This window comes from Flavobacterium sp. LC2016-12, from assembly GCF_015351595.1.
Taxonomy (GTDB): Bacteria; Bacteroidota; Bacteroidia; order Flavobacteriales; family Flavobacteriaceae; genus Flavobacterium.
Genome location: NZ_JADKPT010000004.1, coordinates 1 through 57671, shown reverse-complemented (window position 1 = coordinate 57671; position 57671 = coordinate 1). Strand labels below are relative to the sequence as shown.

At 35.0% G+C, this 57671-nt stretch carries 47 protein-coding genes and 3 tRNA genes (1 of these 50 running past the window's edge); 21 read left to right on the top strand and 29 right to left on the bottom strand.

Going from position 1 to position 57671, the window contains the following annotated elements:
* From IRZ99_RS08355 to IRZ99_RS08330, 6 genes are all read right to left on the bottom strand, one after another.
* Positions 1–21, bottom strand: partial view of a sterol desaturase family protein gene (locus IRZ99_RS08355; protein ID WP_194656847.1) — the start only. 1038 nt of this gene lie to the left of the window's left edge; the window shows 21 of its 1059 coding nt (coding positions 1–21); its start codon is at positions 19–21; its stop codon lies beyond the left edge, outside the window.
* 69 nt (positions 22–90) lie between these two features.
* Complete coding sequence (locus IRZ99_RS08350; RefSeq protein WP_194656846.1) at positions 91–1149, bottom strand: sterol desaturase family protein; 1059 nt, start codon at positions 1147–1149, stop codon at positions 91–93.
* Between the two features lie 373 nt (positions 1150–1522).
* Positions 1523–3445 carry an arylsulfatase gene (locus IRZ99_RS08345; RefSeq protein WP_194656845.1) on the bottom strand — a complete coding sequence of 641 codons (1923 nt, stop codon included), beginning with the start codon at positions 3443–3445 and terminating at the stop codon, positions 1523–1525.
* A 60-nt stretch (positions 3446–3505) separates the two neighbouring features.
* The gene (locus IRZ99_RS08340; RefSeq protein ID WP_194656844.1) at positions 3506–5410 is read right to left on the bottom strand and encodes an arylsulfatase; all 1905 of its coding nucleotides are present in this window, start codon (positions 5408–5410) and stop codon (positions 3506–3508) included.
* Positions 5411–5436: 26 nt separating this feature from the next.
* Positions 5437–6909 carry a RagB/SusD family nutrient uptake outer membrane protein gene (locus IRZ99_RS08335; protein WP_194656843.1) on the bottom strand — a complete coding sequence of 491 codons (1473 nt, stop codon included), beginning with the start codon at positions 6907–6909 and terminating at the stop codon, positions 5437–5439.
* Between the two features lie 15 nt (positions 6910–6924).
* A complete protein-coding gene (locus tag IRZ99_RS08330; protein ID WP_194656842.1) occupies positions 6925–10056 on the bottom strand; it encodes a TonB-dependent receptor in 3132 nt (1043 codons plus the stop codon).
* 935 nt (positions 10057–10991) lie between these two features.
* Between IRZ99_RS08330 and glp the strand changes: the two genes are divergently transcribed.
* The 9 genes from glp to moaA all read left to right on the top strand — a co-directional run bounded on the left by glp (position 10992) and on the right by moaA (position 18400).
* Complete coding sequence (gene glp, locus IRZ99_RS08325) at positions 10992–12164, top strand: gephyrin-like molybdotransferase Glp (RefSeq protein ID WP_194656841.1); 1173 nt, start codon at positions 10992–10994, stop codon at positions 12162–12164.
* 176 nt (positions 12165–12340) lie between these two features.
* Entirely contained in the window at positions 12341–13087 is a 747-nt protein-coding gene (locus IRZ99_RS08320; RefSeq protein WP_194656840.1) for a sulfite exporter TauE/SafE family protein, read from the top strand.
* A 191-nt stretch (positions 13088–13278) separates the two neighbouring features.
* On the top strand, positions 13279–13851 hold the full coding sequence (locus IRZ99_RS08315) for a molybdenum cofactor guanylyltransferase (RefSeq protein ID WP_194656839.1): 573 nt from the start codon (positions 13279–13281) through the stop codon (positions 13849–13851).
* A gap of 5 nt (positions 13852–13856) precedes the next feature.
* Positions 13857–14648 carry a uroporphyrinogen-III C-methyltransferase gene (cobA, locus tag IRZ99_RS08310; protein ID WP_194656838.1) on the top strand — a complete coding sequence of 264 codons (792 nt, stop codon included), beginning with the start codon at positions 13857–13859 and terminating at the stop codon, positions 14646–14648.
* Positions 14648–14884, top strand: coding sequence for a MoaD/ThiS family protein (locus IRZ99_RS08305; protein ID WP_194656837.1), 237 nt, complete (start codon positions 14648–14650; stop codon positions 14882–14884). The genes cobA and IRZ99_RS08305 overlap by 1 nt, the downstream gene beginning before the upstream one ends.
* Positions 14885–14896: 12 nt before the next feature.
* Positions 14897–15973 (top strand): HesA/MoeB/ThiF family protein, encoded by a 1077-nt coding sequence (gene moeB, locus IRZ99_RS08300; RefSeq protein WP_194656836.1) that lies wholly within the window; start codon positions 14897–14899, stop codon positions 15971–15973.
* Between the two features lie 88 nt (positions 15974–16061).
* Positions 16062–16499, top strand: coding sequence for a molybdenum cofactor biosynthesis protein MoaE (locus IRZ99_RS08295; protein ID WP_194656835.1), 438 nt, complete (start codon positions 16062–16064; stop codon positions 16497–16499).
* Entirely contained in the window at positions 16492–17406 is a 915-nt protein-coding gene (moaCB, locus tag IRZ99_RS08290; protein WP_194656834.1) for a bifunctional molybdenum cofactor biosynthesis protein MoaC/MoaB, read from the top strand. Before IRZ99_RS08295 ends, moaCB begins: the two co-directional genes overlap by 8 nt.
* On the top strand, positions 17393–18400 hold the full coding sequence (gene moaA / locus IRZ99_RS08285; protein ID WP_194656833.1) for a GTP 3',8-cyclase MoaA: 1008 nt from the start codon (positions 17393–17395) through the stop codon (positions 18398–18400). Before moaCB ends, moaA begins: the two co-directional genes overlap by 14 nt.
* Positions 18401–18578: 178 nt before the next feature.
* On the opposite strand, the gene IRZ99_RS08280 is transcribed toward moaA, so the two are convergent.
* The 4 genes from IRZ99_RS08280 to IRZ99_RS08265 form a co-directional block, all read right to left on the bottom strand.
* Positions 18579–19217 (bottom strand): hypothetical protein, encoded by a 639-nt coding sequence (locus IRZ99_RS08280; RefSeq protein WP_194656832.1) that lies wholly within the window; start codon positions 19215–19217, stop codon positions 18579–18581.
* Between the two features lie 205 nt (positions 19218–19422).
* Positions 19423–20538, bottom strand: coding sequence for a nuclease-related domain-containing protein (locus IRZ99_RS08275; RefSeq protein ID WP_194656831.1), 1116 nt, complete (start codon positions 20536–20538; stop codon positions 19423–19425).
* A 141-nt stretch (positions 20539–20679) separates the two neighbouring features.
* Positions 20680–22113 carry a rubredoxin gene (locus IRZ99_RS08270; RefSeq protein ID WP_194656830.1) on the bottom strand — a complete coding sequence of 478 codons (1434 nt, stop codon included), beginning with the start codon at positions 22111–22113 and terminating at the stop codon, positions 20680–20682.
* A gap of 89 nt (positions 22114–22202) precedes the next feature.
* Entirely contained in the window at positions 22203–25721 is a 3519-nt protein-coding gene (locus IRZ99_RS08265) for a nitrate reductase (RefSeq protein WP_194656829.1), read from the bottom strand.
* Positions 25722–25908: 187 nt separating this feature from the next.
* On the opposite strand from IRZ99_RS08265, the gene IRZ99_RS08260 reads away from it, so the two are divergent.
* From IRZ99_RS08260 to IRZ99_RS08240, 5 genes are all read left to right on the top strand, one after another.
* On the top strand, positions 25909–26613 hold the full coding sequence (locus IRZ99_RS08260) for a Crp/Fnr family transcriptional regulator (protein ID WP_194656828.1): 705 nt from the start codon (positions 25909–25911) through the stop codon (positions 26611–26613).
* A 426-nt stretch (positions 26614–27039) separates the two neighbouring features.
* Complete coding sequence (locus IRZ99_RS08255) at positions 27040–28479, top strand: alginate export family protein (protein ID WP_194656827.1); 1440 nt, start codon at positions 27040–27042, stop codon at positions 28477–28479.
* Between the two features lie 28 nt (positions 28480–28507).
* Complete coding sequence (locus IRZ99_RS08250; RefSeq protein WP_194656826.1) at positions 28508–29737, top strand: CmpA/NrtA family ABC transporter substrate-binding protein; 1230 nt, start codon at positions 28508–28510, stop codon at positions 29735–29737.
* Positions 29738–29874: 137 nt separating this feature from the next.
* Positions 29875–30762, top strand: a complete 888-nt coding sequence (ntrB, locus tag IRZ99_RS08245; protein WP_194656825.1) for a nitrate ABC transporter permease — start codon at positions 29875–29877, stop codon at positions 30760–30762.
* 114 nt (positions 30763–30876) lie between these two features.
* A complete protein-coding gene (locus tag IRZ99_RS08240; RefSeq protein ID WP_072972502.1) occupies positions 30877–31683 on the top strand; it encodes an ABC transporter ATP-binding protein in 807 nt (268 codons plus the stop codon).
* Between the two features lie 59 nt (positions 31684–31742).
* Here the strand turns inward: IRZ99_RS08240 and IRZ99_RS08235 are convergent, their stop codons facing one another.
* From IRZ99_RS08235 to nirB, 11 genes are all read right to left on the bottom strand, one after another.
* Complete coding sequence (locus tag IRZ99_RS08235; RefSeq protein WP_194656824.1) at positions 31743–32366, bottom strand: bifunctional 2-polyprenyl-6-hydroxyphenol methylase/3-demethylubiquinol 3-O-methyltransferase UbiG; 624 nt, start codon at positions 32364–32366, stop codon at positions 31743–31745.
* A gap of 3 nt (positions 32367–32369) precedes the next feature.
* Entirely contained in the window at positions 32370–33083 is a 714-nt protein-coding gene (locus IRZ99_RS08230) for an endonuclease/exonuclease/phosphatase family protein (RefSeq protein ID WP_194656823.1), read from the bottom strand.
* A gap of 20 nt (positions 33084–33103) precedes the next feature.
* Positions 33104–34432 carry a M48 family metallopeptidase gene (locus IRZ99_RS08225; protein ID WP_194656822.1) on the bottom strand — a complete coding sequence of 443 codons (1329 nt, stop codon included), beginning with the start codon at positions 34430–34432 and terminating at the stop codon, positions 33104–33106.
* A 210-nt stretch (positions 34433–34642) separates the two neighbouring features.
* Positions 34643–35008 carry a hypothetical protein gene (locus IRZ99_RS08220; protein ID WP_194656821.1) on the bottom strand — a complete coding sequence of 122 codons (366 nt, stop codon included), beginning with the start codon at positions 35006–35008 and terminating at the stop codon, positions 34643–34645.
* 138 nt (positions 35009–35146) lie between these two features.
* On the bottom strand, positions 35147–36406 hold the full coding sequence (locus IRZ99_RS08215; RefSeq protein ID WP_194656820.1) for an alginate export family protein: 1260 nt from the start codon (positions 36404–36406) through the stop codon (positions 35147–35149).
* A gap of 223 nt (positions 36407–36629) precedes the next feature.
* Positions 36630–38108, bottom strand: coding sequence for a nitrate/nitrite transporter (locus tag IRZ99_RS08210; RefSeq protein ID WP_194656819.1), 1479 nt, complete (start codon positions 38106–38108; stop codon positions 36630–36632).
* 98 nt (positions 38109–38206) lie between these two features.
* Positions 38207–38866 (bottom strand): response regulator transcription factor, encoded by a 660-nt coding sequence (locus tag IRZ99_RS08205; RefSeq protein ID WP_072972480.1) that lies wholly within the window; start codon positions 38864–38866, stop codon positions 38207–38209.
* Between the two features lie 506 nt (positions 38867–39372).
* The gene (locus IRZ99_RS08200; RefSeq protein ID WP_194656818.1) at positions 39373–41178 is read right to left on the bottom strand and encodes a type IV pili methyl-accepting chemotaxis transducer N-terminal domain-containing protein; all 1806 of its coding nucleotides are present in this window, start codon (positions 41176–41178) and stop codon (positions 39373–39375) included.
* A 62-nt stretch (positions 41179–41240) separates the two neighbouring features.
* The gene (locus IRZ99_RS08195) at positions 41241–41825 is read right to left on the bottom strand and encodes a DUF4202 domain-containing protein (protein ID WP_194656817.1); all 585 of its coding nucleotides are present in this window, start codon (positions 41823–41825) and stop codon (positions 41241–41243) included.
* Positions 41826–41987: 162 nt separating this feature from the next.
* Complete coding sequence (nirD, locus tag IRZ99_RS08190) at positions 41988–42368, bottom strand: nitrite reductase small subunit NirD (protein ID WP_194656816.1); 381 nt, start codon at positions 42366–42368, stop codon at positions 41988–41990.
* Positions 42369–42644: 276 nt separating this feature from the next.
* Positions 42645–45158 carry a nitrite reductase large subunit NirB gene (nirB, locus tag IRZ99_RS08185; RefSeq protein ID WP_194656815.1) on the bottom strand — a complete coding sequence of 838 codons (2514 nt, stop codon included), beginning with the start codon at positions 45156–45158 and terminating at the stop codon, positions 42645–42647.
* A 292-nt stretch (positions 45159–45450) separates the two neighbouring features.
* Between nirB and IRZ99_RS08180 the strand changes: the two genes are divergently transcribed.
* Positions 45451–46224: an META domain-containing protein gene (locus IRZ99_RS08180; protein WP_194656814.1), complete on the top strand. Its 774-nt coding sequence runs from the start codon at positions 45451–45453 to the stop codon at positions 46222–46224.
* Positions 46225–46456: 232 nt separating this feature from the next.
* Here IRZ99_RS08180 and IRZ99_RS08175 read toward each other — a convergent pair whose 3' ends face one another.
* Positions 46457–47737, bottom strand: coding sequence for a DUF2130 domain-containing protein (locus IRZ99_RS08175; protein WP_133527031.1), 1281 nt, complete (start codon positions 47735–47737; stop codon positions 46457–46459).
* A 354-nt stretch (positions 47738–48091) separates the two neighbouring features.
* On the bottom strand, positions 48092–48886 hold the full coding sequence (locus tag IRZ99_RS08170) for a LysR family transcriptional regulator (RefSeq protein WP_228519053.1): 795 nt from the start codon (positions 48884–48886) through the stop codon (positions 48092–48094).
* Positions 48887–49118: 232 nt separating this feature from the next.
* Here IRZ99_RS08170 and IRZ99_RS08165 point away from each other — a divergent pair, with 232 nt between their 5' ends.
* Both IRZ99_RS08165 and IRZ99_RS08160 read left to right on the top strand, forming a co-directional pair.
* Positions 49119–49826, top strand: a complete 708-nt coding sequence (locus IRZ99_RS08165) for a class I SAM-dependent methyltransferase (protein WP_194656813.1) — start codon at positions 49119–49121, stop codon at positions 49824–49826.
* Between the two features lie 132 nt (positions 49827–49958).
* Positions 49959–51194, top strand: coding sequence for a dipeptidase (locus tag IRZ99_RS08160; protein ID WP_194656812.1), 1236 nt, complete (start codon positions 49959–49961; stop codon positions 51192–51194).
* 39 nt (positions 51195–51233) lie between these two features.
* On the opposite strand, the gene IRZ99_RS08155 is transcribed toward IRZ99_RS08160, so the two are convergent.
* The 4 genes from IRZ99_RS08155 to IRZ99_RS08140 all read right to left on the bottom strand — a co-directional run bounded on the left by IRZ99_RS08155 (position 51234) and on the right by IRZ99_RS08140 (position 53962).
* Positions 51234–51707: a DUF3291 domain-containing protein gene (locus IRZ99_RS08155; protein WP_194656811.1), complete on the bottom strand. Its 474-nt coding sequence runs from the start codon at positions 51705–51707 to the stop codon at positions 51234–51236.
* A 58-nt stretch (positions 51708–51765) separates the two neighbouring features.
* Positions 51766–52044: a putative quinol monooxygenase gene (locus IRZ99_RS08150; RefSeq protein WP_194656810.1), complete on the bottom strand. Its 279-nt coding sequence runs from the start codon at positions 52042–52044 to the stop codon at positions 51766–51768.
* A 19-nt stretch (positions 52045–52063) separates the two neighbouring features.
* Positions 52064–52666 carry an NAD(P)H-dependent oxidoreductase gene (locus IRZ99_RS08145; protein WP_194656809.1) on the bottom strand — a complete coding sequence of 201 codons (603 nt, stop codon included), beginning with the start codon at positions 52664–52666 and terminating at the stop codon, positions 52064–52066.
* Positions 52667–52975: 309 nt separating this feature from the next.
* Complete coding sequence (locus IRZ99_RS08140) at positions 52976–53962, bottom strand: aldo/keto reductase (protein ID WP_194656808.1); 987 nt, start codon at positions 53960–53962, stop codon at positions 52976–52978.
* Between the two features lie 119 nt (positions 53963–54081).
* Between IRZ99_RS08140 and IRZ99_RS08135 the strand changes: the two genes are divergently transcribed.
* Complete coding sequence (locus tag IRZ99_RS08135) at positions 54082–54927, top strand: AraC family transcriptional regulator (RefSeq protein WP_194656807.1); 846 nt, start codon at positions 54082–54084, stop codon at positions 54925–54927.
* Positions 54928–55060: 133 nt separating this feature from the next.
* Here IRZ99_RS08135 and IRZ99_RS08130 read toward each other — a convergent pair whose 3' ends face one another.
* On the bottom strand, positions 55061–55822 hold the full coding sequence (locus IRZ99_RS08130) for a C40 family peptidase (RefSeq protein ID WP_194656806.1): 762 nt from the start codon (positions 55820–55822) through the stop codon (positions 55061–55063).
* Positions 55823–55892: 70 nt separating this feature from the next.
* Positions 55893–57071: an acetyl-CoA C-acyltransferase gene (locus IRZ99_RS08125; RefSeq protein ID WP_194656805.1), complete on the bottom strand. Its 1179-nt coding sequence runs from the start codon at positions 57069–57071 to the stop codon at positions 55893–55895.
* Between the two features lie 250 nt (positions 57072–57321).
* Here IRZ99_RS08125 and IRZ99_RS08120 point away from each other — a divergent pair.
* The 3 genes from IRZ99_RS08120 (at position 57322) to IRZ99_RS08110 (ending at position 57601) form a co-directional block, all read left to right on the top strand.
* Positions 57322–57405, top strand: a tRNA-Ser gene (locus IRZ99_RS08120).
* A gap of 15 nt (positions 57406–57420) precedes the next feature.
* Positions 57421–57495: transfer RNA gene (locus tag IRZ99_RS08115), tRNA-Pro, on the top strand.
* Between the two features lie 32 nt (positions 57496–57527).
* Positions 57528–57601, top strand: a tRNA-Arg gene (locus IRZ99_RS08110).
* Positions 57602–57671: the final 70 nt, after the last annotated feature.

The window sequence follows — 57671 nt, the reverse complement described above, 5'->3', positions numbered from 1 at the left end:
TTCTTTTTGAACTATCGCCATGATTTTTAATTTTAAGAACAGAGCTATCAAATGGAACATTTAATAGCTCTGCATAGATTTTATTTTTTTTTACGACTGAACGGGCTCGTAAACATTTTGATTTGTTGGTACGGCATTCTCTTTTTGAGAAGTCGGAAGAGAAAGAACTCCATCTGCTAATGGGCTTCCTTCAATTTTAGATTTGAATATTGGCCACAAAAATTGTGCATACCATTCTTCACTTTTGTAGGTTTTGGTTCCATATGATTGAGGGAATTTACGAGTGATTAAACCCGTTCCGAAAATGACATCCCAAATGAAAAACATGTTTCCGAAATTACCTTTAAAGTGGCCAACGCCGTCTCCGCTTGTATCTGCATGATGCGCATGATGCGTTGCAGGAGTCGAAATCAAACGCTCTAAAACCCACGCGATTGGATGCAGCACTCTGTATTTGTAAAATGGTTTGTCCCAGGCAAGACTTGAGTGCGCTCCCAAAGTAATGATACTTTTGATAACCAAAACAAATAAAGCTGGTAATCCCAATCCTAAGTAAGTTAAGGTCGCAGTCAAATATATTTGAGAGAAGAATACCGTATAAAGGAAGTTTTGTCTCGAAGCCATCGCCATTCCCATATATGGAGCTGAATGGTGTGTTCTGTGAAAACGCCATAAAAACGGAACCTGGTGATGCAATCTGTGATACCAGTATTGTGTTAAATCATCAGCAATTGCAATTAAGAAAAAACCACCCCAAAAAGGAACCCATGATAATGTATTAGCCAAATTTGGTAATAAATAAGGTAAAGCAGTTAAACTGAAAAATGTAATTACAGGTGGTAAAAGTAATTTTGGAGCTAAAAAACAGATGATATCAACTTTACGTTCACGTCCTGTCCAATGATCATCATACAATCCTGCCGCGAATTCAACAATTCCTAAAACAATTGAAAATGCAATTAATCCCCAACTTCTGATATTTTTAAATGCAGGTTGCAAAAATTCTAAATAGGTTGGTAGCGTTAGATGTGATTCTGACACATGACCATTATTTAGTTTAAAATATAAGAAAATTGCCAATACCGGCAAACTGTAAATAAAAAGACTAATCCCTAAGTCTCTTTTCAATTTTGTTTGATCTAACGCCATGATTCTTATTTTAAAAATTGATTAATTAATGCTAAACCTCCCGCCAATATGACAAGCGGAACTAAAAAAACAATCGCTCCCACGATGATTTTTTTTCCTATAATTTCATAGTCTACTCGTTTCATTGCTTCTTTTTTTTATTGCTTAAATACTTTATAAAATCTTTTTAAACCTGTTTTAAAATCCACCACTAGATTATTGATGTAAAAATAGAAAATAAAACTATTAATTCTATCTAATTAGTAGAGTTAAATTTAATTATTTTGTAAGATTTTGTTATATAAGTTGTTTCAATTCTATTTTTGCTTTCTCTTATTATTTGCAAATTGAATTTTATCCTGCAAGTTTCTAAAACTTGCAGGATAAAATTTTACTAATTTGAACTTCCGGTGCTTCCCGACTTAGTTACTTGTTTAATCAGATCCTGAACTGTTTTACCTTTATCAGTACCCGTATTGTGTATTTTTCTGGTTATTACATCGTTCCAGTCAATTAGCGGATAAACATTGTTTTCTTTTGCCTGCTCATCAAACAGCTTTTTAAGTTCTGCTAATTTTTCAGGATACTTCGCTGCTAAATTATTACGTTCATTAAAGTCTTCATTTAAGTTGTATAATTCCCAAACATCAGTATCGAAATTGCTTTCAGCAGGTGCTTGATTTTTACCGGTAGTTTTTGATGAGGTAAATGGATTCGCATGCGCTGCTCCAGCTTTCCAACCGTCTTTGTAAATGGCTCTGTTTCCAAAAATATAGTAGTACTGAACTTTGTGTAATGATTCTGCTTTAGCATTATCCAAAGAAGCATAGAACGAAGACCCCTGAATAATATCCTGTTTCACATTTTTGATATATTCCGGCGCTTTTATTCCCGTAATATCAAGAGTTGTAGGAAGCAAATCGGTTACATGGCTGTACTGATTTCTGATACCGCCTTTGTCTTTAATTCCGTTTGGATAATAAACAATCAGTGGATTATGAGTTCCTCCTTCAGATTGTGCATCTTGTTTCCAGTTTTTGAAAGGTACATTTGTTGCTTGTGCCCATCCTAAAGGATAATTGGTATTAAGACCTTTTGCTGTTCCGATTTCGTCGATATTAGCTAAGTTTTTCTTCAGATTTTCATCTTCAGATACTCCCTGAGAAAACAAACTTTGGTTGATTGTTCCTTCTGTAGTGCCTTCTTTACTGGCTCCATTATCTCCAATCGCAACAAAAATTACGGTGTTGTCTAACTGATTTGTTTCTTTTAGATAATTAACCACTCTTCCAACTTCATAATCAGTATAAGTCAAAAATCCTGCATAGACTTCCATGAAACGAGCATATACTTTCTTTTGATCCGGAGTTAGTTTTTTCCAATCTGTAATCAACGGATTACGTTCTGGTAAAACAGCATTCGCCGGAATTACACCCAGTTTCTTTTGGTTTGCAATAACTTCTTCGCGGTAAGCATCCCAGCCTTTATCAAATTTACCTTTGTACGGATCGCTCCATTTTGTAGCAACCTGATGCGGTGCGTGAGCTGCTCCCGGTGCATAGTATAAAAAGAATGGTTTTCCAGGTGCTGCTTTTTGCTGCGTTTTAATATAGCTAATTGCTTTGTCTGTGATCAATTCGCTTAAATGGCGTCCGTCAGGCGTAACGTGAACCTGATCTTCAACTAAATCTGGGTTGTATTGATCCGTTTGAGACCCTAAGAATCCGTAGAAATGATCAAAACCTTTTCCGGTTGGCCATCTGTCAAACGGACCAGCATCTGTGGCTTCTTCATCTGGAGTAACTCCATATTTACCAACGGCAAAAGTGTTGTAGCCATTCGCACGTAAAATCTCTGCAATAGTTCCTTTATCAGAAGGAATTCTTCCGTCCCAACCTGGGAAACCGGCTGATAAAATAGTATGTGAAAATCCGCTTACGTGAACTCTTCCAGAATTTCTACCAGTCAAAAGTGCCGCACGGGTAGGGGCGCAAATTGCAGTAGTATGGAAATTAGTATAACGTAAACCATTGTTGGCTAACTGATCAAAAGTTGGGGTTTGAATTAAACCTCCAAAAGCACTTGAAGCTCCAAATCCAACATCATCTAATAAAATCCAGATCACATTTGGAGCACCTTTTGGTGCTTTTGCAGGTTCTGGCCAGTATTCTTTCGAATCGGCTAAAGTTTTTCCGATTACACCTTTAAATTCTTCCGGTTTTTCTTGTGCAAAACCCAATTGCGCAAGAAGTATTGCAGTAATCAAAAGTCCTTTCTTTGGACTTTTGATTTTTGAGTTAATTTTATTTTTTATCATTATTTCTTTTTTTAAATATTTGTTTATTCTATGGATTTAGTATGATTTTAAGCTAAAATTTTACTTGTTTGCTTTGGTCAATAATTCCTGAGCAGACTTCCCTTCCGTAGCAGGTGTTTTGTGAATTTTTCTTAAGTAAACATCCTGCCAGTCGATTAACGGATAGAGGTTGTTTTTCTTAGCTTGCTCATCAAATAATTTTTTTAATTCGGCTAATTTCTCAGGATATTTTTTAGCTAAATCTTTTTGTTCATTAAAATCTTCATTGACGTTGTACAATTCCCAAACATCTTTGTCAAAATCGGCATTTAAAAGCCCTGCTTTTTTTGGATCACTCAATGCTTCTTTAGCTTCAATTGAATTTGGGTGATGTGCTGCTGCGGCTTTCCAGCCATCATTATAAATAGCTCTTGCCCCAAAAATGTAATAATGTTGAATTTTATGATTCGAAACTGCTTTTGCATCATTCAAAGAATTGAAAAATGAATATCCCTGAATAGTATCTTGCTTAATTTCTCGGATAGTTTCAGGCGCTTTCACTCCTAAAATATCAAGTGTTGTTGGCAAAATATCAATTACGTGACTGTATTGCGTTCTGATTCCGCCTTTCTCTTTAATTCCTTTTGGATAATAAACAATCAATGGGTTGTGCGTTCCACCTTCAGAATTGGCATCTTGTTTCCAGTCTTTAAAAGGAACATTTGTTGCTTGTGCCCAGCCTAAAGGATAATTAGTATAGGTTTCAGGTGTTCCAATTTCACCAATTCGGTTTAAATTATTTTGGAATACTTTATCATCTGTTTCTCCAACTACATAAGTTTGTCTATTGACAGCACCTTGTAATGTTCCTTCTTTACTTGCTCCGTTATCACCAATTAAAACAAAAACTAACGTATTATCCAATTGATTGATTTCTTTTAAATATTTAACCAATCTTCCAATTTCATAATCTGTATACGTCAGATATCCGGCATAAACTTCCATGAATTTTGCATACACTTTTTTCTGATCAGGAGTCAATTTTTTCCAGTCTGCAATAAGCGGATTGCGTTCTGGCAATACAGCATTGGCAGGAATAACTCCTAATTTCTTTTGATTGGCTATTGTTTTTTCACGGTAAGCATCCCAACCATCATCAAACTTTCCTTTGTACGGATCGCTCCATTTTGCAGCGACCTGATGAGGTGCATGAACGGCTGCCGGAGAATAATATAAAAAGAATGGTTTTCCCGGAGCAGCTTTTTGTTGTCTACCAATATAACTGATCGCTTTGTCTGTAATTTGTTCGCTCAAATGTCTTCCATCAGGAGTAATGTGCGCCTGATCTTCAATTAAATCAGGTTTATACTGATCGGTTGCTGAACCTAAAAAGCCGAAGAAATGCTCAAATCCTTTTCCGGTTGGCCAGTGATCAAAAGGTCCGGCATCAGTAGCTTCTTCATCAGGAGTTACACCGTATTTACCCACGCCAAAAGTATTATATCCTTTATCACGCAAAATTTCAGCAACAGTTCCGTTTTTAGAAGGCAATCTTCCGTCCCAACCCGGAAATCCTGCAGACATAATCGTGTGTGAGAATCCTCCAACATGAACTTTATGAGAATTACTTCCTGTCAATAATGCAGAACGGGTAGGAGCACAAATCGCAGTAGTATGAAAATTGGTATATCGCAGTCCGTTGTTGGCTAAACTTTCTAAAACCGGAGTTTCAATTAAACCTCCAAAAGCGCTTGAAGCTCCATAACCAACATCATCTAAAATAATCCAGACCACATTTGGAGCACCTTTTGGAGCTGTCACAGGTTCTGGCCAATATTCTTTTGATTCGGCCAGGGTTTTTCCAATTACACCTTTAAATTCTTCTGGTTTTGTTTGTGCAAAACCAAATTGTGCAACTAGAAGTGCAGTAATCAAAAGTCCGTTTTGTGGACTTTTGATTGAAATGCTATTTTTAAACTTTTTCATAACGTAGTATTTTTTGTGGTTAGTTGTTAATAGCCAGGGTTTTGTGGTAAACCGTCTGGATTAATGCTTCTTTCGCTTTGCGGAATCGGATACAGATTATTTCTTTCAGAAACCGAGTTTTTAGCGGTTACCTTTTTTACTTCAGTAACTAAAGTTCCCCAACGCACTAAGTCGAACCATCTTTGTCCTTCCTGAACAAATTCTTTTTTGCGTTCTTCCTGAATGGCAGCTCTAAAAGTGATTTGTGTTAATCCAGCTAAATCTACCGTTGGATCTGGCGTATTGATATCTTTTCCGTAAGCTCTTCTTCTCACTTGATTAATCAACTCATAAGCTTCAGGTGTTGGCGCTCCCTGCTCGTTTATCGCTTCAGCTAAAGACAATAAAATGTCGGCATAACGAATAAGAGGAAAATTGATTGCTACGTTCCCCGGAGTTGCCAAATTGGTCAAATCCAAATATTTCTTAAAAATCGGTTTTGGAAAAGTGTACAGCGTTCCTGTTGCCGGATTTAGTAATTGTTTGGCATAACTTACATCTCTTCTGGTATCTTCAGGAGCATAGATATCATAAAACAAGGCTACATCCGATATAATATCAGCCGGTTCTGTTGCTGTAAATCCCGTAAATGAAGTAGATTGAAAAGTGCTCCCACTGGAACCGTTTCCAGCTTGGTTTTTTTCAAATTGAACAGAAAAAATATGTTCTTTACCATTCTTTTTTGCTTTATTAAAAATGTCTCCAAAACTTTCAAAAAGCGCATAGCCATATCCGCCATTAATTACTTCTCTTGATTTTGCAATTGCATTTGGCCAGTCTTTTCTAGTCAGGTATACTTTAGCTAAAATCGCTTTTGCAGCTCCCGAAGTTGCTCGTCCGGCATCCGTTGCAGGATAAGTAGATGGCAGACTTTCAGCATCTTTTAAGTCTGAAATAATTTGAGTATAAACTTCTTCAACAGAAGCTCTCTTGGTTTTTAAGTTTTCCAATTCAATAGAAGTTGGCTCGTGTAAAACAATTGGAACACCTCCCCAAATACGAACCGCCTGAAAGTATAGTAAACCTCTAATGAATTTTGCTTCCAGAATCAATCTGTTTTTAACAGCTTCCGTACCAGCAACTTTAGGAATATTATCAATAGAAACGTTAGCTCTGTTGATTCCCGCGTAAATCTGGCGCCATGCTACCTGAACACGATCATTAGTGGCATCGTGCGTTAAACTGCTCATTGCTCTTACCTGAGGGTTCGTTGCAGAAACTCCGGCAGCAGCATAATCAGATCCCATATCGGTTAAGAAATAAAGGTTTCTTCCGAATAAACTTTGCTCTCCCGGATCAAGGCTTAAGGAAGCATAAACCGCTGTTACGCTCGCAATCGCATCATCCTGTGTTTTAAAGTAATTATCTTCGGTTACGAAAGAGGTAGGTGTTACCTCTAAATCTGCGCACGATACAAATAGACCGGCACTAAGTATGAATGTTATAAATATCTTTTTCATCGTTTATTTTTTTACTTAGAAAGTTATGTTCAGGCCAGAAATGAATGTTTTAGAGTTTGGATAAGAACCAAAGTCAATTCCCGGGTATAAGTTGTTTTGTTCGTATGAACTTACCTCTGGATCATAGCCAGTGTATTTTGTCCATGTAATTAAGTTTTCTGCAGAAACGTAGAATTTAATACTCTTTGCTTTTAATCTAGTTGAAATGCTCTTAGGTAATGTATAGCCTAAAGTGATTAGTTTTAGCCTTAAGAATGAAGCATCTTCTACATAACGTTCTGAAACAATTCCAAGAGGAGAACTTGTTGCTCTCGGAATTTCATTGCTTGGATTCGTTGGTGTCCAGCGATCTTCAAGCGTCACATTGGCATTTGTTCCAAGTGTTGAAATTTCTAATTGCTGATTTAATGCATTGAATATTTTTCCGCCATAAGCACCCTGGAAAGAGAAATTCAAATCAAAATCGTGGTACGAAATCGTGTTGCTAAAACTTCCAACAAATTTTGGCTGCGAGGTTCCAAGATTACCTTTATCAAGTGCGGTAATTACACCATCTCCGTTAGCATCCACGTATTTTCTGTCCCCAACTTTTGTATTGGCTAAACTGTTGATTTTTGGTTGTGTGTTCACTTCTTCCTGAGTCTGGAAAATTCCATTTGTTCTGTATCCCCAGAAAGTTCCTAAAGGCAAACCAACTTTTACGGTTACAGGCTGTTGTTGCAATAACGAACCATTTGGGACAACCGGGAAAAACTGATCAACTCCATTTCCAATAGAAACGACTTTGTTTTTGTTGGTAGAGAAAACGAAATTAGAGTTCCATGAGAAATTATCTGTTTTAATATTTTCTGTAATCAAACCAATCTCAAGACCTTTATTTTCAACTCCACCAATATTTTGTAGCACAGTTGCATAACCTGAAGTCAACGGAATTGGTACATTGATCAATAAATCATTTGTTTTTTTGTAATAAACATCAAAAACAAAATTGATTTTTCTATCCAATAAGGATAAGTCTAAACCAATATTATATTGATTTGTTTTTTCCCATTTCAAATCCGGATTTGCCAATCGGGTAGGAGCCAAACCTGTTTGTAAAGTTCCTCCAAAAGCATAATTTACAGAACCCATTTGAGCTAAAGAAAGATAGTTTCCAATTTCCTGATTTCCGGTTGTTCCTGCTGTTATTCTCAGTTTGGCTTCGGTTACACCTTTGATATTGTTGGCAAACTCTTCATCGGTAATGTTCCATGAAAATCCTGCTGATGGAAAATAACCCCAAAGTGATTCTGATCCAAATCTTGAAGAACCATCTGCACGTCCTGAAAGAGTGAAGTTGTATTTTCCTTTATAAGAGTAGTTTACTCTGGCTAACCATGATTTTAAAACACTTTCAAAAGCATCACTATAAGGTTTTACAGGAACACCGTCTTGTAAAGCGTTGTAGGTATTGGCATCATTTACAAAAGTATTGGCACCCGCATTTACAACTTCGCCTTTTGTGTATTGAAGTGTGTATCCTCCTAAAGCAGAAAACTTATGATTTTCACCAAAATTAGTGTTGTAGTTTAAGGTGTTTTCATTCAAAACAGAACTTACTAATCTATTTCCAACAGAAGCTAAACCTTTAGTTCCTGCTCCGGAAGTAGTAGTTGATGGTGCGTAATAGTTTTGTTTGGTATCAATAACGTCTCCACTCACAGCAACTTTTGCAGTAAGCTTTTTAGTTATTTTGTATTCACCAAATAAGCTCGTTAAAATTCTGTTGATTTTAGTTTCGTTGATTGTATTTTCCAAATCATTAATTGGATTAGGAATGATACCGTTAACTGCTGTTGCATACGGATTATTGGTTAAGTTGTAACTTCCATCGGGATTTCTGATTGGAACTACCGGAGGCTGATACAACGCTACAACTAGCGGGTTAGGCTGTCTTCCTGCAGCAGCTCCACCATTTGTACCAATGCCATTTGATATTGAGTTACTATAGTTAGCATTTACACCAAATTTAAAATTCTGTGAATAGTTTCTTTCGTAGTTAACACGAAGTGAAATTCGTTTAAAATCTGAAGCGATTACAATTCCATCTTGTTGAAAATAACCTGCTGAAATAGCATATCTTGACTTCTCGTCTCCACCTGAAAAAGACAATTGATGATTTTGTATTGGTGCAGCAGTTCTAAAAACTGCATCTTGCCAATCATAACTCCCCGAAGTTTTAAATGCCTCTATTTGATCTGCCGTAAAAGAAGGTGCCTGACCAATACTTGCCTGAACATCATTACGTAAGCTTGCCCATTGGCTTGCATTCATTAAATCTAGTTTTTTAGATACATTTTGAAATCCAAAATAACCTTGGTACGAAATAATATCCTGACCTTTTGTTCCTTTTTTCGTTGTAATAATTACAACGCCATTGGCTCCACGCGATCCGTAGATAGCTGTCGCAGAAGCATCTTTTAATACTTCAATTGACTCGATATCGCCTGGATTAATAGTTGATAACACATTGACAGTCGCACCAGCATTCGTTACTCCGGCGGTACTATTATTGTTGTCATTGTAAATTAAAATTCCGTCAACAACATAAAGAGGCTCATTACCAGCGGTAATTGAGTTTCCTCCTCTAATACGTACGCTTGAAGAAGCGCCGGGACGACCGGAACTTTGTGTAACTACCACTCCGGGAATTGCACCACGCAATAAATTATCTGCTGATGAGGTAACCTGTGAAAGATTTGCTTTTGGAACCGAAGCTACAGAACCCGTAATGTCTTTTCGTTTTTGAGAACCGTAACCAACAACCACTAATTCATCTAGTTCCTGACGTTCTTCTTTTATGCCGATAGTTACAGGGTTTTTATCAACGATAACCTCAGTTTTTTTGTACCCAATATAACTTATGATTAAAGTATAAGGTAATTTCTGACCGGTTTGAAAATAAAATTTTCCTTCTGCATCTGTTTGAACACCGTGAGTTGTTCCTTTAATAACAACTGAAGCCCCAATAATAGGTTGATTTGTAACATCATCAACAATAGTTCCATCCAATTTCGACTGTATTAATGGTGTCGTATTTTGAGCATTAACCCCTGCCGTCAGAAGCAGGAGAAATAGTATTGAGTATATTTTTAATTTTTTTTTCATTTCTTTGTACTGGTTTAAGTAATTAACAAGGCACCCTGGGCACTGATTTTTCAGCACTCTAAATGTGTTCTTGATTTAGCGATAAATATTCTTTAAGCCTCGCCATTTCTGTTGCCGCAGAAATGGCTTTTTTTATTTATATACAGCAGCGGTGCATCTTTTTCATTTTTAGTTTGTTTAGTTATTAATTATTTTTTGATTTATAGGTATAGTTTCAAGAATCAGATTAATACAAAATGTATCAAATAGATTATTGTAATTTTCAATAAGAATTCTTTTGGTGAATTTTAAAAAGATTCGTTTTTGGTTCCGATTTAGTATGAATAAGAAAATCATCGGTTAACGAAAAAAATTGCTGAGATTTAGCAACAGAAGCACATATAACAAAAAGTGTTATAAGTATATTTTTTTTGAAGATTTAAATACGATATGCTTGCGGTTGTTTTCAAAATATAGTTTTTTTGGTTTTAAATATGATTTTAAACTCTACTAATCCTATAGACAAAGTTAATTTTAATCTAATAAAAACCAAAAATTTCTGAAGTTTTTTTTAAAATTAGTTTAAAAGGCTAATTTTTATTATTTACATTTTGAGTTTAACTTGTTGATTTTGAATTATTTAACATACTATTTATGAATTTGTGAAATGTTAAAAAACGATCTTTTGTTAATCTAAAAAAGTAAGTATTTTATCTCTTTTTTTTAGTTTTAAAGTGATTGAAAGTATAAAGAATAAATAGCAAAACGTCTGGGAAAGACTATTTTGGATTTCCTATTATGTTTTTTAGATAAAAACTACCTTCATTTTTGAAGTTGATTTTGAATAAATTAGACTAATTTTATAGATATTAAAATAAATTAAAATTTTTAACTCATCCTATGGAAAAATACTTATATTTGTAATAAGTATTTATACGTAGTTTTATATTTTTAAAATGATAAAAGTAAGTGAAGCTTTAGCGATAGTGGCTGAAAACAGTTCGAATATGCCGGTTCAAAGAATTCCGGTTCGTAAAGCATTGGGTTATATCCTAGCAGAAACATTGTATTCTCCAATTGATATGCCGCCTTTTCGCCAATCGGCTATGGATGGTTATGCCTTCATTCACAGCGAAAAACATCAATATGATGTAATAAGTACTTCGCAGGCTGGAGATCATTCGAATATAAAACTGAATGAAAATGAAGCTGTGCGTATTTTTACCGGAGCTTTTGTTCCAAAAAACGCAGATACAGTGGTAATGCAGGAGCATGTTTTAGCAAATAAGGATTCGATTTTAATTGCTGCTATGCCACCGCAATTTTCCAATATTCGTAATAAAGGAGAACAAATTACAAAGGAAGAAGTTGTTTTTGAAGCCAATACTTTAATAACGCCTGCAGCAATTGGATTTTTAGCTTGTTTAGGAATCACGGAAATTACTGTTTATAAAAAGCCAAAAGTTGCGATTTTAGTAACCGGAAACGAATTGGTAAAACCAGGTAAAAAATTACCGAAAGGTAAAATATACGAAAGTAATTCGGTTATGTTAGAAGCTGCGCTTCAAACCATCGGAATCAATAAGATAAAAGTCTATAAGGTAAAAGACAATCTTAAAGCCACCAAAAAAGCATTAAAAGGGATTCTTGAAAAATATGATGTTGTTTTAATTTCTGGCGGAATTTCTGTTGGAGATTATGATTTCGTAAAAGATGCCTTATTAGCAAATGGAGTGGAAGAGCTTTTTTATAAAATCAATCAAAAGCCTGGAAAACCAATGTTCTTCGGATCAAAGCAGGATACTTTAGTATTTGCTTTGCCTGGAAATCCGGCTTCGTCATTGACTAATTTTTATATCTATGTTTATCCTGCAATTAAAAACCGAATGGGATTCTCAGATATTCATTTGCCAAAATTAGTTCGCAAGTTAAATGAGCCGATAACCAATACAACTGGAAAAACACTGTTTTTAAAAGCACTTTATGATGAAACCAATGTAACAATTTTAGATGGCCAAGCTTCATCAATGCTAAATACGTTTGCAATTGCCAACAGTTTATTGATTGTTCCGGATGACGTTGAAGGACTAAAAAAAGGACAGTTAGTGACTTTATTGCCGATTAATTAGAATGTTTTAAGAATAAAGAATAAAGAATAAAGAATAAAGAATAAAGAATAAAGAATAAAGAATAAAGAATAAAGAATAAAGAATAAAGAATTTCAAGCTTAAACAGCAGTGTGCAATTTTAAACATATAGCAATAACTTGAAACTTAAAACAAAGAAAACCTGAAACAAAATACAAATGAATCTCCTTAGTTCCGAAAATACCCTCCTTTTCAGCTTCGCATTAATTGTGATTGCCTTTTTATATTCTAGTGTTGGACATGGTGGTGCTTCGGGTTATTTGGCTTTGATGACGATTTTTGCTTTTCCGATTTCAGTCATGAAACCGTCGGCTTTATTATTGAATTTGTTTGTGTCTAGTATTTCGTTTTTCTTTTATTACAGAATGAATTATTTTAAACCGAAATTGTTTTATCCGTTTGCAATTGCTTCAATACCAGCTGCATTTATTGGTGGTTTTATCACTTTAGATAATACAGTTTATAAAATTATTCTGGGAGTTGTATTGGTTTTTGCAGCTTTAAGATTGTTTGGAATATTCAATTTTAAAGAAAAAGAAGCGGTTCAGATCAATTTACCTTTTGCTTTGGCAATTGGTTTTATTATCGGATTATTATCCGGAATGCTGGGTATCGGTGGTGGAATTATATTGAGTCCGATTTTATTGTTTTTAGGATGGGCTTCGATTAAAGAATCGGCAGCGATTTCGAGTTTGTTCATTTTTGTGAATTCATTCGCCGGAATTATGGGCTTCTTTTTAGGTGGAAAAACAGTTCCGACAGAAAGTTTTTATTTGGTCCCGATTGCCGTTGTAGGTGGTGTTTTGGGTGGTTATTATGGTAGTGGTTATTTCTCGAATAAAACATTAAAAATTGTTTTAGGAACGGTGATTTTAATGGCAAGCATTAAATTGATTTTTCCGTAAGAAATTAAAATTAACCGCAAAGTGCGCTAAGGTTTTACAAAGCGGTTTATAGAAATAACAAAGTTCGCAAAGCTTTGTAGTTTAAGCTTTGCGAACTTATTTAAAGTCAATAAGTAATGAAAAAACCTTAGCGCTCTTTGCGGTAAAATTTTTCTCATTTCAACCTGAAACCTGAAACAAAAATAAAAGTCATGAAAACACTAACAGTATTTATTCTTTGTGGAGGAAAAAGTTCCAGAATGCAGTCTGAAAAAGGATTAGTGCTGTTTCAGGGAAAACCATTTGTTGAACATATAATTCAGGCGATTTTGCCTATTACAGAGCAAGTAAAGTTAATAACGGCAACTAAAGAATATGATTATTTACCGTATCAAAAAATACCGGATATCATTTTAGATAAAGGGCCATTGGGAGGAATTTATACGGCATTGACCAATTCTGAAACCGAATTTAATTTGATTTTAAGTTGTGATATTCCGTTAATTTCAACGGAGTTGTTATCTGAACTTATTTCAAAACATAATAATGAAGCTGAAGTTACAGTTTTTGCTTCAGAAAGCAGATTACATCCGTTGATCGGGATTTATTCTAAAAAAGTATTGCCCGTTATCAAAAGCGCAATTGATAACGATGAATTAAAAATGATGGATTTGTTGGTGAAAATTCCGCATCAAATCCTCAATATTGACGAAAGTGAAAACTTTCATTTAACAAACATTAATTCGGTTGACGAATTAAACGACCTGAATATCAATTTAAGTTAGAAGTTATGCGAAACTCAAAAACACCAAAATTAACAATTGTAGGCGCAGGTCCTGGAGATGTTGAATTGATTACATTGAAAGCAATAAAGGCGTTGGAAAGTGCTGACGTTGTTTTATACGATGCATTAGTAAACGAAGAATTATTACAATACGCTACAAATGCAGAAATTGTTTTTGTGGGTAAACGATTAGGATGTCACGCTTATACACAGGATCAAATTAATGAATTGATTGTTTCGATGGCAAATCGACACGGACATGTGGTGCGTTTGAAAGGTGGAGATCCTTTTATCTTTGGGAGAGGAAGCGAAGAAATTGATTACGTCGAGGAATTTGGTTTAGAAACCGCTATTGTTCCCGGAATTTCATCTGCCTTAGGAGTTCCGGCTTCGGTTGGAATTAGTTTGACACAACGGCAGGTTGCTGAGAGTTTCTGGGTAATTACCGGAACAACTTCCAATCACGAATTATCGAAAGATGTATATTTGGCTTCAAAATCAGCAGCAACAGTGGTGATTTTGATGGGAATGCATAAACTAGAAGAAATAATTTCGATTTATAAAGAAAACCGAACTGATGATTTGCCGATAGCGATCATCCAAAACGGAACAAAAAATACAGAGCAAAAAGTAGTTGGAACTATAAGTTCAATTACTAAATTGGTATCAGAAAAGAAAATTTCTTCACCGGCCATTATTGTGATTGGAGAAGTGGTAAAAAATACTTCAAAATTGACTTCCTATTTTCAGGAGCATTTTGATGATGAGTTTGTCTTTCAGAATTTAAATTTAGAATAATGATTGAAGTTAAATATTTTGGAGCTGTGGCTGAAAAGACCAAATGTGAATTCGAAAAAATCCCTTTTTCTGAAGTTTCACTGCAACAATTATTGCAGGATTTAGAAATAAAATACCAATTCGATTCCCTTAGTTTTAGTGTGGCTGTCAATCAAAAAATAGTGCCAAAAACAACCGATTATAAATTGCAGACAAGTGATGTTGTCGCTTTATTGCCACCTTTCGCGGGCGGGTAAATAATGAATTTTATGAATGATTCAATACGTTATAACCGACAAATAATTCTACCTGAAATAGGAGAGAATGGTCAGCATAAATTATCTATAGCGAAAGTTTTGATAATTGGTGCAGGCGGTTTGGGCGCTGCTGTTTTGCCTTATCTGGCTGCAGCCGGCGTTGGTGAAATTGGAATTGTTGATGATGATGTGATTGAAATTTCTAATTTACAGCGTCAGGTAATTTATAAAACTTCGGCCGTTGGAAATTATAAAGTGGAACAAGCCAAAGCAATGGTTTTGGAATTAAATCCGTTAGTGAAAGTCAATGCGATTGCAGAGAAACTTTCAGGAAAGAATGCGATTGCCTTATTTGAACAATATGATATTGTTGTTGATGCAACAGACAATCTTTCGATCAAATATCTAATAAATGACGCTTGTGTAGTAACAAATAAACCAATGGTTTATGGATCTATTTTTAGATTTCAGGGACAGGTTTCGGTTTTTAATTATCAAAACGGACCAACCTACAGATGTTTGTATCCGGATGAAAGCAGCCAGTCTCTAAATTGTGAAGATGCCGGAGTAATCGGAATTTCAGTTGGAATTATTGGAATGTTGCAGGCGAATGAAGTAATCAAAATGATTCTAGAAATAGGAGAAGTGCTGAATGGTAAAATATTGGTTTATAATATTTTAAATAATGAGCAGCAAAAGTATGACTTTGAGAAGAATGCGATTGCTAAGCTTGATAAAAAGGCTTTTGAAGAAAAATATAAAGTAACTGAAAATCAGGTTGAAGAAATTGCTGCGTCAGCTATTTTAGATGAAATAGACAATGATGAAGTTTTGTTTTTGGATGTTCGAAATGAAGGTGAACTTCCGAAAATTAATTTCAAAAATGGAATTCAGATTCCGCTCATGAATTTAGAAAGCGAAATTGAAAACTTGAATCCAAGTCAAACAATTTATGTTTATTGTCAATCCGGAATCAGAAGTAAAATAGCAGTCGAATTACTTCAGAAAAAGAATTTCAAAAATGTAAAAATTATTGTCGGAGGAGCTTTGGATTTAAGCCAAATAGTAAAAGAGAAAATTGCAGATTAGAGAAATTTTTCCGCCACGAATTCACGAATGATTATTTTTTAATTCGTGAATTCGTGGCGGAAAAAACCTCAAAAAAAATAAAAGAAAAATGAGTAAAAATGTATTTGTAGAAGGACCTATTTCTCCTGAATTTATAGCCGAGTCTATCGCCAAACATCAATCCAAACATACAATTGGCGCACACAATATTTTTTTAGGACAAGTTCGCGCCGATGTTATTCACGATAATACCGTAGTCGCAATTGATTATTCAGCTTACACGGATATGGCAAACGAAGCTTTGCACGCCATTCGAGAAAAAGCTTTCGCTAAATTCGACTTAACCTGTATGCACATTTATCACAGTTTAGGTGTTGTAAACGCAGGTGAGATTTGTTTGTTCGTATTCGTTTCCGCAACACGCAGAAAACAGGTTTATGAAGCAACCGAAGCCATCGTAAACTGGATTAAAACAGATGTGCCGATTTTTGGTAAGGAAATGTTTGAAAACGATACATTCACCTGGAAACAAAATACTAATGGTTGATATTACACATAAAATAAGCACCTTAAGAGCCGCAACGGCCACAGCAATTGTCAAAGTAAGCAAACAGGAAACAATCGATGCTGTGGTGAATAATCTGGTTCCAAAAGGGAATGTGCTTGAAATGGCAAAAACAGCTGGATTATTTGCTGTTAAAAACACCCATTTATCAATCCCGGATTGTCATCCAATTCCAATTGAATTTACTTCAGTGGAATATAAAATTGAAGGTTTGACCATTCAGATTATCTTCAATGTAAAAACAGTTTATAAAACCGGAGTTGAGGTCGAGGCTATGCACGGCGCTTCGATTGTAGCGCTTACGATGTATGATATGTTGAAACCGATTGATAAGGAAATCGAAATTTCAACTATTAAATTAGTGAATAAAGAAGGCGGAAAATCTTCTTTCAAAAATAAATTCCCAAACGTAATAAAAGCAGCCGTTTTTGTTTGTTCCGATTCGATTTTTGCAGGAGACAAGGAAGATCGTTCTGGAAAAATCATTGTTGAAAAACTGGATTCTTACGGAGTTGAAACAGCACATTACGAGATTATTCCGGATGAAATTGACATTATTCAGGAAAGAACAAAAGCTTTCGCCAAAGAACATCAATTGGTAATTTTTACGGGAGGAACAGGATTGTCACCAAGAGATGTAACACCTGAAGCATTGTCACCGTTATTGGAAAGCAGAATTCCGGGAATTGAAGAAGCCATTCGTAATTATGGACAACAAAGAATGCCGTATGCTATGTTATCAAGAACAGTAGCAGGAACATTAGGAAAAAGTTTGGTTTTGGCTTTGCCGGGATCAACAAACGGAGCAAGAGAATCGATGGATGCTGTTTTTCCTCATGTAATGCACGTTTTTCATATTTTAAAAGGAAAAAATCATGACACCCTCTAAAACCATTTTAACAGATGATTTTGGACGAAAACACAATTATTTGCGTATTTCGTTACTGGAGAAATGCAATTTGCGTTGTACGTATTGCATGCCTGCTGACGGAATCGCATTGTCTCCAAAAGCCAGTTTAATGACGGCTGATGAGATTTTTGCTGTGGCTCAGATCTTCGTAGAAAATGGCGTTGATAAAATTAGGTTGACGGGTGGAGAACCTTTATTAAGAAAAGATTTTCCGGAGATTATTTCGAAATTAGCAACTTTAGAAACATCACTTTCGATTACCACAAACGGTATTTTAATCGATCGTCATATTGAGGCTTTGAAAGAAGCCAATATCAAAAAAATCAATTTGAGTTTAGATACTTTGGTTTCGTCTAAATTTCACACGATAACACTTAGAAATCAGTTTGAGAAAGTTATTGATAACCTGCACTTGCTTTTAAATAATGATTTTCACGTAAAAGTAAATGTGGTTTTAATGAAAGGTTTCAATGAAAATGAAATTACTGATTTTGTCCAGTTAACGCAGTTTTTACCGATTTCTGTTCGTTTCATTGAGTTTATGCCTTTCGCCGGAAACGAGTGGGACAGAAGCAAAATGGTTTCTCAAAATGAGATTTTATCAGAAGTAAATAATGTATTTCCATCTGAAGAAATTCAAAAGTTGGAAGATGAAAAAAACTTTACAGCGAGAACCTATAAAATAAAAGGTTTTCAAGGTGATTTCGGAATCATAAGTTCCATTACTAATCCGTTTTGTGATGGCTGCAACAGAATCCGCCTGACGGCAAATGGAAAAATTAAGAATTGCCTTTTCTCTAATTCAGAAACTGATTTATTAACGGCTTTCAGAAATGGAGAATCCATTACCAATTTGATTTCAGAATCGATTAAAAATAAAAAGAAGGTTAGGGCTGGAATGGTTACTGTTTCTGAAATGGATGACCCTGCACTGCATTTTGATAATCGTAGTATGATTGCGATTGGGGGGTAATTTTTTTTACTTCCAATTCTGTACATAATCTTGTCATCCCGATTTCTATGATAAAACCAAATCTTTTTGATAAGGGATTTGGTTTTATCATAGAAATCGGGATGACAAACGAGACTTCGAAGCAGAGTCTAAAGAATAAAAAAAGGCTCAACTTTTAAGTCAAACCTTCTTCAAATAATTATTTTTTCTTCTTTTTATCCTTTGATTTGCTTTTTTTAGCTTTTTCTTTTTCTGCCTTTTTAGCCTTTGCTTTTGCTTTTTTAATTTTGTCTTTTTCCTTTTTTTCTTTCTTTTTGGCTTCAGCTTTTAGCTTTGCTTTTTTAGCTTTTTCAAGTTTTTTTATAACTGCTTTTATGGCTTTTTCTCTTTTCTTAGCCTTTTCTTTTTTCTCTTTGAGCTTACTTTTTACTTTTTTGTCTTTTGATTTGTTTTTTACAATTTCTAAGGCAATTTCATCAATATTTAAGATGGCCTGATGATCCTGAGGTTTTTCAATGGTTCTAATTTCAATGATTTCCGGCGTTACTTCTGCTGTTTTTGGTGTAGAAGTTGTTGTTCTTTTAACTACTGCTTTTGGAGTCGCGTTAGAAGCTGGTTTTACCGGAGTTTGAGCTGTTGCTTTTACAGTTGCTGTCGGAGTTTTAGCTGCAGTTCTTGGCGCTCTTTTAACCGGAGTTTTTGGAGTTGTAGCTTTTGGTGCCGGAGTTTGTGCAGTTGGTTTAACTTCTGTTGTATTTTCAGTAGTTTCTTTTATAGGTTCTGATGCTGGTGTTGCAGTATTTTTTACGGCTGGGGTTCTGGTTGTTCTTTTTATCATAACGGTATGTTTTAATAGTAAAATAGATTTTAATTAATTGATTATCAAAACAAATCAATAAAGTTGTGATAACATCAAATTTTAGTAAAGCTAAATTTAAGCAATATTTGCATACGTAAATGTTAAGATTTTCCTTAAGGTTTTAAGAAGGTTACTATAGTACACGTTTTGCGCGCATGAAACTGATAACTAGTTTGTAAAAATCTTAATGTGTAGTAACTGATACAATTAGATTAGACTGCTTTTTTTTATTTGAAATTTCCATTAAAAGGTCTGTAATATTTTGTGTTTCATCCTTTGTAAAGCTTGTTCCAAAGTATTTGATATAGGATAATAATTCAGTTAGTGATAAAATCTTAGCGAATTGAAATACTTCCCTTGGCTTATGGTTTATAAAAACAATGATATTTCTTATGGGAATTTTTCTATTTCCCCAATGATGTTTAAGCGAATTCAAATTCAATTTGCTCATTTCATCGGTCAAGATTTTGAACAATGCGAAATTTGTCCTGTTTATTTGTCTAACGGGCGAAAATAGTTGAGGATTGTGGATTGATTCTTCACTCCAATTTTTTGTTTCAATAATAAAAACACCACATGGAGCAATTAATAGGTGATCAATCTGAATAGATTTTATATAATTATTCTCTTTTTTATAATATAAGGGAGGATAAAATGAATAATTGAAATCGTTTATCAAAACATAATCGTCAGGTAAGTTTTTCAACATATTTACGACTTTCTGCTCACCGATTGCCCCATAAATCGAATTATTTATTTGATCAATTATTATTTTTTGTTTTTGTAACGTTTGTAAATGCGATAAGCTACTGTGATTGACAGCATCGATAAAATTTGTCGTTAAGAAGTTGAAACGCTTATTTTTTTTTAAAAGAATATTCTTTAGTTTTTGTTTTACAGCGAAAACTTTAAAAGGATAGGAAATTTCCATAAACCAGATTTGCAGCCAAATAATAAGATTAAAATAATAGTCTTGTAAAATTGGAATTACTTTAGAACCTGGGACAGGTAAATCATCTATCTGTTTATATAAAGTAATAAGTCGTCTCTTTAAAAGTTTCTGAAGTGCAGTTCTTATAATCAAAATAGAATCGTGTAATCCATCTATTTCTTTTTCAAGAGTAACTTTCTCTTTTTCAATTCGCTCTGTATGATGTAAAACAACTTGTTGTTGTGTAAAATGATAATTTATTCGAAAATTGATTAATTCGTCTACTGACTTAAATTCATCGATTCGATTATAATCTAAATGGTACTGAATGTCATTTAGAGATCCAATTGTATTATGAATTTTGCACATGTTCTTATCTGATTAATTATCATTTAAGTTTGTTATAAGTTGATTATCAATAAAATAGTTTATCAAATATATGTAAAATCAAGAACAAATTCAATCTGAAAAGAATCTTGTTTGAAAATTTTAATTCCTTTTTTAATTTTCTTATTCTGCTGTAACTTCTGCTAAAATCTTAAAATTAGTCTTCGGAGCTTCACATAAAGAACAGCAATAACTTTCAGCTAAATCGGTAAATAAAATCCCTTTTGGAATTCCCTGACTTTCATCACCGTATTCCGAATTATAAAGCGTCAAACATTCCTGGCATTGATAAATGTCCAATTGCGTTTTCTCTTTTTTCTGCGTATTTTCTGTTGATTCCGGAATAGAATTTCCAAGTTCTTCAAAGTATTTTCGGCTTAATTCAATCAGGATAGTCGGCAGTTCTAATTTGTCAATATCTTGTGAATGCACGATATATTCACGCGTATTTGGATCGAAATTCTTTGCAAATAAAACATTATAAGTGTCACGGATTTTAATCGATTCTAAAGCCGCTGGTAATTCATTTTTTTCAACTACAATGGATGTGAAATAATGACCATCACGATTGTATTCCGAGATTCCGAAAGTCAATCCGTACGTACTGATATCAAATTGATCTAGCGTTCGAACCAAAAAGGTTTTCAGATTCAAAGCCCATTCCATAGCAACCGGTAAATGCCAGTTTAATTCTAACAAAGAGTGACGAACGTTGATTCCTTTTTTGCCGAGAAATTTTTCCCATTCGAGTTTTCTGTCTTTCGGAATTCCTTTTACGATAAACGATTTCCAGGGTGTGATACATATTTTTCCGATTTTGCAATCAAAACACAGATCACACATTTCTTTTAGAAAGTCTAAATCGTATAAATTATTTCTCCAATATAATCCCAGCCAATATTGATCGATTCCCATGCGGTTCATTCCTTCGTAATAGGGGAAAGGATAAAAAGGAACATTTAAGGGTTTGTCAATTGTTCTGTTATTGGTATCTAAAGCTTCACTGACCAAGCTGAAAATCATATCAATTCCATAAGATTCTTCAGAAACGATTTTCTCAATTTCATAATAAAAAGTAGCAATATCCCAACTGTAAATAAGTACAGGATAGACTTCCATACGTTCCCATTTTGGCAATCGAATATATAAATACCAATAATCCTCATGCTCCGAAGCAATAAAGTTTAAATGTCCCGTAAACAACGGAACCAACTGTTGCTTAGGGTCATTAATGTTGACTTTTAGTTTCGGCTGTTCTTTGAATTGCTCTAAAATATATAAGAATTTGTTTCCCGTAAGCCAATTGGTATTTCTGAAAATATCTGTTGAAACATACGATGAAACAATGTTATTACCGCTTTTTTCATTTGGAAAAACAAAATGATGTTTCCCGATTTTTTCTTTGCTGGATAGATTTAATCCCTTCGGAAAAATAATATCCTGTCTTGAACCAAATGAAATCGAATCCAAACCATGATCCATTGCCATATTGACTACTTCACGTAATTCTCCTGGCGAAATAACGCCTCCTTTTACTATTAATCTTGTCAATTCCATATGTTTTTTGTTTCAGGTTTCAGGTTTTTTTTGTTTCAGGTTTCTGTGCGTTCCAACAACCTGAAACTTGAAACCTGAAACAAAAGAAACTAAATTTTACACTTTGCTAAAATCTCTTTTACTTCTGTTTTACAACTTCCGCAGCCCAATCCGGCTCCGGTGTTTTTACATAAGTCGGTGAAATTGTTGACACCGCCTTTAATGGTTTCTTCAATGTTTCCTGCGCCAACCTGACTGCAGGAACACACTAGTTTTCCTAATACCGGTTTAGCGTTTGAACTTCCTCTTAATAACGAATTTCGTTTATCTGATAATTCGATTTTGCTTTCAATCATTGTTTTGAACTCGGCAAACTCATTTTTGTCGCCCATCAAAATAGCTCCGACAAGCAAATCATTTTTAACAATGCATTTTTTGTAATAACGTTGTTTTAAATCAGCAAAAACAATTTCTTCATACGAATCATCGTTTTCCGGAATTTCAATATCTCCAATGCTGCAAAGATTAATATCTTCCAGTTTCAGAATGTTCATTAAAACGGAGCCTTTGTAATAACTGCTGATATCACCGGCTAAATAATTAGCTAAAATATCGGCTTGTTCTTCAGCGGCAGATGTGATTCCAAACAGTTTATTATCAAATTCGGCTATTTCTCCAATCGCATAAATATCAGGATTTGAAGATTGTAAATACTGATTTACCTTTACACCACGACCACAAGCAAGTCCTGTTTCGCGGGCAATTTCTATATTCGGAATAGTTCCGATGGTATAAACGATGGTATTTGCCGTGATGATTCTGCCACTTTTCAGCGCGATTTCCAATTCATTTGGATTCTCCGTTTCAAAAACCGTACTTACTTCATTATCAAAGTAAATCTGAATGTCACGAAGCTGGACTTCCTCAGCCAATAATTTACTTGAAATCAAATCCAACTGACGTTCCATCAAACGAGAAGCTCGTTGAATTATAGTAATTTTTACTTTTTTATGTTTTAAGGCTGCAGCCAATTCTAATCCTAATAATCCACCACCAATAATAACAACATGCTGTTCTTCCGGAGGTAAATTAGTATTGTCAAGATAGGCTTTTAGTCGGTCAGCGTCTTCTTTACGTCGAACGGTAAAACGTCCTGGTAAATGAAGCTGCGCATTTTCAGGAATAAAAGGGCGGCTTCCTGTTGCTAAAATCAAAGAATCGAAAGTGTGGGTTTCGCCTAAGCTATCTGTTATGGTTTTTGCTGTTGCATTTATTTTATCAATTGCCACGCCGGCTTTCATCGTAATTTTTAGTTTACTTAAAGCTTCACCGTCTTTTACTTTTAATAATTGTTGCCAGGTAAATTCGCCTGTCATGTATTCCGGCAGTAAAACGCGATTGTAAAACGGGTTTACTTCATTCGAAAAAACAATAATTTCATCGGTTGAATTGAATTCGCGATAATTTTGAATAAATCGGAAGGCTGCTGCTCCGGCTCCCACAATGGCAATTTTCTGGAAAGGTTTTACATATTTGGTAATGCTGACTGTCGTGTATTTAAAATCAGGTTCTTTTGAAACAGGGTCAACAACGGTATTGGTTAAATTATTGGTTCTGTTCAAATCATTATCAAGCTGTTTTCCCCAATGCATCGGCAGGAACACTACTTTCTCTTTTATGGAATCTGTAACCTTTGCTTTTACGCGAACTTCTCCATTTTTGCTCGAAACAATAACAATATCACCATTTTTGATGTCGTTTTTATAAGCATCAATCGGATTAATTTCTAAAACCGGACTTGGTGTATGTGTCATTAATCGCGATACTTTTCCGGTCTTGGTCATCGTATGCCATTGGTCACGAACCCTTCCTGTAGTCAGGATAAACGGAAATTGCGGACTTGGCTGTTCCGAAGTATTTTCAATAGCCGTTGGTAAATTGAAAATTGCTTTTTTTGATGGCGTGTAGAATTTTTTATCTGTAAAAAGGCGAGGCGTTCCCGGATGTCCATAATCAGGAACCGGCCATTGAAAAGTGCCTTCGGTTCTTAAACGATGATAATTTAGAAATGAAATATCAATATTGGTGTTTTTCGTAAGTGCGCAATGTTCTTTGTATACTTCTTCGGCGCTATTAAAATTGAAACCATTGAAATTCATTTTTTTAGCAAAGCGAATTAAGATTTCAATATCCGGAAGCGCTTCTCCGGGCGCATTGATTCCTTTTGGCAAATAAGAGATACGACGCTCAGAATTTGTCATGGTACCTTCTTTTTCTAACCAACCGGCGGCAGGCAATAAAAGATCGGCATATTTTGAGGTATCTGCATTATGTGAAATATCCTGAACAACTACGAATTTCGCGTTTTGTAAAGCTTTTTCAATACGTCGGGAATCGGGTAAACTCACCATTGGGTTGGTACAAATAATCCAAACGGCTTTCATTTTTCCTGATTCCAAAGCTTCGAACATTTCGGTTGCAGTCAATCCCGGTTTGTCTGAGATCTCGTCAACTCCCCAAAAGTCAGCTACTTCTTTACGATGTTCCGGATTTGCAATGTCTTTATGAGCTGCCAGAAGTGTCGCCATTCCGCCCACTTCTCGTCCGCCCATTGCGTTGGGTTGTCCTGTTAAGGAAAAGGGGCCGGAACCCGGTTTCCCGATTTGCCCTGTCAATAAAGATAAATTTAGTAAAGCGGTATTTTTATCAACACCTACAGCACTTTGATTTAAACCCATTGCCCAAAGTGATATAAAGCCTTTTGCTTTTCCGATAATATCGGCGGCAAGTTTAATATCGTTTACGGAAATGCCACATAGTTTAGACGCTTTTTCAAGCGAAGTTCCTAAAACTAAGTCTTTATATTGTTTGAAATTTTCAGCGTGATTCTTTACAAAATCATGATCTACGTATCCTTTTTCGATAATGCGTTTCGCAAGAGCATGGTATAAAATAATATCAGATCCAGGAATAATTTGCAGATGTAAATCGGCAAAAGCGGCCGTATCTGTTCGTCTTGGATCAATTACAATAATTTTTATTTTCGGATTATTCTCTTTGTGTTTCTCAATTCTTCTGAATAAAATAGGATGACACCAGGCCGGATTTGCACCGGTAATCAGGAAAGTATCAGCTAGTTCGATATCGTCATAAGAAATCGGTACAGAATCTTCTCCAAAAGTCTTTTTATAACCCACAACCGCAGAACTCATGCAAAGTCTCGAATTGGTATCTATGTTATTGGTTTTCAAAAAACCTTTTACCAATTTATTGACCAAATAATATTCTTCAGTTAAACATTGGCCCGAAATATAAAACCCAACGCTATCAGGACCGTGTTTCTTTATGATAGAAGTAAAAACCGCTGCAGCGCGATCAAGAGCAGTGTCCCAGCTAACGCGTTCCAACGGATAGGATTTGCTGCCTCGCATTTCAGGATATAAGATTCGGTCAGAAGTATCATTGACTACGTAATGCAAGTTCATTCCTTTAGAACACAACATTCCTTTATTTACCGGATGGTCTTTATCGCCCGTAACCATCACACCATTTTTGGCATCATTAGTAACGATAATTCCGCAGCCGACGCCACAATATGAACAGGTAGTTTTGATTTTGGTATTTTGCATTACAGCTTCTTTTTTAAATACAACTATTGTAATTATGCCCAGTCCTAAATGCCTCACGTATTTGACTTAGACAAAAATAAGTATTTTTACGTATAAATACTTATTTTTTGAAATTATTTTTCTATTTTTGATGAAAATAAATGAGGAACAACAAATTAGTTTTTAAATCGATTAAAATTTAGGACTCATGAAAGACGAGCAAGCCATTTGTTATTCCTGCGCCAACGAAAACTGTTTTATTAAAAAGCATCTGCATCTGGAGCAAATGAAACAATATGTTCAGAAGAAACATAGTTTTGTTTGTAAAAAAACGCAGCAGTTTATCATCGAAGGCGCTCCAATTCAGGGACTTTATTTTATTTGTAAAGGAAAAGTGAAAACGGTTAAAACCGGAATTAACGGCCGTGAGCAAATTGTTAGACTTACTAAAAATGGTGACACAATTGGCTTTCGTGGTTTCGGAACCAGCAAACGCTATCTCATTGGCGCTTACGCTTTAGAAGATACAGTTTTGTGTAATTTCAGCAATGAAACCATGATGGAGATTCTTCAAAACGTTCCTGAATTTACATACGCTTTGATGTTGTTTTATGCCGATGAACTTAATAAAAGCGAGAACAATATCCGTAAAATCGCCCACATGAATGTACGTGAGCGCGTAATCGATTTGTTATTGTACATCCACAGAAAATTCGGCCAGATGAACGGCTTAATTGACATCGAACTCTCAAGAAAGGAAATCGCAGACTTCGCCGGAACTACTGAAGAGCAAGTAATTCGCGTACTTTCAAGCCTTAAAAAAGAATCCTTAATTAAAACCGTAGGAAAAAGAATTGGCATCCTCGCCATTCCAAAACTCCAATCAGAAATCATGGAACATAAATACTTTTAGGGGATTTTAGTTTCAGGTTTTCTTTGTTTCAAGTTTCAAGTTTCAGGTTTCAAGTTTCACGTTTGTACCCATAATAGATACAATTCCATTCCTCTTTTCTCTATATTCTTTATTATATACTCTTTATTCTTGCTTCTTGCTTCTTGCTTCTTGCTTCTTTGCTCTATATTCTATTCTCTTTCTTCCAAAAATTATCTAATTATCTAATTGCCACATTATCTAATTCTCCAATTAAGTAAATTACGTAATTCCTAAAATCTCTTATTTTACGGGACTTAATCCCAACTTCATGCGAAAACGCAGAAAACAAATTGACTTTCAAACGCTTTTTATCGGTTAAAAAAAATGTTTTAACATGGTATAAGTATTGTACTTAAGTATTTATACGTATATAAATTTGCTTCATACAAATCAAAACAAATTATTATGAGCAAATTAACCAATCCTATATTAAAAAACCACAACACCATTTTTTTATCAAAACTTTCAAAATCTGTACTGTTAGGTTTTGCACTTACAATTTTTGGAAGCTATGAAGCACAAGCGCAATTTACACTTACAGGTCAGTTAAGAGACCGTGTTGAAATGCGTGCCGGACAAGGAACTTTACAACAAGAAGGCGATAAAGCAGCAATATTTACAAGTCAGAGAACAAGATTAAACGCAGGATATTCCGGATATAGATTTAAAATTTTTACCGCTTTACAAGACGTTCGTGTTTGGGGACAAGATGCTTCCTCTATCAACAGAACAACAACAGAAGCAAATAACGGAATTATATTGCATGAAGCCTGGGCGGAGATTTTTTTGAATGATACGGTGAGTACGATTCAGAATCTGTCAATAAAAGCGGGACGTCAGGAAATCTCTTATGACGATCAAAAAGTCTTAGGCAGTTTAGACTGGTTGCAACAAGGAAGACGTCACGATGCGATCGTTTTCAAATTCGCCAATAAAGGCTGGATTGCTGATGTGGGAGCTGCTTTCAATCAAAATAAAGAAAATAATGCCGGGACGATTTACAATGGTACAAATCCGGCTTACGGTGCAGGAACTAACGGAATTGGAACAATGTACAAATCATTTCAATATGCCTATGTGGGGAAGAAATTCTTTTTTGGTGACTTGTCTCTTTTATTCTTTAAAGATGATTTCAATAAATATACTTTAGTGACTGCAGGAACGCCAGCAATAACTACAAAAGTGAACGGAACAGGAGTTTGGAGCCGAAATACAACCGGAGTTTATTTTAACACCAATGTGACGAGAAAATTAAATTTGACGGGAAGCTACTACTATCAAGGTGGAAAAAATAAAGATGGAAGATCATTAAACGCTAATTTGTTTTCGATTACATCAACCTTACAAGTAGGAAGAAAATTGTTCATTGGTCCTGGAGTTGATTTTTTATCGGGTGATGACGGAACCAAAACAGTTACAGCTGATTCAAAAGACAATCGATTTGATCCGCTTTATGGAACGCCTCATAAATTCTGGGGAAGCATGGATTATTTTTATGCTGCAAACGGTTTTGGAAAACAAGGTTTGCTGGATTATTTCTTCAAAATAAAATATAACGCCAAAGACAATTTAAGTTTCGCATTGGATATTCATGGTTTTGAATCGGCTAACACTTTATCTAATGGTGCCGGCGGAAAACTAAACTCTTATTTAGGAACCGAAGTGGATCTACTTGTAAAATACAACCTAACCAAAATCATCAATATCGAAGCAGGTTATTCTTTTATGAAAGCTACGAATTCTATGGCTTCTGCAGCGGTTAAAAATGTTGCCAATGCCGATTTAAGTCCACAATTTGCTTATGTAATGCTAAATATCAAACCTAATTTTTTAGCTAAAAAATAAAAACCAATAACTTTTAAATTTCTTAAAAATGAAAAAAATACAGACAAATACATCAGAAGTTTTTAAAAGAATAGTACTGACTTTAATACTTGTTTTAGCCGTTTCTTTTTCAGAAGCATCAGCACAAAATGATCCTGTAAAACTCGGGTTTATTCCCCTAACAGATTGTTCTCCAATCGTAATGGCAAAAGAATTAGGATTGTTTAAAAAATACGGAGTCGAAGTAGTGGTAACCAAAGAATCTTCATGGGCCAATGTTCGTGATAAAATTTTAACCGGTGAATTAGACGGAGCGCACTGTCTGTATTCAATGCCGTTTTCGGTTTACACAGGGGTAGGAGGAAAAGCAGGTTCTGAAATGAAAATCGCCATGATGCTGAATGTGAATGGCCAGGCGATTACACTTTCAAAAGATTTTTGCGGAAAAGTAGGTTTCAAACAAATGAATAAAATTGCACCTGTCGTGGCGGCCAAACTTAAAGCGGAGAAGGAAGTGACTTTTGCCATGACTTTCCCGGGAGGAACACATGATTTATGGCTAAGAAACTGGATGGCAATTGCAGGTGTGAGCCAAAAAACATCTAAAATCATTACGATCCCGCCTCCGCAAATGGTCGCTAATATGAAAGTGGGAAATATGGATGGTTACTGTGTTGGAGAGCCTTGGGGTGGTGTTGCAGTGAAACAGGGAATTGGTTTTACGCAAGTCGCTTCACAAGATATCTGGAAAGATCATCCTGAAAAAGCGTTGGTTGTGAATAAAGAATTCAGTGAGAAAAGAAGAACCGATCTTGTAAAAGTGATGAAAGCCGTTTTAGAAGCCTGTATTTGGTTAGACAATCCTGCAAATCGTAAAAAAGCAGCTGCTATAATTGGGAAAGCACCTTATGTAAACGCTCCTGCTGATGTTATCGAAAATAGATTAATGGGAAATTACGATTTGGGCTGCAACCAGGGAACGGAAGTTTATGCCAAAGATTATATGCTGTTTTACAAAGGTGGTTTGGTAAATTATCCTAGAAAATCGTACGCGATTTGGGCTATGGCGCAATATGTTCGATTTGGGTATTTGAAAGAAGCACCAAATTATAAAGCAATTGCCGATAAATTGATTTTACAGGATTTATACGAAGAGGTGGCGAAAAGTATGAAAGTAAAAGTACCGAATGATGACATGAAGCCTTTCTCGCTAACAATGGATAAAACGGTTTTTGATCCTTCAAATCCCGCAGCTTATTTAAAAGTGGTTAAAAAATAATTTTTTCCGCCACGAATTCACGAATTAGTTTTTCTATTCAGTGCTAAAATAAATTCATGAATTACTTCGTCTTTTTCCTTCGGTCGGGTCGTGGCGAAAAATCCCTAACATAATTGTCAAATTTAAATCAGAATATCATGTCTAATAAAGATACTTTAACACTAAACGATATCGCGGATCAAACAGAAGTTTTGATGGAAAATACCGCGATTGATACGGTAAGAAATGAGAAATTAAAATTGGTTTTAAATGCAATTGCGATTAAACTAAAATCAACTGCATTTGCCGGAATCGGAATTACCTTATTTATTGGTTTTTGGAGTTTGTTAAGTTTCTATACGAAAGATGCACTTCCGGGGCCGCTGGCTACTTTTACCGTTTTGAAAGAAATGCTGAGCGATCCGTTTTACGATTATGGACCTAATGATAAAGGAATTGGGCTGCAATTATTCAATTCGATAAAAACCGTTTTACTAGGCTTTTTATTAGGTTCAGTAGTAGCAATTCCTATCGGGATTTTGATGGGAGCAAGCACGATTTGCAAACAAATTATGTATCCAATTGTACAGCTTTTAAAACCGGTTTCACCTTTGGCTTGGTTTCCAATTGGATTGGTTGTTTTTAAAGACACGGGAATGGCAACTATATTTATCGTTTTCATTACCTCGTTATGGTCAACCTTAATCAATACTTCTTTCGGAATCGCTTCGATTCCGCAAGACCATAAAAATGTAGCAAAGGCATTCGGTTTCTCAAAAATCCGTTATCTTACCAAAATATTAATTCCGTTTAGTTTGCCCCACATTATAACCGGATTACGTTTGAGTATTAGTGTTGCATGGTTGGTAATTGTAGCAGGAGAAATGCTTTCAGGCGGAGCAGGAATCGGCTTCTTCGTTTGGGACAGTTGGAACGCCTTAAGTCTTGAAAAAGTAATTTCTGCCATCATCATCATTGGAATAGTGGGTTTGATATTCGATAAATTCTTCACGTTTATAGAAAATAAAGTTTCTTATAAAGCTTAATAAGAGGTGCAGAGGTTCAAAGTTGCAAAGGGACAAAGGTTTTCAAACTTGAAACCTGAAACTTGAAACCCTCCGAAATCTAAAATCTAAAATCAACAATCTAAAATTACAAATATGAGTTATTTAGAAATCAAAAATTTAGAGATATCATTTCCAACTCCAAAAGGGAAATATATTGCTGTTCGTGATATTAATTTATCCATTCAAAAAGGAGAAATCATTTCGATTATCGGACATTCGGGTTGCGGGAAATCAACTATTATGAATGCTATTGGCGGGATGCTGACGCCAACTGGCGGTTCTGTGGAATTAGCCAATCAAAAGATAAAAGGGCCGGGACCGGATCGCGGAATCGTTTTTCAGAATTATTCACTTTTACCGTGGTTAACAGTAGAACAGAATATCTTTCAGGCTGTTGATTCGGTTATGAATTGTTCTAAAAAAGAGAAACACGAGATTGTGATTCAGAATCTTAAAATGGTGAATCTGTTTGAACATAAAGATAAATTGCCGGGACAACTTTCAGGGGGAATGAAACAACGTGTTGCTATTGCGAGAGCTTTTGCGATTAATCCGGGAGTATTGCTTTTAGACGAACCTTTTGGGGCTTTAGATGCCTTAACCAAAGGATCAATGCAATTAGAAGTTTTGAAGTTATGGAACTTAGACAACAGGGAAAAAACAATCATCATGATCACGCATGATATTGAAGAGGCTTTGTTTTTATCGGATAGAATTGTAGTGCTGAATAATGGTCCGGCATCGACTATAAGAGAAATTGTAGAAGTGCATTTGCCAAGACCGAGAAACAAAATTGAAATCGTAAAAATGCCTGAATATATTGCCTTAAGAGATAAATTATTGCATTTATTGACGGACAAATTCTCTATTGAAGATATGGGAATGAAGTATAAAAATTAAGAAGAATTTAGTTGAGATGTTCTGTTGAGACGCAAATTATTGCGTCTCAACATTATGAATTATTTTTTCTTTCCAACAAACCGAATTACAGAACCTTTTCCGTTATGGAATAAACCTTCGTTTAGTTCGATTTCTGTTTCTTCCAATTGAATGATTTCGTAGTTTGGGAAATCGGCTTTTATTTCTTCAATGGAAAATAAAGATTCAATATCTTTTGGTCCGCCAACTTTGTCATTTATTGCCAGATATTCTAAATGCTTTTTGCTAAAAGCTTCAAAAATAATAATACCATCTTTTCGTAAATAAGTTTCAAGTGTTTTATGAAGATGAGATTTGATTTCAGCTGGAAAATGAGCATAAATTAGAGCAATGGCATCAAATTGCTCAGATTGATAATTCAGCGTTTCTAATTCACCAACTTTATAATCAATAGTTACATTGTTGGCTTCGGCGAGTTTTAAAGCTTTGTTTTTTCCTTCTGCACTGATATCAAAAGCAGCGACTTCCCAACCTAGTTTTGCTGCGTAAACAGCATTTCGGCCTTCGCCTTCAGCAGGAAAAAGAATTGTTCCGTCATTTAATTTTTCGATTTGTTCTTTAAAGAAATTATTGGGTTCCTCGCCATATGCAAACTCTTCGTTGCTGTAGCGGTCGTTCCATCTTTCCGTCCAGGTGTCATTCATTATTTATAGATTAAAGTTAATAATTAAAGGCTTGTGGTCACTGTGCATCGTCCATTCGTGATAAGTTCCGACTTCGACTTGGTCCAGGACTTCTATAAAATCATTTGAAGCAAAACAATAATCAAGATGATAAGGTTTGTTTTCATGACGATAAAGATACAAAGTAGGATGCTCTTCTTTACCCTGAATCTGGTTGAAAAATTTATGATAGGTACTATAAATTTTCTTTGCTTCGAGTTTATTTACCACCGTTGTATGGTTTCCTTCCCGACGTGGTTTGTCCCAAATGGTATTGCTGTTGAAATCGCCAATTAAAATCGTTTTGGTTTCCCTAATTAAATCTTCGTAATAATTGATGGCTTTCCAAACCTGAGTGACGTATTGACCGTCTTTATCTTCAGGATTATTGGCCCAAACCGCAAACAAAGTAAAATCAATTGCTCCGCCAGTAACGGCAATCGGGAGAATATTTTTAAAGCTCGGATTATGACAATCGAGCAATTGAAAGCGATAATCGCCATAAGAAAAAACACCAACTCCTTTATGTGGATTGGTGCCATACCAAAGAATGTCGGTTGGTAGTTTCGAGTCAGCTGGGAATTTGAGTTTTTCAGGATTTTCACACTCAGAAATTACAGCAATATCAGGATTGTAAGGCAGAATGAATGCTGCTTTTTTTCTGAATGCCATGTTGCAATTCCAGGTTATGAGTTTCATGTGTATGAATATTTTGATTGTTATATTTCTGAAGCTAATGTTCCCATATATGATTTAAGTCTGTAACTAGATTTATTTTGATCAGTACCAAATGTTTTAAATTCTCTTTTTATAACTTCAATTAAATCATTTTTAACTGGTTTGTTTTCCATTTTGGCACATTTAGCTTTTACCCAAAAGAGATAAGATGAATTAGGAAAATCCAACATAGCTTCATTTAATTCAGTATCGTTATATTTTATCGTATCAACTCTTCCTATGAAATAGCTCTTCGCAAATTTTTCATCTTTAAATTCTTTCCATCCTAATTTATCAGTTTCTGGCATTACTTTTCCATCAACTGTTGCTTGTAAATAGGCATAAATATTTAAAAGATCTTTATCTTTTGTTGATTTTGCCAACGCTAGTAATTCAGCACCTCTTTTAGTATAAAATTCAGATTCAGTCAATAAATTATCAGCAAAACAGATTCTTAATAAATCGGAAGACATTTCGCCAAATACTGGGATAGGATTATTTTCCAGTATAATTTTATTATCGATCATAATCTTTTTTATTTGATCAATTTGCCCGTTTTCTTGGGCCTTTTTTATTTCTAAGTATGATTTTAGAATTTTATAATCATTATTTTTCTCTCCTAACGCATTTTGTGCCAATTTAAAATCTTCATTTAGAAAATATTCTTGTGTTGTTGTATTCCACCAATCCGATTCCCAGTTAGAATCTAAAAAAAGTAATGGATAAAAATTTGAAATTTTCCCTTTTTCAATTTCAGATTTTAAATTGCTTCTTGTTTTTATTTGAGTGGTTTTGCCATAAATTGTAAATATTGCATTATCAATTGAGATATGGTTTTGAGAATGGTTTGCTTTTTCCCAATTTTGAAGTGATTTTTTTATTTCATTATTATTGATATAGCAATCGCTTAACCAAACGTAAACCCTTATATCATTCGGAACTTTTTCAGAATATAATTCATAAAGTTTTAATGCTTCTTGATATTGAGCATTTCTATGAAGTTCTATTGCGTACTCCAATATGAAATTTTGTTCCAATGTATTTGCTAAATAAGCCTCTCTATGAAGCTTTAAAGATTCATTGGGGTCAATTTCGTAAAGTATTCCACCAGTAATATATTTTTTATATTCATTATCTGCATTTTTTGCTAATTCCTCTATACATTTATTTATATCTGATTTTACTATACAATTACTAAAAGTAATTATGTTATTTTTTAATTCGGTTTTTGCTATTTCAATTTTATCTCTATTTGATACTAAGGTTTGGGAAAAAGAATTTTGAGAAAGTGAAAAGACAACAAATAAGATGAGGGTTTTATTAAAATTCATTTTTTTCTGTGGATAGTTTTTATAATTAGTTATTTATGATATGCTATAATAAGGGTCGTTTAATAATCAAATATACCTAAATAAATTACGTAGTGAAAGGTCTTATTATCATAAAAAAATACCCTTTTTTCCAAAAAGAAAAAAGGGTAAATTATATAAGTAAACGTTTAAAAGATTTATTTCTTAAAACTAAAAATCAACTTTTTAATCTTAACCAACAAGTTTTGTTATACCATTATTGACGTCAATTTCTGCAAAGTTATGTTTTCCCATAACGATAAGTAGCTTGTCTGTGTTATAGCCTACATATCTTATTTCGGGATTTCCATTTTTTGGTTTTCCGCAAATAGAAATTACATTGGTTTGCCATTTCAATTTGCTTCCTTTGTAGGCAGATATGGTTTGCAGGTCGTTTTCAACATAATAAACAATGTTGTTTTTTTTAATTCCTCTTTTTTGTGTTTTTGCAAAATTAATTTCTGAGTTTTTTGAAATTAAAGTGTCATTGAATTTTTGACCAATGCCAGTGTGCGTGACAAAAAATGTCAACATAGATAGTTTTAAAAATTGTTTCATTTGGATAGAATTGGGGGTTCATAATCGATTCAAATATAATTAATTAAAGCAAATAATAACATTTTATTAAGATAAAAAAAAAGACCCTTTTCCGAAATAGGAAAAGGGTAAAATATCTAAGTTAATTTTGAAGAAAAACTATTTTTTCCAACTAAAAATTCTTGGATTCACAGAAACCATCATCCACGCCCAATTGTTGGTGTGACCAGCATCTCCAGCTTTTAAAAATTCCAACGTTTTAGAGCCAAACATTTGAGAATAACCTCCTGAAACCATAATATCTTTTTTGAAATTATAACCAAAAGTAGCATCAATCTCAGTACCTAAATACGAGTCAAGTTTTTCAACAGGGGTAATCACATCAGCTGCAGATAAAAACACGTGCGGTATCAAGGCAAACTGCCATTTGTTTACATTGTAATTCAATTTTAAGGAAGCATCTTGTAAACCCACATTATTTAAATGACCGCCACCTACATAAAAATAATCCATATACCCATTAAAACCATGGTTGGTTCCAAAAATTGGATTGAAAGATTTTATAACAGTGCTTCCGTCATTTGTATCTTTTCCTGATAAAAATTCATATCCTAAACCAGCTTTAAAAGCCTCAGTAATGTTGTATGCAAAGTTAGCCGCCGCATTCCATGCGCTTACTTGTCTGTCCGTACTTTTTCCTGTTTGTCCGTACAACCAGAAATTACTGTCGATTTTGCCTGCTTTGTACGTAACATAAGTACCAAAAGTTTGTTTGTAATCCACTAATAATTTAGCATTGGTATTGGCATATTCATAACCTGTATTTAAAAACAATAAGCTTGCTCCAATCTTATCAAAAGTAGTGTGACACCATGCATATTGCATTGCTTTATAATTCGCTACTTTATAAGGAGTTTGAAAAGTATTTTCAGCATCGGAGTTGTAAGCGCCACCTAAATCTAGTTGATTCTTTTCTGAATGAAAAGAAACTGTTAAGGCATCATGACTTTGAGCCTGTTGTCCCCAATCTTGTTCTCCAAGAATACGCTGATTGTCGTATGAGAGTACCTGACGTCCCATTCTGGCACTCCATTTTGGAGTAAAATTGTATTGTGCCCAGGCTTCAAAAAGAGCAACCCCGTTTTTGTCAGCGACTGCTGTTGTGGGAACATCTCCCCAGGTTCTGGTATTCTGCAAAGTTAATTTTACCGTTAAGTCTTCTTGTTTGTAATTAAAGTTTAAACGGGAACGCTGCGATATTTGAGAAGTTCCTTCCTGACCTTCCGGTAAAAGTGTTTTATAGCCGTTTCGGTATTCGAAGCGTGGTCTAACTTGTAAATTTACATCTAATTCCTGCGCCTGACCAGAAGCGCTCATTCCTCCTAATACTAATAAAATAAGTATTCTTAGTTTTTTCATTTCTTTTTTATTTTGATGAGCCACAAATTTATAAGATTAATAGTGCTTTTTTATATGATAAAAATCATAATTACAAATTTTTGGTTTAAATATTTAGAAGACAAACGAGGAAGATCTGATAGATGAAAATCAAAAAACAAAAGAGTCTTTGAAATCAATCAAAAACTCTTTTTTAGTAGAGAAATTATAAACTATTTGGCTTTCGCCGAAATTAACTGTAAAATTATTGTCTGTCCATAGTGCGTGCTAACACAGGTTGTTTTTCGTTCATAATTTTAGTGATGGTATAATGCATCCACATCAAACAAATGGCAGAGAATACAAGGATAAAGATCCATGAACTTGACCAGATTCCGGTTGCCGTTAACAGGTATCCAAAGATAATCGGGCCAAAGAAACCACCTAATCCGCCAATCATGCCAACCATTCCACCCACAACACCAACTTCAGTCGGGAAATATTCCGGAATATGTTTGTAAACCGCTGCTTTTCCAATTCCCCACGAAATTCCGATTAGAATAACTAACACAAGAAAAACCCACATATTGGCATCAAATTTAATTACAGTGATACCTTTAGCCAGAAGCTCTTTTTTCTTCACTGTTTGGTTTTGTGACACGACCACTTGTTGCCATGAAGTTTTGGTTGGAAAAATAGCATCTTCAGCATCATTTTCCTTTTTCTGAGCAACAGCAAAATCGGTATCGCCAATTTTAATTTTATCGTTTGAAACTTGCGTTATCGTTCCTTTCTTGGTAGCCAAGACTCCTGGTCCTGTAGTTGTGATTTCCATTTTCGGAACCATTAATAAAGCACTTAAAACAACAGAAGAACTTAAAACCCAATACATCACTTTTCTGGCTCCAAATTTATCAGACAAATAACCTCCAAAAGCTCTGATTACCCCAGACGGTAAACTGAAAAGCGTTGCAAATAATCCACCCATTACCAAACTCGTTTGATAAACGTTCATGAAATTCGGCAATAACCACTGTGAATAAGCGACGAAGCATCCGAAAACTAAAAAATAATACGCTCCAAAACGCCAAACTCGGGCACATTTAAGAGATTGAAGCATTTGAGAAACGCTTTTCGTATTGTTTTCTATTTTTTTGTTTTTAGCGAAAATTAAAAAAGCAACTCCAATAACGACTAAGGCTACACCATATATTACAGGTAGTATTTTCCAGCCGTTTTGTGGATCTTCTATCGAGAAATGATTCAATAAGGAAGGTGCTAAAAAAGTAGTGATGGCAGCGCCCGCATTTCCCATTCCGAAGATTCCCAAAGCGCGTCCCTGCCATTCTTTAGGATACCAAATTGAAGTATATCCAATTCCAACAGCAAAACTGGTACCGACCATTCCGAATAAAAAACTCAATAAAGCGAATGTTATAAAACTGTCTGCAAGAGGCAATAAAAACAACGGAATCGAACAGAGTAGGAGTAAAAGTGAAAAAACATATTTTCCCCCAAATTTATCCGTCAAAATACCAATTGGCAAACGCATAATTGATCCGGTCAGAATCGGAATTCCAAGCAGCCAGCCCACCTGAACAACGCTCCAGTGAAAAATACCATTATCAACTAAAAAGGTTACTAAAACACCATTTAAAGTCCAACAGGCAAAACACACGGTAAAAGCCAGGGTATTTAAGAATAAAATTTTGTGAGATTGCGAGAGTGAATTTGTAGTTTTCATAGCACTTATATTTTTTTTACAAAAATAAGTACTATAACGTAGTTAAAAACTGCGTTTTCGCAGTTTTTGTAAAATAATTACGTAATTATACGTAGTTTTTATAATAAAGAATACTCCGTCGCTTTATTCGAAAGTTCCATTAGATTTTTTACTTTCAGTTTTTTCATCAAATTAAAACGGTGTACTTCGGCAGTACGCTTACTGATATCAAGAGCTTCGGCAATTTCTTTGTTTCCTTTACCGGATAATAAAAGCGTAAGGATTTCTTTTTCTCTTTTCGTAATCATCATTTCTTCACCTAAGTTTTGCTTAGGTTCTAATGAAGCAGAAGAGTTTGTTAGTTGACCAATAAGTATTGAGGAGATATCTCCGCTGAAATATTTTCCGCCAGCGGCAACAGTATGAAGGGCTTTTAAAAATTCTTCTTTGCTCGAACCTTTCAATAAATATCCATCAGCTCCGGCCTTAATTGATTTCAATACATATTCTTCAGATTCATGCATAGAAAGCATAATGATTTTTACCTCATTATTGTCGCTTCTAAGTTTTTCTACTACCTCGATACCGGTTAAGTTCGGCATACGAATATCTACTATAAGTAAATCGGGTTTACTGTCCGCAACCACTTCAAGAGCGTCGGCACCGTCAATGGCTTCGCCCACAACCTCGATGTTTGCTTCGTTTTCCAGTAAAGATTTTATTCCATCTCTTACAAATACATGATCATCTGCCAGGACAACTCGAATAGTAGCACTCATATTTTACTTAATTTTGATTCTGAATTTTTACGTATATTCATCTATAAAGAAGATGCTAATATACGTAATTTTTAAATTTGAAAATGTGTGAATTAGAAAATGTGTGAATTAGATAATTAGATAATGTGAAAATAACGTTGTTAATCTGTTATTTTTTTCGCAATCTTGTCATCTCGACGAAGGAGAGATCGCACTAGTGGCTCGACAAAGATTGGAGATTTTTGATTGCGAGTTTATTATTATTGTATAAAACTGAAGCCAAACAGTGAATTTTAGAACTTGTAATAATTTTAGAAATCTTTTGAAAACGTTTGCCCGCGAGAGGGATGGGAACTGGCTACCGAAGTAGCGTGGACAGCCCGACAGTATTAGAGAAAGGGGCTGCTGTAGACAAAGTATTTTAAGCCCCTTTTTCTAATGCTGTCTCGCCCTCATTATTTTTATAAAGGAGTTTGTATTGCGTTTTTTAATTGACACATTAGCTAATTATCTAATTGGCACATTTATCAAATCGGAATATTAAAAGTAATCCTCGTTCCTTCACCCGGAATTGATTTAAAGAAAACACGTCCGTTAATGTATTGTATTCTTTCCTGCATAAATAACATTCCCATCCCGGATTCGCTATTTCTTTTTTTATCAACAGCAGCTACATCAAAACCTTTACCATTGTCATCTACAATAATACTTAGTAGCGTATTGCTGTGCGAAAGCTGTACAATAATATGCGATGATTCAGCGTATTTAATGGCATTATTAATGGCTTCCTGGGTAAGACGATAAATATTGATTTCTATTAAAGAATCTAAACGTTGGCTAAAATCGGTTTTATTGTAGAACAGAATCTCTTTTCCGGTTAGTTTCGAAAGTTCCTGAGTTAGTTTTGCTAAAGAGGAAACAATACCATGATCGCTTAATTCCGGAGGCATTAAATTGAAAGTTGCGGTACGGACTCCTTTGATAATATCAAGTGATAATTTCTTTAAGTATTCAATTTTTTGAGCCGATTTTTCCTTGTCATCCAGGTTGATACTTTCTAAACTGAATTTCAAACCAGTCAGCATCTGCCCAATTCCGTCGTGAATTTCTTTGGCAATTCGGTTTTGTTCGTTTTCCTGATTTTCAACAATTTTACTCGAAATAACTTTTTGTTGATTTATTTTTTCGGTACTGTTTTCGATGTTCAGACGTTCGACTTCACGCTGTGCTTTTTTGCGTTCCGTAATATTGAAACAAACAATTAGAAGTTCTAGTTCGTCCTTTTTTATGGTTACCGGAACCATCGACAAATCAAGCCAGATATTTTGCGCTTCTTTGTTGATAATATTGATTTCGCCTTGCCAGCCACTGCGCTGTTTTTCGAAAATAATACGGTCAATATTTAATTGTTCTTTTTCGTCAGTGGTTAAAACTTCAGAGAATTTTTTGTTGGAAGAAAACTTGGTGTAATTTAAAAGTTTGGCAAATTTTTCACCAATATGAATAATCGAACCATCAGGCGCAATACGGCAATAGAGCAGCGTATTTTCCATCGCATAATTCAGCGATTTTAATTCTTTTACCGAGTTTTCTTTTATTTCGCTGATAATCTCGGTGTCGTATGCCAATTTTAAAGCTTTCTTTTCAGAAGATAAAAGCTTGGCAATAAGTCGCTCGATTTTCTTATTAGTAGGTTTGAAAATAAAGAAAAACTCCAACAGTAAAACGAATAGGGTAAAGGCAAAAATCCAATATTCAATTCTGCGTTGTTCTGTAACTTTTTCATGTGCTTCCAGATCGTATTGACTCACAATCTGATTCATTTTTGAAAGAAAAAGGCCTTCGTTTTTCAGAATGGTTTCAACCAGTTTCTGATTCGTTGCTAAGTTGTTCTTTTGCTCTAAATTCAGCAGAAACAAATCGGTAGTTTTAACAATATTATTGAAACTAGGTTTTATTTCAAGGTATAATTTATCGAGCGTTTCGCTTTTTTCTTTCGGAAAAGCCAGGCTATCATTTCCGTTTTCGAGTGAATTCTGATTGTTTTTCCAAAGTGATAAAACGTTTTTTAGATGGGAAATCTGTTTTTGAGAAGTCGTATCAGAAACATAATGTAGAATCAAAACTTCTTTTACAATCTTCTGACTCAGCATGCGCTGCTTCCCAGAAATATTGATAATTTTAGAATCGCTAAGTTGCTGTTTTAAATTGTATTGAACTAAAACCTGACTTAAAATTATGGTTACAGCAATAGTCCAGAGTGCAAAAAAATACAGACGGCGTAAATTTTTGAAAGTAATTTTATCTGCAGTTTCCTGATTGCTTTTTTTCATTCGAAGATAATATTTGTCTTTAGCGGAAAATGGAATTCGCTTTCAGCTCATTTCATAATAAATTACAATCCTAAAGATGCTTTTATCAAATTTAAATTTTCTTCAGAATAATTAATTTTTAAGGCTTCCTGATGTCCTTTGTCTGACATTTTATCCCAGGTTTTTTTGATGATATTTTTTAGTTTTTCGGTATCATGTTTGTGTACAAAAGGATCTAAGTAATATTCTAAAAATACCAAACAAATTACATCTTCAAGCAATTGGGTTTCGGCATCTTTTTTAAGTAATTTTTTTTCGATTAAAAAAGAAACGCGATCGATAAATTCTGGAGTATAACCTGCTTTTTCTAAGATTTCAGCAGTAAGTTTAGCATGGAATTTTTTCAATTCTTCTCTCCATCTCAAATAACCAACACGGTCCATTGGGTATGATTCGCGAGCGACTTTCCATCGACAAATGTGTTGTGCTTTTGAAGCAATCTGAACTTCTTCTGAAGCTTCTGGCTCAAATTGCATCAGCCTTTCGTACATCCTGTTAGAATACAGTAATTCTTTAGGATATTCGTTGTTTTGATCGATTTCGGTATTTGGATCCTGAGCGTTTTCAGCATCAATCCACTCGCTAGCTTTTTGAAAAGGTGTTGTCATTGTTGGTAAGATAATAGATTTCAAATATACGTAAATAAGTATAAAAGTCGAAGTTGAAAGTGAGATGAAAGAAACAAGAAGCAAGAAACAAGATTTGAAATACTTTATCATCTTTCTTCTTGTTTCTTTCTTCTTTCTTCTTTCTTCTTGTTTCTTAAAAGTCTAGTCTACAAACCCAACAAACACTTCATTCTCAATAACTTTAATCGGATACGTTGCAATTTTTAAATCATCATCTCCATTCAGGTTTGAACCATCAACCAATGAAAAGGTTTTTTTGTGCATTGGGCAGGCAATTTTCGGAATATCATCTGTAGATCCCGTCATTCCTCTGGCCAAAACCATTTCCATTTTATGTGGGCAGGCATTTTGACAAGCGTACCATTCGTTGCGGCGTGTAAAATTGAAAATAGCAATTTGCTTGTTTTTGTATTTGATACAGCCTCCGCGGTTGGTTGGAAAATCTTCTACTTTTCCGGCTTTGAACCAAATTGTAGCATCGTTTGGATGTACTGTTTCGTATTGACTTAAGATTTCTTCCATTTTGAGCATTTTTTTGTTTCTGTTTCTTATCCCTCTTTTTACAATCAAGAGAGTTTGATGGCGCAGTAAAAAAGAGGGTAAGAGGACAGCAAACGTTTGTGATATTTTTTTTCTTTTTTGGAGCTATTTTTAAACACATAGAAAACATAGTTTTTTCTCTGCAAAAGGGAAATCAAAAGAAACTAGTTTCTAACACATAGCTATGTGTTTTTAAGCAAGTGAAACGCCTTTATTCATTTCAAAGAGCTATGTTTCTATGTGTTTAATTTTTTTAAGTTACGACCACGCTTTTGGCGCTTTTTGATCTCTTAACGGAACAAAAACAACATTATCATCTTTATCGTCAGAGTTTACAAAATGGTTGAAACGTTTTAATAATCTTGGTTTTTCTAATACTTGTTTCCATTCGCATTCAAAAGTGTTTACTAATGTTTGCATTTCAGCTTCTAAGGTTTCGCAAAGACCTAAACTATCTTCAATAATTACTTCTTTCAAATACTCTAAACCGCCGTCTAGTTTTTCTAACCAGGTTGAAGTTCTAATCAGCGGACCAGCAGTACGGATGTAATACATTAAAAAACGATCCATGTATTTGATAACCGTTTCTTTATCAATTTTTTCTGCTAATAAAACAGCGTGTTTTGGATTTGCTCCACCATTTCCGGCGATGTATAAATTCCATCCGCCTTCAACAGCAATTAAACCAAAATCTTTTCCACGGGCTTCAGCACATTCGCGAATACAGGCCGAAACACCACCTTTTAGTTTATGTGGAGAACGAATTCCTTTATATCTGTTTTCCAGTTCGATTGCAAATCCGGCACTGTCGTCCATTCCGTAACGACACCATGCGTTTCCGACACAGCTTTTTACAGCGCGAAGTGATTTTCCGTAAGCGTGACCACTTTCAAAACCATTATCAATTAAGATTTTCCAGATTTTTGGAAGGTCATTCAAATGCGCTCCGAATAAATCAACACGTTGAGCCCCCGTAATTTTGGTATATAAATCAAATTGTTTGGCAACTTCTCCAATAACTATTAATTTTTCAGCCGTAATTTCTCCTCCGGCGACTCTTGGTACGACAGAATACGTTCCGTTACGTTGAATATTAGCCAAAAATCTATCGTTAGTATCTTGTGTGGTTACGTGTTTGTTGGCAGTATCATTGTAAATACTAGAGAAAATAGAAGCTACAACCGGTTTGCAAACTTCACAGCCGTCACCTTTTCCGTGATGGTCAATTACATCATAGAAATTCTCATATTTATTGATTTTTACTAAATCGAATAATTCCTGACGGTTATAATTAAAATGCTCGCAGATAACCTCTTTTACTTCTTTTCCTAATGATTTTTGAGTTGCTTTTACCAAATCAGAAACCATTGGTTTGCAGCCTCCACAACCCGAAGTTGCTTTAGTGTGTTTTACAACATCTGAAAAACTAGAGCAGGTTTCATCTAAAAGTGAACAACAGATAGAACCTTTTGTTACGTTTTCGCAAGAGCAGATTACGGCTGTATCTGGCAGATCCATAACACTTCCTAAACTTGAACCTTCAGACCCGTCTCTTGATCCTAAAATCAAATCTTCCGGATTTTTCGGCAAAGCCATGGCGTTGCTGTAAATCTGAAAAAGAGAATTGTAATCACTTGAATCTCCAACTAAAATTCCGCCTAATAAGGTCTTAGAATCTTTAGTAACGTTGATTCTTTTGTAAACTCCGGATAATTTATTCTCATAAATAATAGCCGTTACATCATCATTTTCGATAAAAGGATCACCAAAACTCGCAACTTCAACACCAATTAACTTCAATTGTGTCGACATATCGATGGTTTCTCTCATGGTTTTAGAACCATTTAAGATTTGTTCAGCAGCTACATCAGCCATTTCGTAACCTGGTGCAACAAGTCCGTAAATGTTTTGATTGTATAAAGCCACTTCTCCAATAGCATAAATAGAAGGATCTGATGTTTGCATCTGATTGTTTACCACAACACCGCCTCGTAAACCGACCTCCAGTCCTGAAACTCGGGCTAATTCGTCGCGAGGTTTAATTCCTGCAGATATAACCAACATATCAACTTTTAACAATTCTTCGTTGGCAAACATCATTCCTGTTATGCTTTCTTTTCCGTCAATATATTGTGTGGCTTTGTTAAGATGAATGCCAATATTTAATTCTTCAATTTTTGATTGTAACATATCGCTGGCGCCTTTGTCCAATTGTCTTGGCATCAAGCGAGGCGCAAATTCAACTACATGTGGATTAAGACCTAAATCTCGAACTGCTTTTGCAGCTTCAAGACCTAATAATCCGCCTCCTAAAACGGCAGCTTCTGTAGCGCCTTTTTGTTTTATTTTTTTTGCGTACCCCATAATCGCATCCAAATCCTCGATGGTTCTGTATACAAATACACCTTCTTTTTCAACTCCGTCAATTGGTGGTACAAATGCCGAAGATCCAGTAGCAAGAACTAAGTAGTCGTACGTATGTGTTTTTTCTAAATGGGTATGTATTGTTTTTTCTGTTCTGTTAATATCAGTAATTAATTCAGAAGTGTTTAGAATAATATTGTTTTCTGCATACCATTCACTAGTTGACATTGATAAGTCATCTGCGGTTTTGCCTCCAAAGTATTCACTTAAGTGCACACGATCGTAAGCACGTCTTGGCTCTTCGCCAAAGACGGTAATCTGATACTTTTCCTGTCCTGGTTTTGCAATGAATTTTTCGCAAAATTTATAACCAACCATGCCGTTTCCAACTACTATTACTCTAATCATGATTTCTTTAATTAAGTATTACTACGCAAATATAAGTATTTATACTTATAAAAATACGTATGTAATTTGATTTTTTGTTAGAAAAATAACGAAATGAAATACGTATTTTATCGTAATCTCTTAAGTAGTGCGGATTTCCGACGGTTTTTCATCTTGTTTAAAGTTATGATTTTGGTACAGATTTTCTTAAATTTGAAAGGATTCTAAATAAGGGTTTCAGAAAATTGTCGTAAATTCAATTCAATTTTTGAATTTGGTTCTTGAAATTCAATTCATTTTAAATAGCAATCTCATGAAAAATATATTTGTATTCTTGGTTTTATCTTCTTTGATAGTAAGTTGTAAATCAGCATCAACAGGTTCAAAAGAAACAGCTTCAGCAACAAATTCTCAGGAAGCCGATATGACTATCTATTTTAAAGCAACGGGAAATGAACCGTTCTGGGGAATAACACTAGGGAAGGAGCAAACTATCTTTACCTCGCTGATTCCGGGCAAAGAAAAAATCATTTTTTCATCGGTTGAACCAATAAAAGCAATGGATGCGAATGTTAAAATGTATAAATTGAGTAACGAACAGGCAACGGCGACAGTAACGATTCAACAAGTAGATTTTCAGGATTCAATGTCGGGAGCAATTTCGCCTTATAAAGTGTCAATTGAAATTAAAAATAATTCAGAGCTTGAGTCTAAAAAAGTCGAAGGCTGCGGAAAATATATTACTGATTATCGCTTGCACGATATTTGGGTTTTAGAAGAATTGAACGGTTATAAGGTTTTTATAGCCGATTATCAAAGGGAGTTACCAAGAATAGAAATTCATGCACAAGAAAATACTTTTATGGGTTTTGGAGGCTGTAATTCAATTTCCGGAACTCTATTCTATGAAAAAGACCTTTTAAGATTTACCAAAGTAATTTCTACTTTAATGGCCTGTGCACCGGGCAATAAAGAGAGCGAATTTACCAAAGCGCTTCAAAGCACGACAACATATTCAATTGGAGATAATCGATTGACGCTTTCAAATCCTTCAGTGAAATTGTTGGTATTTAGAAAGGTTGATTAATTTTTAGGAGCTGTTTCCTGCTGTCCTTCCAATCTTTTGTGTCCGCCGCGGCGGACACAAAAGGATTTTCCCTCCCATCAGGGCTAGGGCAATCATTTTCATAAGAAGGTTTGTTTTTTTGTCATTCTTCTTTCCTCGGAATGACAATACGGGACGAAAAAAATAAAAATCCGCATAAATCCGAGTCTTCGCTTTAGCGAATCCGTATCATCCGCGTTCTATATTCGTATTGTTATTCTAATAATTCCTTAGAGTTTTCTTCGTCCTCTTCAATAAAATCCAATTCCAAAGCACGTACAGTCTGAACCGCGTTTCCGGCAATACCACGAATCGATCCGTACATTCCTAAAGTATTATGAACTACTTTTTCAATTTGTTTTTCGCGTTGTTTCCAGATTCTTTGCATCGCTCTTTTTTCGGCATCAAGATCGCCTTGCATCTGCGTAAAACCTTCCACGATTCCTTCAATTTGCAAGCGGAATTCGTTGCTCGTTAAAAAATCATACAACATCGACATTTTATCGCCTTTGTTTTCCTGCGCTTGGACGGCCTGACTTACCTGAATCAAAGACTGACGCAAAACGGCACTCAAACCTTTAAATTCTTCGTAGGTACAAATCCAGATTCCATCTCGCATTCCCATTCGGTCCATTCCGGCAGGCATTACTTCGGTTACTAAGACACCAATATTGGCTCTTTTGGTTCTAATATCATTTTTGAATTTCTCAATCCACGAAGGTTGAAAAGCTTTGGTACGTTTACTTTCGTAATAAATAGAACCGCAATTTTGCAATTCACGTGTGTTTACAATCTGAAGACAATCGGCACCATTAGCACCTTTTTTAACTTCATCAATACTGTCAAGCGGGAAATTATTCGCCAGCCATTCTTCGATGGCTAATTCCATTACTTCGCCTTGTAATTGCATAGAACCTTGTTCCTGCTTGCGTTTCATTTCTTCGATTAGCTTTTTCTGATCGTCAGATTGTTTTTGGTATTCTTTTATTTTAAGTTCGTTTTTTTCTTCTTCCTGTTTACGGATTTTATCACGTTCCAAAACTAAAGTAGCGTTCAGTTGTTTTTGCGCTTCGGCTTCGATTGCTTCTTTCATTTCCAGTTTTTCACGTTGGAGTTTTGCAATTTCGCCCGTCATTTTATTCAGTTCACGAAGCTTCTCTGATTTCTCAGAAAGTTCTTTTTCCATTAAGGTCAAACGATCTTTGTTTTCTTCCTCGAGTTTGGTTTTTAGCTTTTCGGTAATCTCTTTTTCGGCTGTCTTTTTCTCGCGTTCTAAGCGTTCAGCGAAAAGTTCATTTTCCTGTTTCTTTTTAGCTTCAAAGTCGGCTTTGGCTTTTTCGAATTGTTCATTTTTAAGTTCCAATTCCCTGGATTGAGCATTGGCTTTTTGTTGAAATTCTTTACGGATACTATCTTCTAACTGATGTTTTAAAACATCATTTACATCGATTGGTGTCCCACAATTTGGGCATATAATTGAAGATTGCTCAGCCATTTTTATTGATTTTTTAACGAGAATTATAATTTGCTAAGGTATTTAAAAGTTCGGTGTTTTTAGGGAATTTGGTTGTGATAAATTGTAACTTTTTTGACGCAAATTTTAGGGTTGGGTTATTAATCTCGCAAAGTCGCGAAGTCGCAAAGTTTTTTTAAGTAGTTACTAAACGCACTGTTTGTCATTTGTGACAAAAATGAGAAGACTTTGCGTCTTTGCGACTTTGCGAGATTAATTTTCACAAAGAAACTTAACATTAGCGCTTTACTTTTTTGAAAAATTCAATAAAAACTCAACTGCTGATTTCGTAATCTCAGAATCATCTTCTTTTGAAGTTATTAGTGAAACATCTGTCTATAAATTGACTCTTTTCAATTCAGTAAAACCAATTTCAGCGTCCTGATTATTCTTCGCAATGTTGGAAGGAACAATCGAAATTCCCAAACCATTTTTGACCAATTGTACAATCGAATTAATGTTGTTGGATTCGTGAATAATTTTCGGTTCAAAACCGTAAAAAGCGCAAAGTTCCAATAAAACTTCATGGTAATGCGGTGCATAATCTTTATTGAAGAACACAAAAGTTTCGTCTTTTAGTTTCGGAATCTCTTCTTCGGATTTAATTTTAATTAAACTCTTATTATAAACTACCGAAAACCCATCCTGAAACCATAATTGTGCTTTTATTTTAGGGGACTTTATTGGTGACCGAATAATGCCTAAGTCAATTTTTCCTTGTTCTAAAGCTGAAATTTGTTTGGTAGTAGAAACTTCAAAAAGCTTGAAATTCACGTAAGGAAATTGTTCTTTCAAGTGTTTGATCAAATCTGAAATAACAGATGAATAAATCGAACTGATATACGCGATTCTGAATTCGCCAGAAACATTCTCTGCTATTTTTTTTGTTTTCACGGAAATGCGTTCCAGGTTTTGAAAAAGTGATTTGACTTCTTTTTCGAAATACTTTCCAGCTTCGGTAAGTTCTACTTTTTTGTTGTTTCTGATAAAAAGTTTTGCCTGAAGTTCTTCTTCCAATTCCATAATCTGACGACTCAATGGAGGCTGGGAAATAAATAGTTTTTCTGAGGCTTTGGTAAAGTTCAGTTCTTCGGCTACAGCCAGAAAATATTTTAAATGACGTAATTCCATGATACTTTAAAAGTATTATTAATTGATAAAAATAGTATTTTTAAAGTATTTATGAAAGAGGTAGTTTTGAAAAAGAAAAAATAAGTCTCTCGCAGTCCCGATAGCTATCGGGAGCAGATTGAGCAGATTATTAGTTTAGATAAAATTATCTTAATCACAATATTCCGATCAATAATAGCAAAAAGATTCGCTTAATCTGCCTAATCTGCGAGAGATTAAAATAACAAGAACCATGAAAAAATCAACTATTGAAGAGATCAGAGAACGTTTTGACAATGATGTCGAACGATTTTCAAATTTAGAAACTGGCCAAGTCGCTACCATCGACGCTACCATTTCTTTAGAATTAATTACAGAAGCTTCTAAAAGGATTGTTCCGAATGCTGAAAATATCTTGGATATTGGCTGTGGCGCCGGGAATTATACTTTGAAAATGTTGTCAAAATTGCCCAATTTAAATTGCACTTTGGTTGATTTGAGTTTTCCAATGTTGGACAAAGCTTTTGAAAGAGTTTCTGCGGAAACAAATGGTAAAGTAGAAGTCAAGCATGGTGATATCCGTGAAGTTGAATTACCGGAAAATCATTTTGATATTATTTTGGCCGGAGCGGTTTTACATCATTTAAGAGATGATCAGGATTGGGAAACGACTTTTGCTAAGATATTTAAGTTATTAAAACCTGGAGGTTGTTTTATGATTTCGGACTTGATTACGCAAGACACGGAATTATTAAATGAATATACCTGGCAACGTTACGGTGATTATTTAGAACGAATTGGTGGTGCCGAATATCGTCAAAAAGTTTTGGATTATGTCGAAAAAGAAGACACGCCAAGGTCAATGAATTATCAATTAGATTTGATGAAGAAAATTGGCTTTACAAGTGTTGAAATTTTACACAAGAATATGTGTTTTGGTGCTTTTGGCGGGATTAAATAAAGGATTGATCGGTTAATTTATCTTTTTGGTCGTCTGTCAGTTTTAATCTGTATAATAAATGTTGATGAAATGTAAAAAATGTGTTGTTTTGTATAATCAAGTTTCTTTTTTACACTATTTTAATAATTATAAATGAGCCATAATCAAGACTGGAATCGCAGAAGTTTTCTTGTAACAATGGGTGGAGCGGGAGCTGCATTACTATTAAATCCTCTTTTATCCTGGGCAGCAACTGATTCGGACCCAAGAATTGCAGCTATTGTTGCCAGAACATTTGGTATTGATACACATAATCATATTGATGTACCACTTATAAAATCAGAGCTTCCCGGACCAAAAGTGGATTTGGTGGGAGAATTAAAAAAATCTGGTTTATCGGCTATATGTATGACTTTTGCGGTTGATTATCAGAAATTAGTAAATCCGGGAGATGCCTATGAAAGATTTCTTAACGGGCTTACTGCCATGGATGAAATATTGAAAACGAATGATATGAAACGTTCTCTAAATTTCAAAGATCTTCAGATGGCGAAAAAAAATAAGAAACCAACTGTAATACAATCTGTTGAAGGAGGTCATTTTCTTGAAGGCAAAATTGAACGTTTGCAGGTTGCATACGATCGTGGTTTAAGACATTTAGGATTGCTTCATGATAATGACGCTTCGGTTCCATTAGGAGATATTTTTACTAAAACGCCACAGTGGGGCGGACTTACCACATTTGGAGGAGAAGTTATTAAAGAATGTGAAAGATTAGGGATTTTGGTAGACCTATCGCATTGTGATGATAATACGGTTAATGGTGCACTAAAAGTAGCAAACAAACCGGTCTTGGTTTCACATACTGGATTAAATACTCGTTTGGGAAATAACGAGTTTATGTCAAAAATGATGAAGCCTCGACTTATCAATAAAGAACAGGCAAAAATTGTTGCTGATAATGGAGGTGTAATTGGAGTTTGGACGCACCTTGCTGATTCGCCAACGGAATTTGTTGATAATATTAAAGCAATGGTTGACGTGGTTGGTACTGATCATGTTTGTATTGGTACTGATACTAAATTAACTCCACCATATCGTTCACCAATCGATAAAGGTTGGGGAGGTGAAGATAATAAAAAACCTCAGGGCCAAAATGATTCTCCTAAAAAAGAAAGTGATCATAAAGATCAAAAAGTTCCGGGTCCTGATGGCAATAAAAAACAAGGCGGAGGCACAACAAACGAAGCTTGGGGGAATTTAGAACAAGGTTTTTATTATACAGTTGTTGAATCCTTATTGAAAGCTGGCTTTGCGGAAGAAGAAATTGGTAAAATTGGCGGTGGAAACTATTGTCGAATATTTGATATTGCAACGAAGAAATCTTAATAATCAACTATTAATAACAAAAGCGAAATAAAGATATTTTTATTTCGCTTTTGTTTTATTTTCATTTGGCGCAGAAAACTTATTTTTAAAATCAAAAACTAATTCTGAAGGCCCATTTTGCTGTAGATAATCTAATTTTTCCACGGCTTCTTCTAGTGTTGGAATATGTCCTTCTGGAATCCACCACATTGCTGTTGCTGCTTTTCCGAATTTTAGGAACCATTCTTTACGGCGTCTTAAAAACTCGCTGTGAAAGGTTTTGTACATATAATGTTCCAAAGTTTCAATATTCTCCCAAACTGAAACATTTACAATAATCTGTTCATCATTATACGGATTCAGGTTTGTCGCATTGTAACTGTCATCTTTTAATCTCCAGACAAAACCTTCGCTGTCTTCGGCTAACTTGTTGACGACATCTAAATTATCTACAAATTCTTTCATGATTGGGTCGTTTATAGTGACTCCTTTCATTTTGGCAATATTAATTTCGGCAAGATGGTATTTACTCATGTTTAACTAATTAAATAAGAAGCAAGTTAATTTATTGACGCCTAATTATTGTAACTTTTTATAATGATTGTGTTGTTTTAAAAACCTGAATAGGTGATGAAACTAAACTTTCGCTTTTGGTGATAAAATCCTGTAAATACGGTTGATTGTTATGAAAATCAAGTCCAGGCTGATCTTGCCATTCTTCCCAAATGATAAAAACATTCTCGGTTGTATGCAGGTCGTAACGTATGCACGCCGCTTCTTTTCTGGTTTCGGTAACCAAATGATGAATCATGTTTTTAACTTGTTCGATATTTTCCTGTTTACTTTTGATAATTGCGGTAATAGAGATCATGATTGTGAGATGTTAGAAGTTAAAAGTTAAACGTTTTTTCTAAATGCTTTGTGTAATTTTCCTTAAAGATGTCAATGTTTTCGGCAGTGGCACCTTTTTCAACGTCGTGGAAATGAAAACTGTCTAGTTTTTCCATACCTACAAATTTATTCATTTTATGGAAACCAAACATAGCTCCGTCATCTACAGATGTTTCTTCGAAAAATTCTCCAGGAAGTGTGAAAGCAGTTGCAGGCGCGTTCCAACTTGTGGTTAACATGTATTTGCGTCCGTGTAATTGTCCTCCAGTTCCGTAATTAATGTCCGGATTGGTTCTGGTTCTTCCGTCACTTCTGTAAATTCCTTTGTTGTGTCCGGCTGTGAAAACATCGTCAATGTATTTTTTGAAAAGGTTTGGTAATTGAAACCACCAAACTGGCGTATGATACACTACGACATCAGCCCAAACGAATTTTTCGACTTCTTCATCAAGATTAAAATCTTTTTTGATGTCGGTTGTTTTAATTTCGAATTGCTTGCTGTTTGTTAAGTATTCGATTGTCCAATCGGTAACGGTTTGGTTAAATTTTCCGCCTGAATGTGCGAAATTTTGACTTCCGTTGATGATAAATATTTTTTTCATGTCTTTAATGTTCTTATGAATTCGTGAGTGTGAGGGATAGTAGTGTAAATCCTTTTGTGCCGGGGTTCGGCACAAAAGATTGCAACGGATAGCCCGACCCCGCTTTTTCTGCGGGGACACACCCAAATTGTTTTTATTATTTTTTAATGTATTGAGTATAATTTTAAACACATAGAAACATAGTTTTCTTTGGCTAAAAAAGAATGTGGAAAGAAACTAGTTTCTCACACATAGCTATGTGTTTTTAAACTAAGTGAAATGCCTTTCTGCGTGCCTATTGGCTATGTTTCTATGTGTTTAAAAAACTTTTTAGTTTACTTTTGAGATGGCTTGATTGATGAAATCTAATTCTGAAACTGATAAATCAAAATCCATTGCTTTTGCGTTTGAAATTGCTTGTTCTGCATTTCTTGCGCCGGCTAAAACGATTGTGATTCCTTTTTGTAATGTTGTCCAGCGTAAAACCAATTGTGAAATTGAAATGTGTTTTGCATTTGCCAATGAACTCAATTCTTCGACCAAAGTTTTTACTTTTTGAAGATCGAACTGACCGAAATAACCATTTCTGTGATCGTTGTCTTTTAGTTTGCTGTCTGTGAAATATTTTCCGGTTAATAAACCTCTTTCCATCGGGCTGTACGCAATAATTCCGATGTTTTCTGCGATTGTTAACGGAATCAAATCGGTTTCGATTTTACGATTCAGCATGCTAAACGGTACCTGGTTTGATGCTAATTGAATTGTTTTTTGTGCTTCCTGAATTTGTGAAGCACTATAATTGCTAACTCCGGCTGCTCTGATTTTTCCTTGTTGAATTAAAGTTTCAAGCGCTTCCATTGTTTCGTGAATTGGAGTAGTGGAATCTGGCCAGTGAATTTGCAGTAAATCGATATAATCGGTTTGAAGGCGTTTTAAGCTTTCTTCGACTTCTTTAATAACATTTGCTTTTGAAGCGTATTTGTAAACCGGGATTTTCTTTCCGTTGTCATCGGCATCGAAAAAGAAATCGCCTTTTCCGTTATTGCTACCGTCCCAAACCAAACCAAATTTGGTTAATAACTGCACTTTTGAACGATCATGAGATTTTATAGCTTCGCCAATCATTTTTTCGCTTAAACCAAATCCGTAAAAAGGAGCGGTGTCGATTGTGGTCACGCCGTGGTCGATTGATGCCTGAATGGAAGCGATTGAATCTGCTTTTTCGTTTCCGCCCCACATGTTTCCGCCAATGGCAAATGCGCCGTATGTAATAGTTGATAATTCAAGTTCGGTACTGCCTAATTTTCTATATTCCATAATGTTGTATTTTTAAATCTTAAATTTCACTTGGCAAAATTATACCATTTTTAAGAGTGTTAACTTGTATATATTTGTCTTTTTTATGTAAATTTGCAACTTCAAATAATTGACATCTCATGAAAAAAGAAAATTTATACGAGCCGTTTACCGTTTCCTTTGAGACTCTGGATGAATATCCGGATGTGGGAGATCGTCATAATTTCTTCGAATTGGTTTATATTTTGGGAGGAACTGGTTCGCAATGCATCAATAAAAATATTTTTGAGTATGATGCGGGGCATATGTTTTTATTGACGCCTGAAGATTGTCATAATTTTACGATTGCCACCAAAACGAAGTTTTTCTTTTTGCGTTTTAATGATATTTATTTGAAGAACTCTAGTCTGCAAAATGAAAATATTCAGCGTTTAGAATATATCTTACAAAATGCGAATCATCAGCCGGGCTGTATTTTGAAAAATGATGCTGATAAATGTTTGGTTAAAGTGATGATTGAAGCGATTTGTCGTGAACATCAGGATAAAGATGTTTACAATCAGGAATTGATTCAGCAACTGGTGAATACACTTATTATTATTGTGGCCAGAAATATTGCGAAGTATTTGCCTGAACAGGTAAATGTTGGAACTGAAGGTAAGGCGATGGATATCCTGCAATATATTCAGAATAATATTTATTATCCGGAGAAAATAAAAGCGGAATCATTAAGTGAATATTTCGGAATTTCGAATACGTATTTAGGACGCTATTTTAAGAAGCATGCGAGTGAAACCATGCAACAATATATTAGCAATTACAAAACCAAACTGATCGAACATCGTTTGCAATTTAGTGATAAACGTATTAATGAAATTGCTTATGAGTTTGGCTTTACGGATGAAAGCCACTTTAATAAATTCTTTAAAAAGCAAAGGGGGAATAGTCCTTCGGAGTTTAGGAAGACGATTCGTATTAGTGCGTAATGTTGGCACGCGGATGACGCGGATTCGCAAGCGAAAACACGGATTATTGCGGATTTTTTTTCTTTTTGCCACTGATTTCACTGATTTACACAGATTTTAAAATCATTTTAATCCTTTAATCTGTGGCTAAAAATTAAATAATCTTCTTGATAACTCTTAGTTTATGCGTGTGTTTATTCAATTCGGGGTTGTAAATTCCTAAATGGTCTAAACGGTCAATGCGAACTTTTCCACTGGCGTGAATGATGTAATTGTTGTCCATAATGATTCCGACGTGAATGATGTTTCCTTCGTCGTTGTCGAAAAAGGCTAAATCTCCAGCTTCGCTTTCTTCAATAAAACTTAAAGGTTCTCCATCAAGCGCTTGCTGAGAAGCATCACGATGAATTTTGTAGCCGTTTAGTTTGTAAACCATTTGTGTGAAACCGGAACAGTCGATTCCGAAAGGTGTTTTTCCGCCCCAAAGATAGGGAGCGTTCAAATACATAAAAGCAGTATTTATTAAAGCGCTTTTAGGTTTTACACCGCTGGTTTTTGTTCCTTCGAAATCAAAGTTTGAAGTATTGATTTCGCTATTGTTTAAAAAGGTTAGGGAAGCGCCAAGCGGAATTGGCAATAATAAATTGTCCGGAGCTGTGATATAATCAATTAAATCAGCATTCAGAATAGTAGCCTCTTTGCTTAACTGATTATAATTGGCTTCAGAAATTACCTGATATTGTTTCGAATCTACCCAGCCTTCATAATCATCAAACTGAATTTTTATTCGGGCCCATTGATTTTGACGTTCTAAAATTTCGATGTGCTCGCCAAACAAAAGTTGTGTAACGATTTCACTTCTGTCACTTGGTTCAGATCGAACGGGTACTATGGCTAGATTGCAAATTCCGAACATTTAGGGTAATTTATAAGTTGAAAATTGGGAGTTACTTAAAGCAATAACTCCCAATCTATTGTATTATTATTTAAGCTCTTTCGATAACAATTGCAGATGCTCCGCCACCGCCATTGCAAATTGCAGCAGCACCGGTTTTAGCATTGTTTTGTTCTAAAACATTTAGTAAAGTTACGATGATTCTGGCTCCTGAACAACCTAGAGGATGTCCTAATGAAACAGCACCGCCATTTACGTTTACTTTATCGTTATCCAGATCAAGGATTTTTGAATTGGCTAATCCAACCACTGCGAAAGCTTCGTTGAATTCGAAATAATCAACATCCCCAATTGCGATTCCAGCTTTGTTTAATGCTTTTGGCAATGCTTTTGCGGGGCTTGTTGTAAACCATTTTGGTTCCTGAGCAGCATCTGCGTACCCTTTGATGTAAGCTAAAGGTTTTAATCCTAATGCAATTGCTTTTTCTTCAGACATTAAAACTAAAGCAGCAGCGCCATCGTTGATTGTTGAAGCATTTGCAGCAGTAACAGTTCCGTCTTTTGTGAAAACAGCAGCTAATGAAGGAATTTTATCCAATTTTACATTAGTGTATTCCTCATCTTTAGAGATGATAATTGGTTCACCGCGTCTTTGTGGTACTTCGACAGGAACAATTTCATTGTCAAATTTTCCGGCATCCCAGGCTTTTGCACTTCTTTCGTACGATTGAATAGCAAAATTATCCTGTTCCTCACGGCTGATGTTGTATTCAGACGCACATAAATCAGCGCAAACTCCCATTGCGTTGTTATCGTAAGCATCTGTCAAACCATCTTTTTGCATTCCGTCAAGCATAGTTGTAGGACCAAATTTAGTTCCGTTACGCATTTGAACGTAATGCGGAATCAAGCTCATGTTTTCCATTCCTCCGGCTACTACAATTTCAGCATCCCCACAAGCGATAGCCTGTGCAGCAAACATTACAGCTTTCATTCCGGAAGCACAAACTTTGTTTACAGTTGTAGCAGCAACTTCTTCAGACAAACCGGCAAAAAGCGCGGCCTGACGTGCCGGGGCCTGTCCAACTCCTGCCTGAACAACGTTGCCCATAAAAACTTCATCAACTAATTTTGGGTCTAGGTTAATTTTTTGAAGTGCGCCTTTTATAGCGGCAGCACCTAATTTTGGTGCGGGTACGGTAGATAACCCTCCCATGAAACTTCCGATAGGTGTTCTAACGGCAGAAACGATAACAACTCTTTTGTTCATTTTCTGTTTAATATTAGTTAATGTAGCAAATTTACTCTTTATTTAAATAAATTCAAATTTTGTATCAATATGTATCAGTTTCATGGGATTTTAAATTTAATATCAATTTTTTGTTAATTCTATTCGTTTGATTGTGAAGTGGTTTTAAAAAAAGATTGAAAAAAGATTAAAAAAAGCGCAGAAATAGTTGTGAGATATGGAATGTTGTCTTACATTTGCAACCGCAAAACAGAACACGTTTCTTGAGCTTGGAGAGGTGCCAGAGCGGTAATGGAGCAGATTGCTAATCTGTCGACGGGTAACCGTCGCCAGGGTTCGAGTCCCTGTCTCTCCGCTTAAATTTTGCCTTCGGGGTGTAGCGTAGCCCGGTTATCGCGCCTGCTTTGGGAGCAGGAGGCCGCAGGTTCGAATCCTGCCACCCCGACAGAAACTTTACCATAAAGTTTTAAAACAAATGGTTCCATAGCTCAGCTGGATAGAGCAACGCACTTCTAATGCGTAGGTCGAAGGTTCGAATCCTTCTGGGATCACAACAAAAGCCACTCAATCGAGTGGCTTTTTTGTTTTTGCATATTTTTGTAAAAACTTGAAAAACATTCC

What these genes read in the sequence shown, in the direction of transcription:
- IRZ99_RS08350 (WP_194656846.1), bottom strand. Translation starts at nt 1,149, where the DNA reads ATGGCGTTAGATCAAACAAAATTGAAAAGAGACTTAGGGATTAGTCTT.
- IRZ99_RS08345 (WP_194656845.1), bottom strand. Translation starts at nt 3,445, where the DNA reads ATGATAAAAAATAAAATTAACTCAAAAATCAAAAGTCCAAAGAAAGGA.
- IRZ99_RS08340 (WP_194656844.1), bottom strand. Translation starts at nt 5,410, where the DNA reads ATGAAAAAGTTTAAAAATAGCATTTCAATCAAAAGTCCACAAAACGGA.
- IRZ99_RS08335 (WP_194656843.1), bottom strand. Translation starts at nt 6,909, where the DNA reads ATGAAAAAGATATTTATAACATTCATACTTAGTGCCGGTCTATTTGTA.
- IRZ99_RS08330 (WP_194656842.1), bottom strand. Translation starts at nt 10,056, where the DNA reads ATGAAAAAAAAATTAAAAATATACTCAATACTATTTCTCCTGCTTCTG.
- glp (WP_194656841.1), top strand. Translation starts at nt 10,992, where the DNA reads ATGATAAAAGTAAGTGAAGCTTTAGCGATAGTGGCTGAAAACAGTTCG.
- IRZ99_RS08320 (WP_194656840.1), top strand. Translation starts at nt 12,341, where the DNA reads ATGAATCTCCTTAGTTCCGAAAATACCCTCCTTTTCAGCTTCGCATTA.
- IRZ99_RS08315 (WP_194656839.1), top strand. Translation starts at nt 13,279, where the DNA reads ATGAAAACACTAACAGTATTTATTCTTTGTGGAGGAAAAAGTTCCAGA.
- cobA (WP_194656838.1), top strand. Translation starts at nt 13,857, where the DNA reads ATGCGAAACTCAAAAACACCAAAATTAACAATTGTAGGCGCAGGTCCT.
- IRZ99_RS08305 (WP_194656837.1), top strand. Translation starts at nt 14,648, where the DNA reads ATGATTGAAGTTAAATATTTTGGAGCTGTGGCTGAAAAGACCAAATGT.
- moeB (WP_194656836.1), top strand. Translation starts at nt 14,897, where the DNA reads ATGAATGATTCAATACGTTATAACCGACAAATAATTCTACCTGAAATA.
- IRZ99_RS08295 (WP_194656835.1), top strand. Translation starts at nt 16,062, where the DNA reads ATGAGTAAAAATGTATTTGTAGAAGGACCTATTTCTCCTGAATTTATA.
- moaCB (WP_194656834.1), top strand. Translation starts at nt 16,492, where the DNA reads ATGGTTGATATTACACATAAAATAAGCACCTTAAGAGCCGCAACGGCC.
- moaA (WP_194656833.1), top strand. Translation starts at nt 17,393, where the DNA reads ATGACACCCTCTAAAACCATTTTAACAGATGATTTTGGACGAAAACAC.
- IRZ99_RS08280 (WP_194656832.1), bottom strand. Translation starts at nt 19,217, where the DNA reads ATGATAAAAAGAACAACCAGAACCCCAGCCGTAAAAAATACTGCAACA.
- IRZ99_RS08275 (WP_194656831.1), bottom strand. Translation starts at nt 20,538, where the DNA reads ATGTGCAAAATTCATAATACAATTGGATCTCTAAATGACATTCAGTAC.
- IRZ99_RS08270 (WP_194656830.1), bottom strand. Translation starts at nt 22,113, where the DNA reads ATGGAATTGACAAGATTAATAGTAAAAGGAGGCGTTATTTCGCCAGGA.
- IRZ99_RS08265 (WP_194656829.1), bottom strand. Translation starts at nt 25,721, where the DNA reads ATGCAAAATACCAAAATCAAAACTACCTGTTCATATTGTGGCGTCGGC.
- IRZ99_RS08260 (WP_194656828.1), top strand. Translation starts at nt 25,909, where the DNA reads ATGAAAGACGAGCAAGCCATTTGTTATTCCTGCGCCAACGAAAACTGT.
- IRZ99_RS08255 (WP_194656827.1), top strand. Translation starts at nt 27,040, where the DNA reads ATGAGCAAATTAACCAATCCTATATTAAAAAACCACAACACCATTTTT.
- IRZ99_RS08250 (WP_194656826.1), top strand. Translation starts at nt 28,508, where the DNA reads ATGAAAAAAATACAGACAAATACATCAGAAGTTTTTAAAAGAATAGTA.
- ntrB (WP_194656825.1), top strand. Translation starts at nt 29,875, where the DNA reads ATGTCTAATAAAGATACTTTAACACTAAACGATATCGCGGATCAAACA.
- IRZ99_RS08240 (WP_072972502.1), top strand. Translation starts at nt 30,877, where the DNA reads ATGAGTTATTTAGAAATCAAAAATTTAGAGATATCATTTCCAACTCCA.
- IRZ99_RS08235 (WP_194656824.1), bottom strand. Translation starts at nt 32,366, where the DNA reads ATGAATGACACCTGGACGGAAAGATGGAACGACCGCTACAGCAACGAA.
- IRZ99_RS08230 (WP_194656823.1), bottom strand. Translation starts at nt 33,083, where the DNA reads ATGAAACTCATAACCTGGAATTGCAACATGGCATTCAGAAAAAAAGCA.
- IRZ99_RS08225 (WP_194656822.1), bottom strand. Translation starts at nt 34,432, where the DNA reads ATGAATTTTAATAAAACCCTCATCTTATTTGTTGTCTTTTCACTTTCT.
- IRZ99_RS08220 (WP_194656821.1), bottom strand. Translation starts at nt 35,008, where the DNA reads ATGAAACAATTTTTAAAACTATCTATGTTGACATTTTTTGTCACGCAC.
- IRZ99_RS08215 (WP_194656820.1), bottom strand. Translation starts at nt 36,406, where the DNA reads ATGAAAAAACTAAGAATACTTATTTTATTAGTATTAGGAGGAATGAGC.
- IRZ99_RS08210 (WP_194656819.1), bottom strand. Translation starts at nt 38,108, where the DNA reads ATGAAAACTACAAATTCACTCTCGCAATCTCACAAAATTTTATTCTTA.
- IRZ99_RS08205 (WP_072972480.1), bottom strand. Translation starts at nt 38,866, where the DNA reads ATGAGTGCTACTATTCGAGTTGTCCTGGCAGATGATCATGTATTTGTA.
- IRZ99_RS08200 (WP_194656818.1), bottom strand. Translation starts at nt 41,178, where the DNA reads ATGAAAAAAAGCAATCAGGAAACTGCAGATAAAATTACTTTCAAAAAT.
- IRZ99_RS08195 (WP_194656817.1), bottom strand. Translation starts at nt 41,825, where the DNA reads ATGACAACACCTTTTCAAAAAGCTAGCGAGTGGATTGATGCTGAAAAC.
- nirD (WP_194656816.1), bottom strand. Translation starts at nt 42,368, where the DNA reads ATGGAAGAAATCTTAAGTCAATACGAAACAGTACATCCAAACGATGCT.
- nirB (WP_194656815.1), bottom strand. Translation starts at nt 45,158, where the DNA reads ATGATTAGAGTAATAGTAGTTGGAAACGGCATGGTTGGTTATAAATTT.
- IRZ99_RS08180 (WP_194656814.1), top strand. Translation starts at nt 45,451, where the DNA reads ATGAAAAATATATTTGTATTCTTGGTTTTATCTTCTTTGATAGTAAGT.
- IRZ99_RS08175 (WP_133527031.1), bottom strand. Translation starts at nt 47,737, where the DNA reads ATGGCTGAGCAATCTTCAATTATATGCCCAAATTGTGGGACACCAATC.
- IRZ99_RS08170 (WP_228519053.1), bottom strand. Translation starts at nt 48,886, where the DNA reads ATGGAATTACGTCATTTAAAATATTTTCTGGCTGTAGCCGAAGAACTG.
- IRZ99_RS08165 (WP_194656813.1), top strand. Translation starts at nt 49,119, where the DNA reads ATGAAAAAATCAACTATTGAAGAGATCAGAGAACGTTTTGACAATGAT.
- IRZ99_RS08160 (WP_194656812.1), top strand. Translation starts at nt 49,959, where the DNA reads ATGAGCCATAATCAAGACTGGAATCGCAGAAGTTTTCTTGTAACAATG.
- IRZ99_RS08155 (WP_194656811.1), bottom strand. Translation starts at nt 51,707, where the DNA reads ATGAGTAAATACCATCTTGCCGAAATTAATATTGCCAAAATGAAAGGA.
- IRZ99_RS08150 (WP_194656810.1), bottom strand. Translation starts at nt 52,044, where the DNA reads ATGATCTCTATTACCGCAATTATCAAAAGTAAACAGGAAAATATCGAA.
- IRZ99_RS08145 (WP_194656809.1), bottom strand. Translation starts at nt 52,666, where the DNA reads ATGAAAAAAATATTTATCATCAACGGAAGTCAAAATTTCGCACATTCA.
- IRZ99_RS08140 (WP_194656808.1), bottom strand. Translation starts at nt 53,962, where the DNA reads ATGGAATATAGAAAATTAGGCAGTACCGAACTTGAATTATCAACTATT.
- IRZ99_RS08135 (WP_194656807.1), top strand. Translation starts at nt 54,082, where the DNA reads ATGAAAAAAGAAAATTTATACGAGCCGTTTACCGTTTCCTTTGAGACT.
- IRZ99_RS08130 (WP_194656806.1), bottom strand. Translation starts at nt 55,822, where the DNA reads ATGTTCGGAATTTGCAATCTAGCCATAGTACCCGTTCGATCTGAACCA.
- IRZ99_RS08125 (WP_194656805.1), bottom strand. Translation starts at nt 57,071, where the DNA reads ATGAACAAAAGAGTTGTTATCGTTTCTGCCGTTAGAACACCTATCGGA.